The following is a 56,273-nucleotide window of genomic DNA, read 5'->3' as shown; positions in this document are numbered from 1 at the left end:
GTGCCGAGCGGGTGGTGCTGGGGATTCTCCTGATGTTGGCCGGCGGGATTATTCTGCGCAGCTCGTTCGGCGAGATCGGCCTTTTCGCCGGCAGCGTGCTGGCCGGCGCCAGCATCGGGGTGATCGGCGTGCTGCTGCCCGGCATCGTCAAGCGCGACTTCCCGAAACAGGCCGGCACCATGACCGGCGTCTACACCATGGCCCTGTGCCTGGGCGCGGCCATGGCGGCCGGCGCGACCGTGCCGTTGAGCGAACATTTCGACAAGAGTTGGGCGCTGGGCCTTGGCTTCTGGGTGGTTCCGGCCTTGGTCGCGGCGATGTTCTGGCTGCCGCAAGTCGGTCAGAAACACGGCGCACATAACGTTGCCTATCGGGTCCGAGGCCTGTTGCGCGATCCGCTGGCCTGGCAAGTGACCTTGTACATGGGCCTGCAATCGTCTTTGGCCTACATCGTATTCGGTTGGCTGCCGTCGATTCTGATCGGTCGCGGTCTGACGCCAACCCAGGCCGGTCTGGTGCTGTCGGGGTCGGTGATTGTCCAGTTGATCAGCTCGTTGGCGGCACCGTGGCTGGCGACCCGTGGCAAGGATCAGCGGCTGGCGATCGTGATCGTCATGGCAATGACCCTCGGCGGCTTGTTCGGTTGCCTGTATGCGCCGATCGACGGCCTTTGGGGCTGGGCAATCCTGCTGGGACTGGGGCAGGGCGCTACGTTCAGCCTGGCATTGACCCTGATCGTGTTGCGCTCGAGGGATGCCCATGTCGCCGCCAACCTGTCGAGCATGGCCCAGGGTTTCGGCTACACCCTGGCATCCATGGGGCCGTTCGCAGTCGGTGTGGTGCATGACTGGACTGGCGGCTGGACCGCGCTGGGCTGGATCTTCGGTGTCATCGGTCTCGGCGCGATCATCGCCGGCCTCGGCGCAGGGCGTTCGCTGTATGTGCAGGTCGAAAGCGAAAAGATCTGATTCGCACACACTGTCGGTATTCGGGGGGCGAATGCTGATGGTGTTTCGTCCGTTTGCAGATTATCGTGCTGGCAATCTGCCTATTTTTCGGAGCCTGCCCATGAGTGACGCCCACGACGCCTTGATCACCCGGTTCTATCAAGCCTTCCAGCGGCTTGATGCCGAGGCCATGAGCGCCTGCTATACCGACGACGTGGTGTTCAGTGATCCGGCGTTCGGCGAGCTGCGCGGGCGCGATGCCGGCGATATGTGGCGCATGCTCACTACCCGCGCCAAGGACTTCTCCCTGACCTTCGATAACGTGCGCAGCGATGAGCGCACTGGCGGCGCCCATTGGGTGGCGACGTACCTGTTCAGCCAGACCGGCAATATCGTGGTCAACGACATTCAGGCGCGTTTCGTGTTTCGCGACGGCAAGATCTGCGAGCACCACGACAGTTTTGATCTGTGGCGCTGGTCGCGTCAGGCGCTGGGTTTCAAAGGGCTGTTGCTGGGCTGGACGCCGGTGGTGAGAAACGCCGTGCGTGCTCAGGCCTTGAAGGGCCTGAAGGCATTCCAGGCCAGTCGCTGATAAGATCGCGGCTTGTTTTCTTTCAAGCCTTGATCGTCACGTGAGCACCTCGAGCGAATCTTCCGTCATTGCCGCCGAACCGTCGGTGCCTGTCAGCAAACCCTGGTTCGTCTACCTCGTTCGCGCGGCCAATGGTTCGCTCTACTGCGGGATCAGCGACGATCCCGTACGTCGCTTCGCCACCCATCAGAGTGGCAAGGGCGCGCGCTTCTTCCTGTCGAGCCCGGCCGTGGCGCTGGTTTATACCGAGCGCTGCCGCGATAAAGGCGAAGCGCTGCGCCAGGAGCGTTTGATCAAGAAACTCAAGAAAAGCGCCAAGGAATGTCTGGTGGCGAGTGCGGCTGCGGGCTTATCAATCTGACTGATAAGTGCCCATCAGGCAGATGGGTAGGCTGCCTGCCGATTGCGCGCTAAGCTGCGGGCTCCTTATCCGAGCGGCGGAGCCGAGCATGTCCGAGTTGATTCTGCATCATTACCCGACGTCCCCTTTCGCCGAAAAGGCCCGCTTGCTGCTGGGCTTCAAGGGGTTGTCCTGGCGCTCTGTGATGATCTCGCCGGTGATGCCAAAACCCGACCTGACGGCCCTGACCGGCGGCTACCGCAAGACGCCGGTGTTGCAGATCGGTGCTGATGTCTATTGCGACACCGCGTTGATCGCTCGTCGTCTGGAGCAGGAAAAAGCTTCACCGGCGTTTTTCCCGGAAGGCCAGGAAATGGTCACGGCGACCTTTGCGGCGTGGGCCGATTCGGTGGTGTTCCAGCATGCGGTCAGCCTGGTGTTCCAGCCAGAATCGGTAGCGGTGCGCTTCGGCAAATTGTCGCCGGAAGCGATCAAGGCATTTCTGGCCGATCGCTCCGGCTTGTTCAGCGGTGGCAGTGCCACTCGGTTGTCGGCCGAGCAGGCAAAGCATCAGTGGCCAACGATCATGGCGCGTCTGGAGCAGCAGCTTGAGCGTGAGCAGGGGGACTTCCTGTTCGGCGAACCGTCGATTGCCGACTTTGCCCTGGCTCACTCGCTGTGGTTCCTCAAGGCGACGCACGTGACGTCACCGTTAGTGGATGCATATCCGGCCGTTTCGGCGTGGTTTGGCCGCGTGATGGGTTTTGGTCATGGCGCATTCAGCGAGATGACGGCCGAGCAAGCGCTAGAGATTGCCCGCAATGCCATACCGGCCCCGTTGCCGGATGAGCAGTTCGATGAGCCGAACGGGTTCGAGGTTGGCCAGCAGGTGGTGATTGCAGCGACCGATTACGGGGTTGATCCGGTGGCGGGTGAGTTGATGTTTGCCGGCAGCGAAGAGTTGATTCTGCGCCGTGAAGACGAGCGGGCCGGTGTGGTGCATGTGCACTTTCCGCGGTTCGGATTTCGTATCGAAGCGCAGTAACCTGGCATCACCGAAGATGGGATTGGTTACGATCTGTGGCGAGGGAGCAAGCCCCCTCGCCACAGGATTGTTTGAAGCTGATGGTTATTTCAATGCAGCAAGCACCTGGTCCGGGTCATACCCGCGAATCAACGTTCCATTTACATCGATGATCGGAATCCCGCGTCCGCCGAGTGCCTCATAGGCTTTGCGCGCCACGGCATCCTTCTCGATATCGAATTCCTTGTACGGAATACCTTTCTGATCGAGGAAGCGCCGGGTCAGCTTGCAGTAGCCGCACCAGTCAGTGGCGTAGAGCACGACGTTGGCCTTGGCCTGGGTCTGCTCGGACACCACCTGCGAGGGGTGAAGTACCCGTTCGATCTTGCCCCAGTTCTGGTAAACCACGACCACCAGCAGGATCAGCAGGAATTTTTTCAACACGCCGCCGAGCATCAGTTGCGTCGCTTGAGCTGGTCGGTCAGTTGGGTCGGCAGGCCTTTGATGATCAACGTGCCGGCTTCTTCGTCGTATTCGATCTTCGAGCCCAGCAGGTGCGCTTCGAAGCTGATCGACAGGCCTTCGGCGCGGCCGGTGAAGCGGCGGAACTGGTTCAGGGTGCGCTTGTCCGCCGGGATCTCCGGGGACAGGCCGTAGTCCTTGTTGCGGATGTGATCGTAGAAGGCTTTCGGGCGATCTTCGTCGATCAGTTCGGACAACTCTTCCAGGCCCATGGGCTCGCCCATTTTGGCCTGGCTGCTGGCGTAATCCACCAGGGTCTTGGTCTTCTCACGCGCGGACTCTTCCGGCAGGTCTTCGCTTTCGACGAAGTCACTGAACGCCTTGAGCAGAGTGCGGGTTTCACCGGGGCCGTCGACGCCTTCCTGGCAGCCGATGAAGTCGCGGAAGTACTCCGAAACCTTTTTGCCGTTCTTGCCTTTGATGAACGAGATGTACTGCTTGGACTGCTTGTTGTTCTGCCACTCGGAGACGTTTATCCGCGCCGCCAGGTGCAACTGGCCAAGGTCCAGATGTCGCGAAGGGGTCACGTCCAGCTGATCGGTCACCGCCACGCCTTCGCTGTGGTGCAGCAGGGCGATGGCCAGGTAATCGGTCATGCCTTGCTGGTAATGCGCGAACAGCACATGGCCACCGACCGAGAGGTTGGATTCTTCCATCAGCTTTTGCAGATGCTCGACCGCCACCCGGCTGAAGGCCGTGAAGTCACGACCACCGTCGAGGTATTCCTTCAGCCAGCCGCTGAATGGAAATGCACCGGACTCCGGATGGAACAGCCCCCAGGCTTTGCCCTGTTTGGCGTTATAGCTTTCGTTCAAGTCGGCGAGCATGTTCTCGATGGCCGCGGACTCAGCCAGTTCAGAGTCGCGGGCGTGAAGAACTGCGGGTGTGCCGTCGGGTTTTTTGTCGATCAGGTGGACGATGCAATGACGGATCGGCATGGGCTTCTCGGCTGATTGGAGAGAGGAGGGCGTGCTCCCCCGAAAAAGCGCCCAGTGTACCGCAACCACTGGTTTTGGCGTGGTCCGAAGGGCAATTCGAAGCTCTGCGGCGACCCTGATGTGATTTTTTCCCGATTTAGAGCAATAAAGCTGACCAAATGGGTAGCTAGAGGCGGATATTTCCCCGTCTCTGTGCTAGTTTTGCCCGGTCTTACGCGAAGTCACTGCGTTAAGCGTGCATTCAGCATTTGTCAGGTCGAACCAAACCCTGATTTCGGTATCTATAACCCCGACTCGTCGTGGTTATGGCCGAGGGTGCCAGATCCAGAAGATCGGGCTCGATGGCTGACACTGCACTCTGCAATCCATATGAATTTGATAGGGAAGGAACACTACAATGGCTCTTACTAAAGACCAACTGATCGCCGACATCGCTGAAGCTATCGACGCGCCAAAAACCACCGCGCGTAACGCTCTGGACCAACTGGGCCAAATCGTTGCCGATCAGCTGGAAAACGGCGGCGAAATCACTCTGCCAGGTATCGGCAAGCTGAAAGTGACTGAGCGTCCTGCCCGTACCGGCCGCAACCCTTCGACTGGCGCTGCCATCGAAATCGCTGCCAAGAAAGTGATCAAGCTGGTTGTGGCCAAAGGCCTGACCGACGCTGTCAACAAGTAAGACTTGTTAAAAAAACCGTGCTCCGGAGCAATCCGGGCACGGTTTTTTTGTGTCTGCGATTCAGCGATTGATCAGGCTCAATCGCTGTCTCGGTTGTTACTCAGCTTTTGCGGGCCCAGCGCTCGCGCCAGACCTGTTGCTCGGATTTGGTCTGGAAGGTCCAGGCGACGAAGCGACTTTGCTTCTGCCCTTGGGACATTTCCACGACCTGGCTTTCCAATACGCCGGCCTTTTTCAGCGCCGTCTGGATCGCCGGCAGGTTCGAGGCTTTCGAGACCAGGGTGCTGAACCAAAGCACTTTGTGTTGAAAGTGCGCGCTCTCGGCGATCAGTTGCGTCACAAACCGTGCCTCGCCACCTTCACACCACAGTTCGGCCGATTGCCCACCAAAGTTCAGCACCGGCAGTTTGCGTTTTGGGTCGGCGCGGCCCAGCGCGCGCCATTTACGCACGCTACCCTTGGTCGCCTCGTCCATCGAGGCGTGGAACGGCGGGTTGCACATCGTCAGGTCAAAGCGTTCGCCAGGTTCGAGCAAGCCCAACAGAATGTGCTTGGGATTAGTTTGCTGGCGAAGCTGGATGGCTTTGTTCAGCCCGTTGGACTGCACGATGGCTTTGGCTGAGGCTACGGCTATCGGGTCGATTTCCGAGCCGAGGAAGTGCCAACGGTAGTCGCTGTAGCCGATCAGCGGATAGACGCAGTTGGCGCCCATGCCGATATCGAGCACCTTGACCGGCGCGCCGCGAGGGATCTCGCCGTCGTTGACGCTGGCCAGCAGGTCGGCCAGGAAGTGCACGTAGTCGGCACGGCCCGGAACCGGCGGGCACAGGTAGTCGGCCGGGATGTCCCAATGGGCGATGCCATAGAACGCCTTGAGCAGCGCCCGGTTGAACACTCGCACCGCGTCCGGGCTGGCGAAGTCGATGCTCTCCTTGCCGTACGGATTGATGATCACGAACTTCGCCAGTTCCGGCGTGCTCTTGATCAGCGCCGGGAAGTCGTAACGACCCTGATGGCGATTGCGCGGGTGCAGGCTGGCCTTCTCGCGTGGCTCCACGGCTTTGGCCGGGGTCGCGGGTTTAGGCTTTTTGCGCGCAGGTTTGGGTGTGCTGGGGGCGGTCATGGGCGAGGTCGATTCGGGTATGGCTAAAAGTGGCGGGTATTGTCCCACATCCAGCTGCTGGTCACCCAATTGTGAAGATCGCCGCATGTCCCTGTGGCAGCGGGTGTTTGGGAGAATGTAGCGGGCATAAAAAAGGGAGGCCGCTGGGGGCCTCCCTGTTTCATTGCGATGTGCCGTTACAAACTGGCAATCCGCGCATGTTGCTCGGCCAGCTTGCCCAAAGCCTGTTCAGCTTCAGCCAGTTTGGCGCGTTCCTTCTCGATGACTTCGGCCGGGGCCTTGTCGACGAAACCGGCGTTGGACAGCTTGCCGCCGACGCGCTGAACTTCGCCCTGCAGACGCAGGATTTCCTTGTCCAGGCGCGCCAGTTCGGCGTCCTTGTCGATCAGGCCGGCCATCGGTACCAGCACTTCCATCTCGCCAACCAGTGCGGTGGCGGACAGTGGTGCTTCTTCGCCAGCCTTCAGCACAGTGATCGATTCCAGACGCGCCAGCTTCTTCAGCAAGGCTTCGTTCTCGGTGAGTCGACGCTGATCTTCAGCGCTGACGTTTTTCAGGAACAGGTTCAGCGGCTTGCCTGGGCCGATGTTCATTTCACCGCGGATGTTACGGGTGCCGAGCATCAGGCCCTTGAGCCATTCGATGTCGTCTTCGGCGGCCGGATCGATGCGTTCCTCGTTAGCCACTGGCCACGGTTGCAGCATGATCGTCTTGCCTTTGATACCGGCCAGCGGTGCGACGCGTTGCCAGATTTCTTCGGTGATGAACGGCATGAACGGATGAGCCAGGCGCAGAGCGACTTCCAGCACCCGAACCAGGGTACGACGGGTGCCGCGCTGACGCTCGACCGGCGCGTTTTCGTCCCACAGCACAGGCTTGGACAGTTCCAGGTACCAGTCGCAATACTGGTTCCAGATGAACTCATACAAGGCTTGTGCCGCCAGGTCGAAACGGAACTGATCGAGTTGACGGGTCACTTCGACTTCGGTGCGTTGCAACTGCGAGATGATCCAGCGATCCGCCAGCGAGAGCTCGTAGGCTTCGCCGTTCTGGCCGCAGTCTTCGCCCTTGTCCAGTACGTAGCGCGCGGCGTTCCAGATCTTGTTGCAGAAGTTGCGATAGCCTTCGACGCGGCCCATGTCGAACTTGATGTCGCGACCGGTGGACGCCAGCGAGCAGAAGGTGAAGCGCAGGGCGTCGGTGCCATAGCTGGCGATGCCTTCGGCGAACTCGTCGCGGGTCTGCTTTTCGATCTTCTTCGCCAGTTTCGGCTGCATCATGCCGGAGGTGCGTTTCTGCACCAGATCTTCCAGCTCGATACCGTCGATGATATCCAGCGGGTCCAGGACGTTGCCCTTGGACTTGGACATCTTCTGGCCCTGGCCATCACGCACCAGGCCGTGCACATAAACAGTCTTGAATGGAACCTGCGGCGTGCCGTCTTCGTTTTTCACCAGGTGCATGGTGAGCATGATCATCCGGGCAACCCAGAAGAAAATGATGTCGAAACCGGTCACCAGCACGTCGGTGGAGTGGAACTTCTTCAGGAATTCGGTCTGCTCCGGCCAGCCGAGGGTGGAGAAGGTCCACAGGCCCGAACTGAACCAGGTATCCAGAACGTCGTTGTCTTGTTGCAGCGCAACATCCGGCCCGAGATTGTGCTTGGCACGTACTTCGGCTTCGTCGCGACCGACGTAGACCTTGCCCGACTCGTCGTACCAGGCTGGAATCCGGTGGCCCCACCACAGCTGACGGCTGATGCACCAGTCCTGGATATCGCGCATCCACGAGAAGTACATGTTTTCGTACTGCTTTGGCACGAACTGAATGCGGCCGTCTTCAACCGCGGCGATGGCCGGCTCGGCCAATGGCTTGGTGGACACGTACCACTGGTCGGTCAGCCACGGCTCGATGATGGTGCCGGAGCGGTCGCCTTTAGGCACTTTCAGGGCGTGGTCGTCGACGCTGACCAGCAGGCCGGCGGCTTCGAACGCTGCCACGATCTGCTTGCGCGCTTCGAAGCGGTCGAGGCCGGCGTATTCGGCCGGGATCTTGCCGTCGATGCTCTCGTTCAGTGTGCCGTCGAGATTGAACACCTGGGCCGCAGGCAGCACATGGGCGTTTTTGTCGAAGATGTTCAGCAGCGGCAGGTTGTGGCGCTTGCCGACTTCGTAGTCGTTGAAATCGTGGGCCGGGGTGATTTTCACGCAGCCGGTGCCGAATTCAGGGTCGCAGTAATCGTCGGCGATGATCGGGATGCGGCGGCCAACCAGCGGCAGCTCGACAAATTTGCCGATCAGGGCTTTGTAGCGTTCATCGTTCGGGTTAACGGCCACGGCGGCGTCGCCGAGCATGGTTTCCGGACGCGTGGTCGCGACGATCAGGTAGTCGTTGCCTTCAGCGGTTTTGGCGCCATCGGCCAGCGGGTACTTCAGGTTCCACAGGAAACCTTTCTCGTCGTGGTTTTCCACTTCAAGGTCGGAAATCGCCGTGTGCAGCTTGGTGTCCCAGTTGACCAGACGCTTGCCGCGATAGATCAGACCGTCTTCGTGCAGGCGCACGAAGGCTTCTTTCACCGCCTCCGAGAGGCCGTCGTCCATGGTGAAGCGCTCACGGCTCCAATCCACGGACGAGCCGAGGCGGCGGATCTGACGGCTGATGTTGCCGCCGGACTGATCCTTCCATTCCCAGACTTTCTCGAGGAATTTCTCACGGCCCAGATCGTGGCGATTCTGGCCCTGAGCTTCGAGTTGACGCTCCACCAACATTTGCGTGGCGATACCGGCGTGGTCGGTGCCTGGCTGCCACAGGGTGTTGCGACCCTGCATACGGCGGAAACGGATCAGGGCGTCCATGATCGCGTTGTTGAAGCCGTGACCCATGTGCAGGCTGCCGGTGACGTTCGGCGGCGGGATCATGATGGTGTAGGACTCGCCCTCGCCTTGCGGGGCGAAGTAGTTCTCGGACTCCCAGGTGTTGTACCAGGAAGTTTCAATGGCGTGCGGCTGGTAGGTCTTATCCATGCGCGGCGGGACCCTATTGGCATTTATTCAGGAAAAGCCGGGAAGTATAGCGGGGCACGGGGCGTAGGGCGAGCAGGGGCGGACAGGGCGCAGATCAAATTGTGAAAGGGACCCGTGGCGAGGGAGCTTGCTCCCGTTGGGGCGCGAAGCGGGCCCCGGCACCATAAAGTCAGGTGTATCAGGTACACCCGAGTGTTCGGGTTTTGCGGCTGCTTCGCAGCCGAGCGGGAGCAAGCTCCCTCGCCACAGAAGCCCGCTCGGCTCAAGGTTACTCGTACTGGCTAAGCAACCGTTCCATCCGTGCATCAAGGCGGCGTTTGATTTCGGTTTCGATGTGCGGGGCGAAGTCGTCGATCACGTCTTGCATGATCAATTGCGCGGCGGCGCGCAGCTCGCTATCCAGGTGCAACAGGGCATCGGGGCCCTTGTTGGCGGCAGGAGCCGGCTGGGCGGCCGGGGCGGGTGGTGGCGGTTCGACCTGGGGCGCATGGCCGACGGTGTCGAACAGCATGGGAATCTGTTCCTGGTCGCCTTCAATGACGGCGTCGGTCAGCAACGGCGGTTGCAGGTTGTCATCGCCGAGCAGTTGGCGGATCGACTCAAGGTCTTCCAGCAGGTGCACGGACTTTTGCGGTGGTTTTGGAGTGTCCATCGGAATGCTCAGAGTCGCTGTAAACGGTGATCTTGCAGAGGATAGCCCTGTTCGCGGTAGAAACGAAAACTCTCCCGCGCAGCCGCACGAATCGCCGGGTCTTCCACCACCACTTCCGCCACGCGGGCGAATTGTCTGGCAAAGGCCGGGACTTTCAGGTCGAGATTGACCAGCAGATCCTGATGCTGACCGCAGTCATCGCCAAGACCCAACACAATCAAACCGTCCGGCTCGCTTTCGGCAGGACCGTGGGGCACGAAGCTTTCGCCCTTGAACGCCCACAACCGCGCATCGAGCGCATCACGCTGGGCGGCATCGCTGCAATGCAGGTAAATGCGGTGGCCCATGCGCCAGGCTTTTTCGGTGAGCTTGCAGGCGAAATCCAGCCGCGCCGAAGGATCGGCGCTGGGCAGGATATAGAAGTCGACTTTGGTCATTGCGGTTCCTGAGTTGCAAGCGGCGTCACCCGAGAGTGACGCCGCTGCAAGTCATCGGTTTCAGGCTTTGGCGCGGTCCAGCAGGTATTGGGTCAGCAGGGGAACCGGACGGCCAGTGGCGCCCTTGTCCTTGCCGCCGCTGGTCCAGGCTGTGCCGGCGATGTCCAGGTGTGCCCAGTTCAGGTTCTTGGTGAAGCGCGACAGGAAGCAGGCGGCGGTGATGGTGCCGGCTTTCGGGCCGCCGATGTTGGCGATGTCGGCGAACGGGCTGTCCAGCTGCTCTTGATACTCATCGAACAGCGGCAGTTGCCAGGCGCGGTCGTCGGCGGCTTGGCCGGCGCTCAGCAGCTGGCCGATCAGTTCGTCGTTGTTGCCCAGCAGTCCCGAGGTGTGGGCGCCCAGTGCCACGACACAAGCACCGGTCAGGGTGGCGATGTCGATCACCGCTTGCGGCTTGAAGCGTTCGGAGTAGGTCAGGGCATCGCACAGCACCAGACGGCCTTCGGCGTCGGTGTTGAGGATTTCAACTGTCTGGCCGCTCATGGTGGTGACGATGTCGCCCGGACGCGAAGCGTTGCCGCTCGGCATGTTCTCGGCGCAGGCCAGGATGCACACCAGGTTGATCGGCAGTTTCAGCTCAAGCACTGCACGCAGGGTGCCGAATACACTGGCGCTGCCACCCATGTCGTACTTCATTTCATCCATGCCGGCACCCGGCTTGAGGCTGATACCGCCGGTGTCAAAGGTGATGCCTTTGCCGACCAGCGCGTACGGCTTCTCGGATTTCTTGCCGCCGTTGTATTGCATGACGATCAGGCGCGGTGGCTGGGCGCTGCCCTGGCCGACGGCGTAGAACGAACCCATGCCCAGGTCCTTGATCTTCTTCTCATCGAGGACTTCGACCTTCAGGCTTTTGAACTCTTTGCCCAGGTTCTTGGCTTGTTCACCAAGGAACGTCGGGTGGCAGATGTTCGGCGGCAGGTTGCCCAGGTCACGGGTGAAGGCCATGCCATTGGCGATCGCGGTAGCGTGGACCACGGCGCGTTCGACTTCAGCCTGTGCCGCCTTGATGGTCACCAGGGTGACTTTCTTCAGGGCGCGCGGGTCGGCTTTCTGGCTCTTGAACTGTTCGAAGGTGTACTCGCCGTCCACCAGGGTTTCGGCCAGCAGGCGGGTCTTGCCATAGCTGTCACGGCCCTTGACCACCACTTCGTCCAGGGCCAGCACTGCATCGCTGCCGCCCAGGCCTTTCAGGGTATTGAGGATGCCGGCGATGATTTTGCGGAACGGGCGATCGCCCAGTTCTTCATCCTTGCCCACGCCCACCAGCAGCACGCGTTCGGCCTTGAGGTTGGGCAGGCTGTGCAGCAACAGGCTTTGGCCGACTTTGCCAGCCAGGTCGCCGCGCTTGAGCACTGCGCTGATAGCGCCGCCGCTCAGTTCGTCGAGTTGTTTGGCAACGGTGCCGAGCTTGCGGCCTTCGCGGACGGAGACCACCAACGTGGCGGTCTTCAACGTTTCCGGGCTAACGCTTTTTACAACCAGTTCCATGTCCGGGTCCCTGAATTAATGGTCAAACTGCGCGACGCGCAGAGGCTTGCCTATAAGTAGAAAGGCGCCGGTGTGTTGCCAGCGACAAAGGCCGCAGTTTGAACCTCGCTGCCTGCGCCTGACAACCCTCGGTTATGCGAACTTCAGCGGTTCAGGTGCTTGCTTGAGCATGCGCAGTGACAGGCGCACTCAATCACAGGATAATGCGCATCTTTTTCGGCGGCTCTGCCCTGCGGGCCGACTGATATGTTTGCTTGTTTGGCCGCTTAGCCTGACAACCCTGGAGTGTCTGGTTTGATTGTCTTCCGTTATCTATCCCGCGAAGTCCTGTTGACCTTGAGCGCCGTCAGCGCCGTGCTGCTGGTCATCATCATGAGCGGACGCTTCATCAAATACCTCGCCCAGGCGGCCTCTGGGCTCCTGGATCCAGGTTCGCTGTTCCTGATCATGGGCTATCGCCTGCCGGGCTTCCTGCAGCTGATTCTGCCTTTGGGGCTGTTTCTCGGGATCTTGCTGGCCTACGGTCGTCTGTACCTCGAAAGCGAAATGACCGTGTTGTCTGCTACTGGCATGAGCCAGCAGCGTCTGTTCGCCATGACTCTTTTTCCGGCCACCCTGGTTGCCCTGATCGTGGCGTGGCTGAGCCTGAGCCTGGCACCGCAAGGTGCCAACCAGTTCCAGCTGCTGTTGAACAAGCAGGATGCACTGACCGAGTTCGACACCCTCGAGCCGGGTCGCTTCCAGGCCTTGCGCGACGGCACTCGGGTGACCTACACCGAGCAACTGTCGGATGACCGCATCAATCTGGGCGGCGTGTTCATTTCGCAAAAGAATGTCAGTTCCGACAACAAGGATCGGGGGATTTCCGTACTGGTAGCCGAGAAGGGCCATCAGGAAATCAGGCCCGATGGCAACCGTTACCTGATCCTCGACAACGGCTACCGCTACGACGGTAATCCGGGTCAGGCCGACTACCGCGCCATCAAGTACGACGAGTACGGCGTATTGCTGGCCAAGCCGGACGTCAGCGACGAAGTGACCGACCGCGATGCGATGACCACCAGTTCCTTGCTGAGCAGCGACGACATCCGCTCGCGTACCGAACTGCAATGGCGCCTGTCCCTGCCGTTGCTGGTCTTCATCGTGACCCTGATGGCGGTGCCGCTGTCGCGGGTCAATCCGCGCCAGGGCCGTTTCCTCAAGCTGCTGCCGGCGATTCTTCTTTATATGGCTTACCTGACCATCCTGATTGCCGCTCGCGGCGCCCTTGAAAAGGGCAAGATCCCGCCGGCATTGGGTTTGTGGTGGGTGCATGCAATCTTCCTGGCCATCGGTCTGGGCTTGCTGTACTGGGAGTCGCTGAACTTGAAGATGGCGAGTCGCCGCAGCGCGCTGGAGGTGGCCCGTGGATAAGCTCGATCGCTATATTGGTAGCAGCGTGTTCATCGCGATCCTGGCGGTGCTGGGGATCATTCTGGGCTTGGCAACGCTGTTCGCCTTCATCGATGAGATGAGCGAAGTCAGCGATACCTACACGCTGATGGATGTCCTGAGTTACGTGTTGCTGACCGCGCCGCGCCGCCTGTACGACATGTTACCGATGGCAGCGCTGATCGGTTGCCTGATTGGTCTCGGCAGTCTGGCCAGTCACAGCGAGCTGACCATCATGCGTGCCGCCGGTGTGTCCATTGGTCGGATCGTCTGGGCCGTGATGAAGCCGATGCTGATCCTGATGGTGGTAGGGCTGGTGATTGGCGAGTACGTCGCGCCGGCCACGGAAATCACCGCTCAAGCCAACCGCTCGCTGGCCCAGGGCAGTGGCGATGCGCAAAGCGCCAAGCACGGTTTGTGGCACCGTCAGGGTGATGAGTTCATTCACGTCAACTCCGTGCAACCCAACGGTCTGTTGTACGGCGTGACCCGTTATCGTTTTGACGATCAACGCCACATGCTGTCTTCGAGCTTCGCCAAACGTGCGGAATTCGATACCGATCACTGGCAACTGACCGATGTCACGACCACGCTGTTCCATGACAAAAGTACCGAAGTGGTTACTGCCCCTGTGGAACGCTGGGAAATCGCCCTGAGCCCGCAACTGCTGAGTACCGTGGTGATGGCTCCCGAGTCGTTATCGATCAGCGGTCTGTGGAATTACATCCACTATCTGGCTGACCAGGGCCTGAGCAACGGTCGTTACTGGCTGGCGTTTTGGGTCAAGGTGTTGCAGCCGCTGGTGACCGCTGCATTGGTGTTGATGGCGATTTCCTTCATCTTCGGTCCGCTGCGGTCGGTGACCCTTGGTCAGCGGGTTTTCACTGGCGTACTGGTGGGCTTCACTTTCCGTATCGTCCAGGATTTGCTCGGGCCTTCGAGCCTGGTGTTCGGTTTCTCGCCGCTGTTTGCGGTGCTGGTGCCGGCCGGTGTCTGCGCCCTGGCCGGGGTCTGGTTGCTTCGCCGGGCCGGTTGATTGTAGGAGCCGGCTTACTGGCGATTGCATCGCTGCGGTCATCCAGACCCACCGCGGCGTCCCCATCGCCAGCAAGCCGGCTCCTACAAAAGTCGCCAAAAACGCCCCTGTCGCAAGACCGGGGCGTTTTTGTAGGCGCCGTCTGACCTGCAAACGTGACGCTTGCGCCGTGGATCAGGTACAATTCCCGGCTATTTTTCGGCGGGCTATGCCTGCAGCCTTTTTGAGTGTTGATCCGTGAGTGATTTGAGTCATATCCGCAATTTCTCCATCATCGCCCACATTGACCATGGCAAGTCGACGCTGGCCGATCGCTTCATCCAGATGTGCGGCGGCCTTGCCGAGCGCGAAATGGAAGCCCAGGTGCTGGATTCCATGGACCTGGAACGTGAACGCGGGATCACCATCAAGGCCCACAGCGTCACCCTGTATTACAAAGCCCGCGATGGCATTAACTACCAGCTGAACTTCATTGATACCCCGGGCCACGTCGACTTCACCTATGAAGTCAGCCGGTCGCTGGCGGCTTGTGAAGGTGCGTTGCTGGTGGTCGATGCCGGTCAGGGCGTCGAGGCGCAGTCGGTTGCCAACTGCTACACGGCGATCGAGCAGGGCCTGGAAGTCATGCCGGTGCTGAACAAGATCGACCTGCCACAGGCCGATCCGGAGCGCGTCAAGGAAGAAATCGAAAAAATCATCGGCATCGATGCCACCGACGCGGTCGAGTGCAGTGCCAAGACCGGCCTGGGCGTCGATGAGGTGCTCGAGCGTCTGGTTCACACCATTCCCGCGCCGACCGGCAACATCGAAGATCCGTTGCAAGCGTTGATCATCGACTCCTGGTTCGACAACTACCTTGGCGTTGTTTCCCTGGTTCGTGTGCGCCACGGTCGGGTGAAGAAGGGCGACAAGATTCTGGTCAAGTCCACCGGCAAGATCCACCTGGTGGACAGCGTCGGTGTATTCAACCCGAAGCACACCCCTACCGTCGACCTGAAGGCCGGTGAAGTAGGCTTCATCATCGCCAGCATCAAGGACATTCACGGTGCGCCAGTGGGCGATACCCTGACCTTGAGCTCGACGCCGGACGTCGATGTGCTGCCAGGTTTCAAACGCATTCAGCCGCAGGTGTACGCCGGCCTGTTCCCGGTCAGCTCCGACGACTTCGAAGACTTCCGCGAGGCGCTGCAAAAGCTCACCCTCAACGATTCGTCGCTGCAATACACACCGGAAAGCTCAGACGCACTGGGCTTCGGCTTCCGTTGCGGCTTCCTCGGCATGCTGCACATGGAAATCATCCAGGAGCGCCTGGAGCGCGAATACAACCTGGACCTGATCACCACGGCGCCGACGGTAATCTTCGAGCTGTTGCTCAAGACCGGCGAGACGATCTACGTCGATAACCCGTCCAAGCTGCCAGACCTGTCTGCCATCGAAGACATGCGCGAGCCAATCGTGCGCGCCAATATTCTTGTGCCGCAAGAGCACTTGGGTAACGTCATTACCCTGTGTATCGAAAAACGTGGCGTACAGGTCGATATGCTGTTCCTCGGCTCCCAGGTACAAGTGACCTACGACCTGCCGATGAACGAAGTGGTGCTGGACTTCTTTGATCGTTTGAAATCCACCAGTCGCGGCTATGCTTCTCTGGACTACCATTTCGATCGTTACCAATCGGCCAGCCTGGTGAAACTGGACGTGCTGATCAACGGCGACAAGGTCGACGCTCTGGCGCTGATCGTGCACCGTGACAACTCGCACTACAAAGGTCGCCAGTTGACCGAGAAGATGAAAGACCTGATTCCGCGGCAGATGTTCGACGTGGCAATCCAGGCCGCCATTGGCGGTCAGATTGTGGCGCGTACAACCGTCAAGGCACTCAGAAAGAACGTATTGGCCAAATGCTACGGTGGTGACGTCAGCCGTAAGAAAAAGCTGCTGGAAAAGCAAAAGGCCGGTAAAAAACGCATGAAGCAGGTCGGTAACGTGGAAATTCCACAAGAAGCCTTCCTTGCCGTGCTCAGGTTGGATAGTTAGGTCCTATGTCACTAAATTTCCCGCTGTTGCTGGTCATCGCCGTGTTCGTCTGCGGCCTGTTGGCGTTGCTCGATCTGCTGTTCCTGGCGCCACGGCGCCGGGCTGCCATCAACTCCTATCAGGGGAGCGTCAGCCAGGCTGACATGGTAGTGATCGAGAAACTGAACAAAGAGCCGCTGCTGGTCGAATACGGCAAGTCGTTCTTCCCGGTGTTGTTCATCGTGCTGGTGCTGCGTTCGTTCCTGGTGGAACCGTTCCAGATTCCTTCCGGCTCGATGAAACCAACCCTGGATGTCGGTGACTTCATTCTGGTGAACAAGTTTTCTTACGGGATCCGCTTGCCGGTGATCGACAAGAAAGTCATCGAAGTCGGTGATCCGCAGCGCGGCGATGTGATGGTGTTCCGCTACCCGAGCGACCCGAACGTCAACTACATCAAGCGTGTAGTGGGCCTGCCGGGCGACCAGATTCGCTACACCGCCGACAAGCGCCTGTTCGTCAACGGTGAGTCGATTGCCGAACAACTGGTCGGCTCCGAGCCGGGCACGTTGGGTAGCGCCGAGCTCTACAAGGAAAAACTTGGCGCCGCCGAGCACCTGATCCGCAAGGAAATGAGCCGCTACCGCGCAACGCCGGACCATTCGTGGACCGTGCCGGCCGGGCACTACTTCATGATGGGCGACAACCGCGACAACTCGAACGACAGTCGCTACTGGGATGATCCGAGCATTCCCAAGGATCTGCTGGGCATGGTTCCCGACAAGAATATCGTCGGCAAGGCCTTCGCAGTCTGGATGAGCTGGCCGGAACCCAAACTCGGTCACCTGCCGAATTTCTCGCGGGTTGGTCTGATCAAGTAATCACACACGGCGCTGTTGAACACAGCGCCGAATGCATTTCTGGAGTCGGCACAATCGGCGACAGGAGCATGAAAACAACGATATTCAGGACGTTATTTTTGAACACAGCGTTAATTGTCCCAAGCCTGCGCCGCATCAAGGCCCTGGCGGTGGAATCCAACCACGAACTCAGCGTGGGTAAACCGTGAGCGTCTCCTTAAGCCGTCTCGAGCGTCAGCTCGGTTACACCTTCAAGGATCAGGAACTGATGGTCCTGGCCCTGACTCACCGCAGTTTTGCCGGGCGCAACAACGAACGCCTGGAATTCCTCGGCGATGCCATCCTCAATTTCGTCGCCGGCGAGGCGCTGTTCGATCGCTTCCCGCTGGCCCGTGAAGGCCAGTTGTCGCGTTTGCGCGCACGCCTGGTGAAAGGTGAGACCCTGGCCGTACTGGCTCGTGGCTTCGACCTGGGTGAATACCTGCGCCTGGGCTCCGGCGAATTGAAAAGCGGCGGTTTCCGTCGCGAGTCGATTCTGGCCGATGCCCTCGAAGCGCTGATCGGTGCGATCTACCTGGACGCTGGCATGGAGGTGGCGCGCGAACGCGTGCTGGCCTGGCTGGCCGGAGAGTTCGAAGGCCTGACGCTGGTCGACACCAACAAAGATCCGAAAACCCGCCTGCAGGAATTCCTGCAGTCCCGTGGTTGTGAGCTGCCGCGTTACGAAGTGGTGGATATCCAGGGTGAGCCGCATTGCCGGACGTTCTTCGTCGAATGTGAAATCATCTTACTGAATGAAAAAAGCCGAGGTCAGGGTGTGAGTCGTCGTATTGCCGAACAGGTAGCGGCCGCCGCAGCACTGATTGCCCTGGGTGTGGAGAATGGCAATGACTGATTCAATCGCAACTCGCTGTGGCTATGTTGCCATCGTCGGCCGTCCCAACGTGGGCAAGTCCACGCTGCTGAACCACATTCTGGGTCAGAAACTGGCGATCACCTCACGCAAGCCGCAGACCACCCGCCACAACATGCTGGGCATCAAGACCGAAGGCGACGTTCAGGCGATCTACGTCGACACCCCGGGTATGCACAAGGGCGGCGAAAAGGCCCTGAACCGTTACATGAACAAGACCGCTTCGGCGGCGTTGAAAGACGTCGACGTGGTGATCTTCGTGGTTGACCGTACCAAGTGGACCGACGAAGACCAGATGGTCCTCGAGCGCGTTCAGTACGTGACCGGTCCGCTGATCGTGGCGCTGAACAAGACCGACCGCATCGAAGACAAATCCGAGCTGATGCCGCACCTGACCTGGTTGCAGGAACAGCTGCCGAACGCGCAGATCATGCCGATCTCGGCCCAGCACGGGCACAACCTTGACACGCTGGAGCGAGTGATCGCCGAGCACCTGCCGGAAAACGATCACTTCTTCCCGGAAGATCAGATCACCGACCGCAGCAGCCGCTTCCTTGCGGCGGAACTGGTACGCGAAAAAATCATGCGTCAGATGGGCGCCGAGCTGCCGTACCAGATCACCGTGGAAATCGAAGAGTTCAAGCAGCAGGGCAAAACCCTGCACATTCACGCTTTGATCCTCGTTGAACGTGACGGTCAGAAGAAAATCATCATTGGCGACAAGGGCGAGCGCATCAAGCGCATCGGCACCGAAGCGCGCAAGGACATGGAGCTGCTGTTCGACTCCAAGATCATGCTCAATCTGTGGGTCAAGGTGAAAGGTGGCTGGTCTGACGACGAGCGCGCCTTGCGTTCGCTGGGTTACGGCGACCTGTAAATCGTCCAGCAGCACATCGATTCAATTGTAGGAGCGAGCTTTTGTGGCGAGGGAGCTTGCTCCCGTTCGGCCGATCCGCGCCCGGGCGAAGCAGTCGTAAATCCTGGCATCGCGGTTTTACCTGAAACACTGAGGTGCATGGTTTTGGGGCCGCTTCGCAGTCCAGCGGGACGGTGCGGCGTTCCGACAAGCTCCCTCGCCACAGTGGATCTCCAGAGATTCGGAAACTGATGTCATCCAGCCCGCCCATCGGCCAACCCGCCTACGTGCTCCATTCCCGCGCCTACCGCGAAAGCAGTGCGCTGGTGGATTTCCTCACGCCGCAAGGTCGGCTGCGGGCGGTGTTGCGCAGTGCGCGGGGCAAGGCCGGGACGTTGGCGCGGCCGTTCGTGCCGCTGGAAGTCGAGTTCCGTGGCCGGGGCGAACTGAAGAATGTCGGCCGCATGGAAAGCGCCGGCGTTTCCACCTGGCTCAATGGCGAAGCGCTGTTCAGTGGTCTCTACCTCAACGAATTGCTGATCCGCTTGCTGCCCGCCGAAGATCCTCATCCCGCGGTTTTCGATCACTACGCCGCGACCTTGCTTGCCCTGGCCGAAGGTCGACCACTGGAACCATTGCTGCGCTCCTTCGAATGGCGACTGCTCGATGATCTCGGTTATGGCTTCGCGCTGAATACCGACATCCATGGCGACCCCATTGCGCCGGACGGTCTCTACCGCTTGCAGGTGGATGCGGGTCTGGAGCGGGTTTACTTGTTGCAACCAGGCCTGTTCAACGGTACCGAACTGCTGGCCATGGCCGATGCCGACTGGTCCGCGCCCGGTGCGCTGTCCGCCGCCAAGCGCTTGATGCGTCAGGCGTTGGCCGTTCACTTGGGTGGGCGTCCATTGGTTAGTCGTGAGTTGTTTCGAAAGCCGTAGTCTCCCCGTATGCTGTGCACCGAACTTCCCCCTTCTTCAGGAGCGCTTCCGTGACCACCAGCAATCGCATTCTTCTTGGCGTGAACATCGACCACGTTGCCACCCTGCGTCAGGCCCGGGGTACTCGTTACCCGGATCCGGTCAAGGCAGCGCTGGACGCGGAAGAGGCGGGCGCTGACGGCATCACCGTGCACCTGCGTGAAGACCGCCGGCACATTCAGGAGCGCGATGTCCTGCTGCTCAAGGACGTGCTGCAAACCCGCATGAATTTCGAAATGGGCGTCACCGAAGAAATGATGGCGTTCGCCGAGCGTATCCGCCCGGCGCACGTTTGCCTGGTGCCGGAAACCCGTCAGGAACTGACCACTGAAGGCGGTCTGGACGTAGCGGGGCAGGAAGCGCGGATCAAGGCGGCGGTGGATCGCCTGGCGAAGATTGGCTGCGAAGTGTCGCTGTTCATCGACGCTGACGAGCGGCAGATTGAGGCGTCCCGCCGTGTCGGCGCGCCGGCCATTGAATTGCACACCGGGCGTTACGCGGACGCCGAGACGCCAACCGAAGTTGCTGAAGAGCTCAAGCGTGTGGCCGATGGCGTGGCATTCGGTCTGGCCCAAGGCCTGATCGTCAACGCCGGCCACGGTTTGCACTATCACAACGTCGAGGCTGTTGCGGCAATCAAGGGCATCAACGAACTGAACATCGGCCATGCGCTGGTGGCCCATGCATTGTTCGTCGGGTTCAAGTCGGCAGTGTCGGAGATGAAGGCGCTGATTCTGGCTGCTGCACTAAAGGGTTGAGATCGGCGGTGCTGCCTTCGCGGGCAAGCCTCGCTCCTACAGTTTCGTGTCGATACGCAATTGTGTGTTCGACGCAAACCTGTAGGAGCGAGGCTTGCCCGCGAAGGCGTCATCGGAGACAACAATAATTTAAAGCGGTGGGGTTTCCTGGCTCGGCTTGGTCTTGTCGACCCCCGGCACATGCAGGTTGCCCTCGGCGACCTGGGTGCCTTCGAGCTGCGGCTGCGTGACCCACGTCAGGATGTCGTAGTAGCGACGGATGTTCGCCACGAAATGCACCGGTTCGCCGCCACGGGCGTAGCCATAACGAGTCTTGCTGTACCACTGCTTCTGCGAAAGGCGGGGCAGTATTTTCTTCACGTCCAGCCATTTGTCCGGATTCAACCCTTCCTTGGCCGCCAGTTTGCGCGCGTCATCCAGGTGACCGCTGCCCACGTTGTAGGCGGCCAGCGCGAACCACGTACGATCCGGCTCCTGGATCGACTCGTCCAGTTGATCCTTCATGTAGACCAGGTATTTCGCGCCGCCCATGATGCTCTGCTTGGGGTCTAGGCGGTTGGAAACGCCCATGGCTTGCGCCGTGTTCTGGGTCAGCATCATCAATCCGCGCACGCCGGTCTTGGACGTGACCGCCGCTTGCCACAGCGATTCCTGATAACCGATCGCCGCCAGCAGGCGCCAGTCGACTTTTTCTTTCTTGGCGGACGCCTTGAAGTGCTGTTCGTATTTGGGCAGTCGTTGCTGCAAGTGCTGGGCGAAGGTGGTGGCGCCCATGTAGCCGAGTACGTCGACGTGTCCGTAGTAGCGGTCTTTGAGGCGTTGCAGGGTGCCGTTTTGCTTTACTTTGTCGAGGTAGGTGTTGATTTCGTTGAGCAGGCTGTTGTCATCGCCGGCGGCCACGGCCCAGCTCTGGTTGCTGGCATCACCGAGGTCGAAGGCGACCCGCACGTTGGGGAAGTAGACCTGGTTCATCGCCACTTCGTTGGAGTCGACCAGGGTCAGGTCGATCTGACCTTCGTCGACCATACGCAGCAGGTCGACGACTTCAACTGCGTCGGACTCTTCGTATTCAATGCCGGGATATTTCTTTTTCAGCTCTGCCAATTGCTCGGCGTGGGTGCTGCCCTTGAGCACGATGATCTTCTTGCCGACCAGATCGCCTGCGTCGGTCGGCCGCGACTGGCCGTTGCGATAGATGATCTGCGGGGTGACTTCGAGGTAGGAATGGGAAAACCGCACCTGCTTTTTGCGGTCCTCGCTGCTGACCAGGCCGGCAGCGGCCAGCACCGGGCCATTTGGCTTGCCCACCTGATTGAACAGGTCGTCGAGATTGTCGGCGGTTTCGATCTTGAGTTCGACCCCCAGATCGTCGGCGAAGCGCTTCACCAGCTCGTATTCGAAGCCGGTTTCACCATTGCGATCCTGAAAGTAGGTGGCGGGGCTGTTCCGGGTAACCACCCGCAGCACGCCATCCTCCTTTACGCGCTCCAGCGTGTTGGGTTTATCAACACAGCCACTGAGCATCAGGAAGAGTCCGGTTGCGATCAGCCATTTGGCGTACCGCGGACGCAAAGCCGTTGGGAAAAACATCTGCGCAGTATACGCAAAGGACCACGAGCGCCATATCTCGACAGAGAAGGGCTTGTCTGCTAGGGCTTCAAAAACCCGCTTGGAGCCCGCAGGAATGGGCCCGAACAGCATTTTATGACAGAAAAAATAACCCCCGGCGCGCACCTGTTCAGGGCCCGAATACCCGGCCCGACGTTCGGGTGCAACCGCGTGTACCGTTTCGGGTGATGTCGCGGGCGGTTTAGGCTAGAATGCACGGCCTCAAAGCACACCCCTTCCCGAGGCTGTCCCGAAGATGTTGATCCTGCGCGGCGCTCCTGCCCTTTCTGCCTTTCGCCACAGCAAACTCCTTGAGCAACTGAGCCAGAAGGTTCCAGCTGTCAGCGGCTTGTATGCTGAATTCGCTCACTTCGCCGAAGTTACCGGCGTCCTGACCGGCGACGAACAGCAGGTGCTCGCGCGCCTTCTGAAGTACGGCCCTAGCGTTCCGGTACAAGAGCCCACTGGTCGTCTGTTCCTGGTATTGCCGCGTTTCGGCACCATTTCGCCGTGGTCCAGTAAAGCCAGCGATATCGCTCGCAACTGCGGCCTGACCAAGATCCAGCGCCTGGAGCGCGGCATCGCGTTCTATGTCGCCGGCCAGTTCAGCGACGCCGAAGCGCAGCTGATCGCAGACGCGCTGCACGACCGCATGACCCAGATCGTGCTGGGCAACCTCGAACAAGCCTCCGGCCTGTTCAGCCACGCCGAACCCAAGCCCCTGACCGCGATCGACGTGCTGGGTGGCGGCCGCGCCGCGCTGGAAAAAGCCAACACCGAGCTGGGCCTGGCCCTGGCCGAAGACGAAATCGACTACCTGGTCAACGCCTTCCTTGGTTTGAAGCGCAACCCGCACGACATCGAACTGATGATGTTCGCCCAGGCGAACTCCGAGCACTGCCGTCACAAGATCTTCAACGCCAGTTGGGACATCGACGGTCAGAGCCAGGAAAAAAGCCTGTTCGGCATGATCAAGAACACCTACCAGATGCATAGCGAAGGTGTTCTGTCGGCTTATAAGGACAACGCCTCGGTCATCGTCGGTTCCGTGGCCGGTCGTTTCTTCCCGGACCCTGAAACCCGCCAGTACGGCGCGGTGCAGGAACCGGTGCACATCCTGATGAAAGTCGAAACGCACAACCACCCGACTGCGATTGCCCCGTTCCCGGGCGCATCCACCGGTAGTGGCGGCGAGATTCGCGACGAAGGCGCCACCGGTCGCGGCGCCAAGCCAAAGGCTGGCTTGACCGGTTTCACCGTGTCGAACCTGCAGATCCCGGGCTTCGAACAGCCGTGGGAAGTGCCGTATGGCAAACCCGAGCGCATCGTTACCGCGCTGGACATCATGATCGAAGGCCCGTTGGGCGGCGCTGCATTCAACAATGAATTTGGCCGTCCGGCGCTGACCGGTTACTTCCGTACCTTCGAACAGTCGATCACCACCCCTCATGGTGACGAAGTTCGCGGTTACCACAAGCCGATCATGCTGGCTGGCGGCATGGGCAACATCCGTGAAGAACACGTCAAGAAAGGCGAAATCGTCGTTGGCTCCAAGCTGATCGTGCTTGGCGGCCCGGCGATGCTGATCGGTCTGGGTGGCGGCGCGGCTTCCTCCATGGCCACCGGCACCAGCTCGGCAGACCTGGACTTCGCTTCCGTACAACGTGAAAACCCAGAGATGGAGCGTCGTTGCCAGGAAGTCATCGACCGTTGCTGGCAACTGGGCGACAAAAACCCGATCAGCTTCATCCACGACGTCGGTGCGGGTGGTCTGTCCAACGCCTTCCCGGAACTGGTCAACGATGGCGACCGCGGTGGCCGTTTCGAACTGCGCAACATTCCAAACGACGAGCCGGGCATGGCCCCGCACGAAATCTGGAGTAACGAATCCCAGGAACGCTACGTTCTGGCAGTCGGCCCGGCGGACTTCGAACGCTTCAAGGCGATCTGCGAGCGTGAGCGTTGCCCATTCGCGGTAGTCGGCGAAGCCACTGCCGAGCCGCAACTGACCGTGACCGACAGCCACTTCGGCAACAGCCCGGTGGACATGCCGCTCGAAGTGCTGCTGGGCAAAGCCCCGCGCATGCACCGTTCGGTGGTTCGTGAAAACGAGCTGGGCGACGATTTCGATCCGTCGACCCTCGACATCGCCAACTGCGTCGAGCGCGTCCTGCATCACCCGGCCGTGGCCAGCAAAAGCTTCCTGATCACCATCGGCGACCGCACCATCACCGGCCTCGTGGCCCGTGACCAGATGGTCGGCCCGTGGCAGGTTCCGGTGGCCGACGTTGCCGTTACCGCCACCAGCTTCGACGTTTATACCGGTGAAGCCATGGCCATGGGCGAGCGCACTCCGCTGGCCCTGCTGGACGCTCCGGCGTCGGGCCGCATGGCCATCGGCGAAACCCTGACCAACATCGCCGCCTCGCGCATCGCCAAGATCTCCGACATCAAACTGTCGGCGAACTGGATGTCCGCTGCCGGTCACCCAGGTGAAGACGCACGTCTGTATGACACCGTGAAAGCGGTCGGCATGGAACTGTGCCCTGAGCTGGGCATCACCATTCCGGTGGGCAAGGACTCCATGTCCATGGCCACTCGCTGGAACGACGAAGGTGTCGATAAGGCGGTCACTTCGCCGATGTCGCTGATCGTGACCGGTTTCGCGCCAGTGGCTGACATCCGTCAGACCCTGACCCCGCAACTGCGCATGGACAAGGGCACCACCGACCTGATCCTGATCGACCTCGGTCGCGGCCAGAACCGCATGGGTGCCTCGATCCTCGCTCAGGTTCACGGCAAACTCGGCAAACAGGCACCGGACGTCGATGACGCCGAAGACCTGAAAGCCTTCTTCGCAGTGATCCAGGGCCTCAACGCCGACGGTCACCTGCTGGCTTACCACGACCGTTCCGACGGTGGTCTGTTGACCAGCGTGGTGGAAATGGCGTTTGCCGGCCACTGCGGCCTGAGCCTGAACCTCGACGGTCTGGCAGAGACTTCCGCCGATATCGCCGCGATCCTGTTCAACGAAGAACTGGGCGCTGTGATCCAGGTTCGCCAGGACGCCACCGCGGATATCCTCGCGCAGTTCAGCGCTGCTGGCCTGGGCGACTGCGTATCGGTGATCGGTCAGCCGATGAACAACGGCGAGATCAGCATCACGTTTAACGGCGATACCGTATTCGAAGGTCAGCGTCGTCTGCTGCAACGTCAGTGGGCTGAAACCAGCTACCAGATCCAGCGTCTGCGTGATAACGCCGACTGCGCCGAACAAGAATTCGACGTGCTGCTGGAAGAAGACAACCCGGGCCTGAGCGTCAAACTCAGCTACGACGTCAACCAGGACGTCGCCGCGCCTTACATCAAGAAAGGCATTCGCCCACAGGTTGCCGTGCTGCGTGAGCAGGGCGTCAACGGTCAGGTGGAAATGGCGGCAGCGTTTGACCGTGCCGGTTTCAACGCGATCGACGTGCACATGAGCGACATCCTGGCTGGCCGTGTCGACCTGAACGACTTCAAGGGCATGGTCGCTTGCGGCGGTTTCTCCTACGGCGACGTACTGGGTGCCGGTGAAGGCTGGGCCAAGTCCGCGCTGTTCAACAGTCGCGCTCGCGATGCCTTCCAGGGCTTCTTCGAACGTACCGACAGCTTCACCCTCGGCGTGTGCAACGGTTGCCAGATGATGTCCAACCTGCACGAGCTGATCCCGGGCAGCGAGTTCTGGCCGCACTTCGTGCGTAACCGTTCCGAGCAGTTCGAAGCCCGCGTGGCCATGGTTCAGATCCAGGAGTCGAACTCGATCTTCCTGCAGGGCATGGCCGGTTCGCGCATGCCGATCGCCATCGCCCACGGTGAAGGCCATGCCGAATTCGCCAGCGAAGAAGCGTTGCTGCAAGCCGATCTGTCGGGTTGCGTGGCGATGCGTTTCGTCGACAACCACGGCAAGGTCACCGAGAAATACCCGGCCAACCCGAACGGCTCGCCGCGCGGTATCACCGGTTTGACCAGCCGCGACGGTCGCGTGACCATCATGATGCCGCACCCGGAGCGTGTGTTCCGCGCGGTGCAGAACTCGTGGCGTTCGGAAGACTGGAACGAAGACGCACCTTGGATGCGTATGTTCCGTAACGCTCGCGTCTGGGTGAACTAAGAGCGGGGAGCTGATTGCCGTGTACAAGCTCTGCTTTTTTGTTCCGGCCAGTCATGTTGAAGTGGTCAAAAGCGCTGTATTCGCCGCCGGTGGCGGGCGGATCGGGGCTTATGACCACTGTGCGTGGCAGGTGTTTGGCTTGGGTCAGTTTCGTCCGCTGGAGGGCAGTCAGCCGTTCATTGGTGAAGCTGGGCAGGTCGAGCAGGTTGAGGAATGGAAGGTTGAGCTTGTGGTCAGCGATGAGTTGATCCGGGCGGTGGTGGTGGCTCTGAAAGAGAGTCATCCCTATGAGACGCCGGCTTACGAGGTATGGCGGTTAGAGGATTTTTGATTCTCTGGCCGCTGCAATGAGAAACCCGCTGATTCTTCAGCGGGTTTTTTATTGCTCGGGATTTAACCTCTGACCTGATCCGTGATCTTCTGATCTATTTTTTCGAAGCCGACCGAAGGTAGCAGCCAGAACACACTTGATCATTCCCACGCTCTGCGTGGGAATGATCATTATGGGGGGGGAAGTTACGGGCGGATTTCGATCATCGTGCCGTCCGGTACCAGACCCCAGACTTCACGCATGTCCATGTTGCGCATGGCGATGCAGCCATCGGTCCAGTCCAGCGTGTGGAACAGGTTTTCCGGGTTCTCTTCGGTGTCTGGAGTACCGTGGATCATGATCATGCCGCCAGGCTCGACGCCTTCGCGCCGGGCGCGGGCGGAGTCGCTGATGTTGGGGTAGGAGATGTGCATCGCCAGGTTGAAACGTTCGCTGGTCTTGCGCCAGTCCAGCCAGTAAAGGCCTTCGGGGGTGCGTTTATCACCTTCCATCAGTTTTGGGCCGATGGGGCGTTTGCCCAGGGAAATGCGATAGGTCTTGAACGGCTTGCCGTCGTTGATCAACTGCAACTGATGGGCAGATTTTAGGACCAGAACTTTTTCGATGACTTTGCCGTCCGGGGCGGCCGCGACGGAAGCCTGGGAGACTGCGACGAACGATAAGCAAAACAGGGCAAGCAACCAGCGCATTGAAACGATATCCCTAAGAGGTGTCGCGACTATTTTATTTATAGATGGTTTTTTACTAACAAGTGCTTAGATGATGGCAGGCTGAGCGAGTGGCGGGATCGATTCGGACCGCACGGGGTAGACCTCGGTCCGCCGGTCAGCGAAGAAGCATTCTAATGTACGGCCGACCGTGCGGAAAGCCAGTTCGCCCCAAGGAATGTCGGCCTCTTCGAACAGCTGCACTTCCAGGCTCTCGGGGCCTGCGCGAAAATCCAGATCCACAAGCTCGGCGCGAAAGAACACATGCACCTGACTGATGTGCGGCACATCGATCAGCGTATAGATGCTCAGGTTGCGTACCCGGGCGCAAGCTTCTTCGGCGGTCTCGCGAATGGCGGCCTGTTCGATGGTCTCACCGTTTTCCATGAAACCGGCGGGCAGGGTCCAATAACCGAGCCGTGGCTCGATGGCGCGACGGCACAGCAATACCTTCGAACCCCAGGTCGGCACGCAACCGGCGACGATATTGGGGTTCTGGTAATGAATGGTATGACAGCTGTCGCAGACAAAACGCAGGCGCGAATCGCCTTCGGGAATGCGCTGGGTTACCGGGTTGCCGCATTGACTGCAATATTTCATGCTTGGGTTCCTGAATGCTGCGCCTATCTTGGCGTGCAGCGGTGTCGGTCGGCAAGTTGTCGTTTCGCGACATGAGGCTTTTCGGGGGTTGGGCGGCCGGTGCGATTGGTGCATGATGCAGGGTAAGGCACAGATCGAGAAGACTCATGCTGGACGAGCTACTGCACCGGGTAAGCAATCACACACCGCGTACGCTGGAAACCGACCGACGTTTCCCCGAAGCCGCGGTATTGGTGCCCATCACGCGCAGTGACGAACCTGAACTGGTCCTGACCCTTCGCGCCAGCGGGCTCTCGACCCATGGCGGTGAAGTCGCTTTTCCCGGCGGTCGACGCGACCCTGAAGACCCTGATCTGATCTTTACCGCTCTGCGCGAGGCCGAAGAAGAAATCGGCCTGCCGCCGGGGCTGGTCGAAGTGATCGGCCCACTGAGCCCGCTGATCTCCCTGCACGGCATCAAGGTCACGCCCTATGTCGGCGTGATTCCGGATTTCGTCGAATACCTAGCCAACGATGCCGAGATCGCCGCAGTGTTCAGCGTGCCTCTGGAATTCTTCCGCAAGGACCCGCGCGAGCACACCCACCGCATCGACTATCAGGGCCACAGTTGGTATGTGCCGAGCTATCGTTATGGCGAGTACAAGATCTGGGGGTTGACGGCGATCATGATCGTCGAGTTGATCAACCTGCTCTATGACGCGAAAATCAGCCTGCATCAACCGCCCAAGAGTTTTATCAACACCTGAAGCCATCGCTCGTATGGCGTGAATCCTGCTTTTCGCTAGTGAGCCAGCCTGGTCGTGAGGACAACAAGATGAAATACCGCCTGGGCGACGCCCGCGTCGAGACCCACCCGCAGAGCTGGGTCGCACCCAATGCCGTGCTGGTGGGCAAGGTCAAACTGGAAGAGGGCGCCAACGTCTGGTTCAACGCCGTGTTGCGTGGCGACAACGAATTGATCCTGATCGGCAAGAACAGCAACGTGCAGGACGGCACCGTGATGCACACCGACATGGGCTATCCGCTGACCATCGGTACCGGCGTGACCATCGGTCACAATGCCATGCTCCACGGCTGCACGGTGGGCGATTACAGTCTGATCGGCATCAACGCAGTGATCCTCAACGGCGCGAAAATCGGCAAGAACTGCATCATCGGCGCCAACTCGCTGATCGGTGAAGGCAAGGAAATTCCGGACGGCTCGCTGGTCATGGGCTCGCCGGGCAAGGTGGTACGCGAACTGACCGAGCCGCAGAAGAAGATGCTCGAAGCCAGCGCCGCGCACTATGTGCACAACTCGCAGCGTTATGCCCGCGATCTGGTCGAGCAGGAACAATGAGCACACCTGAACGTGAGCGACCGGTCCCGTCGCCGTGCGTGAACATTTGTGCGCTGGATGAAGATGACATTTGCACCGGGTGTCAACGCACGGTGGAAGAGATCACCCGCTGGAGCCGGATGGACAACGAGGAGCGGCGCAAGGTGCTGGGGTTGTGTCATGAGCGGGCGAAATCGAGTGGGCTGATCTGGATGTTGCCTTCCAAATCCGATTCCTGATTTTTTGTGGTAGCGCGGCTTTTGTGGCGAAGGGGCTTGCCCCCGTTGCGTTGCGAAGCGGCGCTAAACCTGCGACTTCATTCTTTCAGGCGTACGGCGTTTGCTGATTTCACGACTGCTGCGCAGCCGAACGGGGGCAAGCCCCCTCGCCACAGGTTATCTGTGCGCTGAAGATGAAGTACCCTGTGCACAAAATTGACAGGTATCTCCCGTCCATGCTCTTCCTGATCGCCTACATCAGCAGTGTCGTGCTGATCAATTACGCCTTTTCCACCGCCCCGCACCTGGACATCATCTGGTCGGCCTGGGGTGGCCTGGTGTTCGTGCTGCGCGACATGGTGCAAACCCGCTTCGGCCATGGCGCGATCGCGGCGATGCTGGTGGCGCTGGGGCTGTCTTACGTTACCTCCGATCCCTCAATTGCTCTCGCCAGTGCCACGGCGTTCGCCGTGTCCGAGTGCATCGACTGGCTGGTGTTCAGCCTCACCAAGCGCCCGTTGCACGATCGCCTGTGGATAAGTTCGGCCCTGAGCATCCCGCTGGACACCTTCATCTTCTTCGGCATGATCGATGCGCTCACACCGGGCGTGATCTTCACTGCGCTGGGTTCGAAGTTCGCGGGCATCACCGTGGTCTGGTTGGCCATGGCATGGCGCCTGCGCAAACAGGCTGTCGTCAGCTGAAGCCAAACCCTCAGGTTCATGTAAAATGCCGCGCTTTCTCCCCATGGGAAGCGCGCTTCCCTCGATGATCCGCTCCTTTGAGGACCTGAGATGACCCGTATCGGAACTCCATTGTCGCCAACCGCGACCCGCGTATTGATGTGTGGCTGTGGTGAGTTGGGCAAGGAAGTGGTGATCGAGCTGCAACGCCTGGGCGTTGAAGTGATTGCCGTGGATCGCTACGCCAATGCGCCGGCCATGCAAGTCGCCCATCGCAGCCATGTGATCAATATGCTCGACGGTGCCGCCCTGCGTGCGGTGATCGAAGCCGAGAAACCGCACTTCATCGTGCCGGAAATCGAAGCCATCGCCACCGCGACCCTGGTGGAGCTGGAGTCCGAAGGCTTCACCGTGATCCCGACTGCCCGCGCCGCACAGTTGACCATGAACCGCGAAGGCATCCGTCGCCTGGCCGCTGAAGAGCTGGACCTGCCGACATCGCCGTACCACTTCGCCGACACCTTCGAGGACTACCGTAAGGCAGTCGAAGACCTGGGCTTCCCGTGCGTGGTCAAACCGGTCATGAGTTCCTCGGGCAAGGGCCAGAGCCTGCTGCGCAGCGTCGATGACGTGCAGAAAGCCTGGGATTACGCTCAAGAAGGCGGCCGCGCCGGTAAAGGTCGCGTGATCATCGAAGGCTTCATCGACTTCGACTACGAAATCACTCTGCTGACTGTGCGTCACGTCGGCGGCACTACGTTCTGTGCGCCTGTCGGTCACCGTCAGGAGAAGGGCGACTACCAGGAATCCTGGCAGCCACAAGCCATGAGCCCGGTTGCTTTGGCCGAATCCGAGCGCGTCGCCAAAGCGGTCACCGAAGCCTTGGGCGGTCGTGGCCTGTTTGGCGTCGAGTTGTTCATCAAGGGTGATCAGGTGTGGTTCAGCGAAGTCTCGCCGCGCCCGCATGACACCGGTCTGGTGACCCTGATTTCCCAGGACCTGTCGCAGTTCGCACTGCACGCACGGGCGATCCTGGGCCTGCCGATTCCACTGATCCGTCAGTTCGGCCCATCGGCGTCGGCGGTGATTCTGGTGGAAGGGCAGTCGACTCAGACCGCTTTCGCCAACCTGGGTGCAGCGTTGAGCGAGCCGGATACTGCGTTGCGTCTGTTCGGCAAGCCTGAAGTCAATGGCCAGCGGCGGATGGGGGTTGCGTTGGCTCGCGACGAGTCTATCGAAGCTGCTCGTGCAAAAGCGACCCGTGCTGCTCAGGCTGTTGTAGTCGAGCTGTAAACCGAGGCGCGGCATTCGCGGGCAAGCCTCGCTCCTACAGGGATCACGTCAAGACGCAAGTGCGTTCGACAAATGACCCGTAGGAGCGAGGCTTGCCCGCGAAGCTTTTGGCTTCAGGCAACCCGATTCAAATCGTTATTGCGTGTCTCCTTCAGGCACAGCACTGCGATTAAGCTTAGTACTGCCGCCCCCGACACATACCCGCCGACATAACTCAAGCCACCCATCGCCACCAGTTTCTGCGCAAAGAACGGTGCCGCCGAGGCACCGACAATACCGCCCAGGTTGTAAGCCGCCGATGCGCCGGTATAGCGCACGTGGGTCGGAAACAGCTCCGGCAGCAGCGCGCCCATCGGCGCAAACGTCACGCCCATCAGAAACAGTTCTATGCACAGGAACAACGCCACGCCCCAGGTCGAGCCATGGGTCAGCAGCGGTTCCATCAAGAATCCGGACAGAATCGCCAGCACGCCGCCGATGATCAGCACCGGCTTACGCCCGAAACGATCGCTGGCCCAGGCCGACAGCGGTGTTGCGGCCGCCATGAACAGTACCGCGAAACACAGCAGGGCGAGAAAGGTTTCCCGGGTGTAGCCAAGCGTCGACACACCGTAACTCAGCGAAAACACTGTCGAGATGTAAAACAGTGCATAGCACACCACCATCGACCCGGCGCCCAGCAGCATCGGTGCCCAGTATTGGCTGAACAGCTCGACCAGCGGAATCTTCACCCGCTCCTGGCGAGCCACGGCGTTGGCGAACACCGGGGTTTCGTGGAGCTTGAGGCGTACGTACAAGCCGACCATCACCAGCGCGGCACTGAGCAGGAACGGAATCCGCCAGCCCCAAGAACGGAACTGCTCGTCGTTCAGGCTCATGGCCAGGGTCAGGAACAGGCCGTTGGCCGCCAGAAACCCGATCGATGGGCCGAGTTGTGGAAACATGCCGAACCAGGCGCGCTTGCCTTTGGGCGCGTTCTCCGTGGCCAGCAATGCGGCGCCGCCCCATTCACCGCCAAGCCCCAGGCCCTGGCCGAAGCGCAGCACGCAAAGCAGGATCGGCGCCCAGGCGCCAATACTGTCGTAACCCGGCAGTACGCCGATCAGCGTGGTGCACACGCCCATCAGCAGCAAGGACGCAACCAGTGTCGATTTTCGCCCGATACGGTCACCGAAATGGCCGAATAGCGCCGAACCCAACGGCCGCGCAAGGAAAGCGATGCCGAAGGTGAGGAATGCCGACAGCATCTGTGCGGTGCCGGAGGTTTGTGGAAAGAACACCGGGCCGATCACCAATGCTGCGGCGGTGGCATAGACGTAGAAGTCGTAGAACTCGATGGCCGTGCCGATGAAACTCGCGGTAGCCACGCGGGTGGCGGAGTTCGTCGGTTGGGCAGGCGCGGTGTCGCTGAACGTTGTGCTGGTCGTCATGTCGTTATCCCTGACAGTCATGTGCCCCAGTGGAGCGAATTATTATGGTCGAATACCCAGGGATGTGGGTTGAGGATCGGTCGCTGTTCAAGGTAGGAACAGTCGCCGCAGTGGTACGGATGGTGTCGAAGATCTGGCCGGAACCTGCTGCATGCGGGGTAAGCATGTGGTTCGGTGGGAGGCTTGGGTAAGCCGGCTCGATTATAGGAAGGTGGCTAACTATCGAACAAGAGGGGCGGTTGTTTTAACCCGTTAACGGATAAACGCAGGCGCTGAGCTGGTATGCCAGATCAGCACGCGCGTGACGCGATTTTCTTCAGTCTCCAGAATCTCCAGCCGGTATCGTCCGATCTTCAGGCACACCGCACTGTCCGGAATCGTCTCCAACGCCTCGGTCACCAAGCCGTTTAGGGTTTTCGGACCATCGCTGGGCAAATGCCAGCCGAGGCTCTTGTTCAGCTCGCGGATGGACGCTGCGCCATCAATCACCAGTCGGCCATCGGCCTGCGGGTGAATGTGCGGGTTATCCAGGCTGTGCTGGCTTTCGAACTCTCCGACGATTTCTTCGAGAATATCTTCCAGGGTCACGATACCCAGTACTTCCCCGTACTCGTCGACCACCATGCCCAAGCGCCGCTGCTGCTTGTGGAAATTCAGCAATTGCAGTTGCAACGGTGTGCTTTCCGGCACGAAGTACGGTTCGTGACTGGCCGCCAGCAGCGCTTCCACAGTCAGGCTTGAATCCGGCAACAAATGACGGATCTGCCGGGTGTTGAGCACCGCTTCGACCTGGTTGATGTCGCTGTGGAATACCGGCAGGCGGGTGCGCCTGTTGTGGCGCAGTTGCTCGATGATTTCTTCGAGGGGGTCGTCCAGGTTGATCCCGTCGACGTCGCTGCGTGGCACCAGAATATCGTTGACCGTGATGTTATCCAGTGCGTGGATACCTGACAGTGGGCGATAAGCTGCATGTTCGTGATCGTCGTGCCGATCTGCCGGTGCCTCGTCTTCGCTTTGCTGCACCACGTTGATTTTGCGGGCGAATGGACGCATCAGCAGTTGGCTGATGCCATTAAGTAGCCATGCGGCGGGATAGACGATTTTCAGCGGTATGCCGAGCAGTGTGTTGCCCAAGGCCAGGACGGCATCCGGGTGGCGGGCGGCGAGGGCGCGTGGCAGATAGTCGGCGAACACCAGCAACATTGCGCCGGCACCGAGGCAGGCAATCCAGGGGCCGTTTTGCGCCCAGGTGAAAATCGCCAGCAAGGTGCTGATGACCACCACCAGCGCGCGGCACAAGGTGTTGCAGAGGATCAGGCTGTTGAGCGGGAAGCTCAGCTTGGCCACGGGTTTGTCGCTGGAACGCGAGGCCGTGCGCTGGGCCAGTAATTGCTGTTGCGCAACTTCGATGGCGGTAAACAGCCCCGACCATAAAATCAGCAGGGCCAGCACCGCGAGCATCGGTCCTATGGGCAAGTCGTCCATTAATGCCGCCCGTCAGATGTGCAGAATGTATTCGCGGACCAGCTTGCTGCCGAAATACGCCAGCATCAGCAGGCAGAAACCGGCAAGGGTCCAGCGGATGGCTTTGTGTCCGCGCCAGCCGAGACGGTTGCGCCCCCAGAGCAGCACGCTGAACACGATCCAGGCCAGGCACGCCAGCAGGGTTTTATGCACCAGGTGCTGGGCGAACAGGTTCTCGACGAACAGCCAGCCGGAAATCAGCGACAACGACAGCAGGCTCCAGCCGGCCCAGAGGAAACCGAACAGCAGGCTTTCCATGGTTTGCAGCGGCGGGAAGTTCTTGATCAGCCCGGACGGATGCTTGTGCTTGAGCTGATGGTCCTGAACCAGCAGCAGCAAGGCCTGGAACACCGCGATGGTGAACATGCCGTAAGCGAGGATCGACAAGAGAATGTGGGCGAGAATGCCTGGCTCTTCGTCGATGACCTGCACCGTGCCGGCGGGGGCGAACTGTGCCAGCAACACTGTTGCGGCGCCCAGCGGGAACAGCAATACAAGCAGGTTTTCCACTGGAATCCGTGAGCAGGCCAGCAGGGTCAGGGCGATGACCGCTGCGGCAATCAGGCTGGCGGCGCTGAAAAAGTCCAGGGCCAGGCCGACCGGAGTCAGCAGATAGCTGATCAGGCTGGCGCTGTGGGCCAGCACGGCCAGTACGCCGAGCGTGACCAGCAGGCGTTTGTTCGCCTTGGCACCGGTGGCCAGGCGAGTGCCTTGATAGAAGGTCGCAGCGGCATATAAGCAGGCGGCGGCGAGGGTGGTAAGCAAGCTGGGTGACAAGGGGAGCATAAATCCTGTTAGGCAGGCCCGAAAGGCGTTGAGTTTGGCATAGAACCCATACGGCACGAAAGACCATACAAGCTGACAGCGAGGTGTCCGCCAGACGCAGTCTTCGCTATAATCCGCGACCTGCCCACGCCGCAGGCTCGCCGAGCACATGTTGATTCCGGTCTGGGCCGCCATTATCCCGGTCTACACAGGGCCTGAAAGGATCGCGCAATGTTTGAAAACTTAACCGACCGTCTCTCGCAGACGCTGCGCCATGTCACCGGCAAGGCCAAGCTGACCGAAGACAACATCAAAGACACCCTGCGCGAAGTGCGCATGGCGTTGCTCGAAGCCGACGTCGCCTTGCCGGTGGTCAAAGACTTCGTCAATTCGGTGAAGGAGCGCGCTGTCGGCACCGAGGTGTCGCGCAGCCTGACGCCGGGCCAGGCCTTCGTGAAGATCGTCCAGGCCGAACTCGAAAGCTTGATGGGCGCAGCCAACGAAGATTTGAACCTGAGCGCCGTTCCACCGGCCGTGGTTCTGATGGCCGGTTTGCAGGGTGCGGGTAAAACCACCACCGCCGGCAAACTGGCGCGCTTCCTTAAAGAGCGCAAGAAGAAGTCGGTCATGGTCGTGTCCGCGGACGTTTACCGTCCTGCGGCGATCAAGCAGCTGGAAACCCTGGCCAACGATATCGGCGTGACGTTCTTCCCGTCCGACCTGAGCCAGAAGCCGGTTGACATTGCGCAAGCGGCTATTAAAGAAGCCAAGCTGAAATTCATCGACGTGGTCATCGTCGACACCGCCGGTCGTTTGCACATCGACGAAGAGATGATGGGCGAGATCAAGGCGCTGCACGCCGCGATCAATCCGGTCGAAACCCTGTTCGTGGTCGATGCCATGACCGGCCAGGACGCCGCCAACACGGCCAAGGCCTTCGGTGATGCATTGCCGCTGACCGGTGTGATCCTGACCAAGGTCGACGGTGATGCCCGTGGCGGTGCCGCACTGTCGGTACGTGCCATTACCGGCAAGCCGATCAAGTTCATCGGTATGGGCGAGAAGAGCGAAGCGCTCGAGCCGTTCCACCCTGAGCGTATCGCATCGCGCATCCTCGGCATGGGCGACGTGCTCAGCCTGATCGAACAGGCCGAAGCGACCCTCGACAAGGACAAGGCCGACAAGCTGGCCAAGAAGCTGAAGAAGGGCAAGGGCTTCGACCTCGAAGACTTCCGCGATCAGCTGCAACAGATGAAGAACATGGGCGGTCTCGGCGGCCTCATGGACAAACTGCCGAATATCGGTGGTGTGAACCTGGCGCAGATGGGCAATGCCCAGGGTGCGGCAGAGAAGCAATTCAAGCAGATGGAAGCCATCATCAATTCCATGACCCCGGCCGAGCGCCGCGACCCTGAGCTGATCAGTGGTTCGCGCAAGCGCCGGATCGCCATGGGTTCCGGCACCCAGGTGCAGGACATCGGTCGCTTGATCAAGCAGCACAAGCAGATGCAGAAGATGATGAAGAAATTCTCCGCGAAAGGCGGAATGGCCAAAATGATGCGCGGCATGGGCGGTATGTTGCCCGGCGGCGGCATGCCCAAGATGTAAAGAATTCGCGCAGGAGCTTGCTCCTGCGCCGACCCACACGGACGTGGGATCTCCAGCAAACCCGCACTTGGCGGGAGCTGACTGGCCATCTTCAGCGATGGCTCTATAGCAAATCTGGATGGCACGCCGATAGGCGCCGGAAAAAGACATTTGCAAAAGTCCGGATATTCCTTAGAATATGCGGCCTTTCGGGCACCTATGCCCGCTGTGCATTTAGATTTGCAGCACCGACTACAGGAACGATGTTCACATGCTAACAATCCGTCTTGCCCTTGGCGGCTCCAAAAAGCGCCCGTTTTACCACTTGACCGTAACCGACAGCCGCAACCCGCGTGACGGTTCGCACAAGGAACAGGTTGGTTTCTTCAACCCTGTTGCTCGTGGTCAAGAAGTTCGTCTGTCCGTGAACCAAGAGCGCGTAGCCTACTGGCTGAGCGTTGGTGCACAGCCTTCTGAGCGCGTTGCTCAGTTGTTGAAGGAATCTGCTAAGGCTGCGGCCTGAGCAATATGAACGCGACGCCAGCTGTTGCTGATGATTTGATCGTTATCGGCAAGATTTACTCTGTTCACGGCGTTCGCGGCGAAGTGAAGGTGTATTCCTTTACTGATCCGATTAAAAACCTGTTGGACTACAAAACCTGGACGCTCAGGCGCGAAGGCAACGTAAAACAGGTCGAGCTGGTCAGCGGACGCGGGAACGACAAGTTCCTGGTCGCAAAGCTCAAGGGTCTTGATGATCGTGAAGAAGCTCGTCTTCTGGCTGGTTATGAGATCTGCGTGCCGCGCAACCTGTTCCCTGAATTGACCGATGGCGAGTACTACTGGTACCAGCTGGAAGGTCTGAAGGTCATCGATACTCACGGGCAATTGTTCGGGAAAATCGATCATCTTCTGGAAACCGGCGCCAATGATGTAATGGTGGTCAAGCCTTGCGCTGGCAGCCTGGATGATCGCGAACGCCTGTTGCCGTATACCGAGCAATGCGTGTTGGCCGTCGATCTGGCAGCGGGCGAGATGAAGGTGGAATGGGATGCGGACTTCTAAACGTGGCTAACCTGCGCGTAGAAGTGATCAGTTTGTTTCCCGAGATGTTCTCCGCCATCAGCGAGTACGGCATCACCAGTCGGGCGGTGAAACAGGGGCTGTTGCAGCTTACCTGTTGGAATCCGCGAGACTACACGACGGATCGACATCACACTGTGGATGATCGCCCATTTGGCGGTGGTCCGGGCATGGTGATGAAGATCAAGCCCCTGGAAGATGCTCTGGTTCAGGCCAAGGCAGCAGCCGGGGAGGCGGCGAAGGTAATTTACCTGTCCCCCCAAGGCCGTCAACTGACACAGTCGGCGGTGCGCGAGTTGGCGAATCTGGATGCATTGATCCTGATTGCCGGCCGCTATGAAGGCATTGACGAGCGTTTTATTGATGCTCATGTCGATGAAGAGTGGTCGATTGGCGACTATGTACTGTCTGGCGGCGAGCTGCCGGCGATGGTCCTGATCGATGCGGTTACACGACTGCTGCCTGGAGCTTTAGGGCATGCGGACTCCGCTGAGGAAGATTCCTTTACGGATGGTTTGCTGGATTGCCCGCACTACACCCGACCGGAGGTGTATGCGGATCAGCGTGTTCCCGACGTATTGCTAAGTGGCAATCACGCGCACATCCGGCGTTGGCGTTTACAGCAGTCCCTTGGTCGGACCTATGAACGACGCGCCGATCTTCTGGAAAGCCGCTCGCTTTCTGGAGAAGAGAAGAAGCTGCTCGAGGAATACATCCGCGAGCGGGACGATAGTTAACAACGTATCGATGGTAGATCCGACGATTTACCTTAGGAGCACAGCATGACTAACAAAATCATCCTTGCACTCGAAGCAGAGCAGATGACTAAAGAGATCCCTACCTTTGCCCCGGGCGACACCATTGTCGTTCAGGTGAAAGTGAAGGAAGGCGATCGTTCGCGTCTGCAAGCGTTCGAAGGCGTAGTTATCGCCAAGCGTAACCGCGGCGTAAACAGTGCTTTCACCGTTCGTAAAATCTCCAACGGTGTTGGCGTAGAGCGTACTTTCCAGACCTACAGCCCGCAAATCGACAGCATGGCTGTCAAGCGTCGCGGTGATGTGCGTAAGGCCAAGCTGTACTACCTGCGTGACCTGTCCGGTAAAGCAGCTCGCATCAAGGAAAAACTGGCTTAAGTCCAGCTTCCGATGCCGAAAGGCCGGCCTGCTCAGGTTGGCTTTTCAAGAAAATGCCTCGTATCGAAAGATGCGGGGCATTTTTCGTTATGGCTGCATATATAAAAAACTGCGGCGCTCTTTCTGTAGCTGCTGCCGAAGGCTGCGTCTGGCTGTAGCAGCTGTCGAGCTCCAGCGAGGCTGCGTCCGGCTGCGAAGCAGTCGTGAATCCGGCTAATGCGGTCTGTCTGGCGTGCCGTAATCTCTGATTATGCGACTGCTGCGTCCGAGCGCAGGCTTCGCCAGCTGCTACGGATTGCGTTACGGCTTAACTTGGTCGTATTAGTCGCACAAAAGAAAACGCCCCGAACCAGTCGGGGCGTTTGCTTTAAGTGTTGCGGCTTTTTGGGCTTGGGTGCTTAGCGCTTCAGCGAAGCTGGCAGGTGTGGCTGGATCGCTGTCAGTACTGCCTTGAAGCACTTGGTGTTGCCGGCGACGACGTGACCTTTCTCCAGGAAGTCGTGACCGCCGGTGAAGTCGCTCACCAAGCCACCGGCTTCCTGGATCAACAGGGTGCCTGCAGCCATATCCCACTCGGACAGGCCTGACTCCCAGAAGGCGTCGAAACGGCCGGCAGCCACGTAGGCCAGGTCGAGGCTTGCCGAGCCGGCGCGGCGGATGCCGGCGGTCTGGCCAACCAGGGCGCGGAACATGCCCAGGTAGTTGTCGAGGTTGTCCATCTGGTCGTCACGGAACGGGAAGCCGGTACCCAGCAGGGCGCCGTCCAGGCTGGTACGGCCGCTAACGCGCAGGCGACGACCGTTCAGTTGAGCGCCGCGACCACGGCTGGCGGTGAATTCTTCCTGGCGAACCGGGTCCAGAACAACAGCGTGTTCCAGGCGGCCGCGGTATTTGCAGGCGATGCTGACAGCGAAGTGAGGAATGCCGCGCAGGAAGTTGGTGGTGCCGTCCAGTGGGTCGATGATCCACAGGTATTCTTCGCCTTCGATGCCGGTGCCGGCGTGCAGGCCGGTTTCTTCACCCATGATCGAGTGATTCGGGTAGGCCTTGCGCAGTGCGTCGATGATTTTCTGTTCGGCGGCGCGATCCACCTCGGATACATAATCCTTGGCGTCTTTTTCGTCGACCTTGATGGTATCCAGGCGCTCGATGGAGCGGAAGATCAATTCACTGGCGCTGCGGGCGGCGCGCAGCGCGATATTCAGCATGGGCTGCATGGATGTGTCACCTAAGGTTGTTAAAGAAAGCCGGGCATTCTATCAGAAAGTTTCTACAGGAGAAGGTCGACGTTCGCTTTCATGGCTTAACGGTAGGAGGAGCTGTAAGATTCGGCTCCCCCATTCAATGTTCGAGAGCGCCTCCCTTGCTGCAAAACATTCGTGTCGTCCTGGTCAATACCAGTCATCCCGGAAATATCGGTGGTGCTGCGCGTGCCATGAAGAACATGGGCCTGTCGCGACTGGTGCTGGTCGAGCCGCGGTTGTTCCCGCACCACGAGGCCGATGCGCGTGCGTCCGGCGCCGGGGACATCCTTGAAAACGCGCAAGTCGTCGCCACCTTGGAAGATGCCTTGGTCGGCTGCAATCTGGTGCTGGGTACCAGTGCTCGTGATCGTCGCATTCCCTGGCCGTTGCTCGATCCCCGTGAGTGCGGTGCAAGGGTGGTCGAGGAGGCGGGGCAGGGTGCCGAGATCGCATTGGTGTTCGGTCGTGAAGATTCCGGCCTGACCAACGAAGAGCTGCAGCGATGTCATTATCACGTGCACATTCCATCAGACCCCGAGTTCAGTTCGCTGAACCTCGGGGCGGCGGTGCAGGTGTTGAGCTATGAAGTGCGCATGTCCTGGCTAGCGGCCCAGGGTCAGCCGAGCAAGGTCGAGAAGGAGGAAGTGGCGTCCACCAAGAGTGGTGAGCTGGCGACCATGGATGAGCTGGAGCGATTCTATGAGCACCTGGAGCAAACCCTGGTGGCCATCGAATTCCTCGATCCGGAAAAGCCACGGCACTTGATGGCGCGCCTGCGCCGGTTGTACGGACGCAGCTCGGTCAGCCGAGCGGAAATGAATATATTGCGTGGCATCCTCACGGAAACCCAGAAGGCGGCCCGTGGCGAGCTTCTAAAGCGGAAGGATTAATGATGTTCGAGCGTTTGCGTGAAGATATCCAAAGTGTTTTTCATCGTGACCCGGCGGCGCGTAATGCTTTTGAGGTCCTGACCTGCTATCCGGGCATGCATGCCATCTGGATCCATCGCCTGTCATCGCTCCTGTGGCGCACAGAGCTGAAATGGCTGGCGCGGCTGGTGTCGAACTTCGGTCGCTGGTTGACCGGGATCGAGATTCATCCGGGGGCCAAGGTCGGTCGTCGCTTCTTTATCGACCATGGCATGGGCATCGTTATTGGTGAGACTGCTGAGATCGGCAACGATGTCACCCTTTATCAGGGCGTGACCCTCGGTGGCACCAGCTGGAACAAGGGTAAGCGTCACCCGACCCTGGAAGACGGCGTGGTGGTTGGCGCGGGCGCCAAGGTGCTCGGCCCATTCACTGTCGGTGCCGGGGCCAAGGTGGGTTCCAATGCCGTGGTCACCAAGGCAGTTCCGCCGGGTGCGACGGTGGTGGGGATTCCGGGGCGGATTATCGTCAAGTCCGACGATGAGCAGGATGCCAAGCGCAAGGCCATGGCCGAGAAGATCGGGTTCGATGCCTACGGTGTCGGCGAAGACATGCCGGATCCGGTGGCCCGGGCGATCGGTCAGTTGCTCGATCACTTGCAGGCGGTCGATGGGCGTCTGGAGGGTATGTGTGGAGCGCTGAAGGATCTGGGCAGTAATTACTGTGCCAAGGATCTGCCTGAACTGCGTGAAGAAGACTTTGCCTGTGTGAAGGGCAAGGACGAAAGCAAGGCCAGCTGATTCACGGCAGGGTCGCATTCAGGCATTTGCACCGCGCTGGTTGGTGTGCCATTGCGCCGCAGACCCTGCTATGATGCGCGCGCTCTTTTGCGGGTAAACCTGAGTAATACACTAGGTCTTATAGTTGACTTAAATACTCGGGAATTGCATACTCGCCCCATTCCGAACTCCGTGGTAATTGTCCATGCGACTGACTACAAAAGGCCGATACGCCGTGACCGCCATGCTTGACCTGGCGTTACACGCGCAGCACGGGCCGGTGTCCCTGGCCGATATCTCCGAGCGCCAAGGCATCTCCCTGTCCTACCTCGAGCAGCTTTTCGCCAAATTGCGCCGTAGCAATCTGGTGTCCAGTGTTCGCGGTCCGGGCGGTGGCTACCAATTGTCCCGCGACATGCAGGGCATCCAGGTCGCCCAGGTAATCGATGCGGTCAACGAATCGGTCGATGCAACCAAGTGCCAGGGCCAGGGCGATTGCCATTCCGGCGACACCTGTCTGACTCACCATTTGTGGTGCGATCTTAGCCTGCAGATTCACGAATTTCTGAGCGGTATCAGCTTGGCTGACCTTGTAACTCGCCGTGAGGTGCAAGAAGTAGCCCAGCGTCAGGACCAGCGTCGTTGCAACAGCAAGGCGCCACGCCTGGACAAGATTGAAGCGTCCGCCGTCGAATGACAGCCAAAGAGCTAGCGGCACGCCAGCCAGCCTGATTTAGGAGATAGTCCATGAAATTGCCGATTTACCTTGATTACTCTGCGACCACCCCGGTTGATCCGCGTGTCGCGCAAAAGATGAGTGAATGCCTGCTGGTCGACGGAAACTTCGGTAACCCGGCGTCCCGTTCCCACGTGTTCGGCTGGAAAGCCGAAGAGTCCGTCGAGAACGCTCGTCGTCAGGTCGCTGACCTGGTTAACGCCGACCCGCGTGAAATCGTCTGGACCTCCGGTGCCACCGAGTCCGACAACCTGGCAATCAAGGGTGCGGCGCATTTCTACTCCACCAAAGGCAAGCACCTGATCACCACCAAGATTGAGCACAAGGCTGTCCTCGACACCATGCGCCAACTGGAGCGTGAAGGTTTCGAAGTGACCTACCTCGATCCTCGTGAAGATGGCCTGGTCACTCCGGAAATGGTCGAAGCTGCCCTGCGTGACGACACCATTCTGGTATCGGTCATGCACGTGAACAACGAAATCGGCACCATCAACGACATCGCCGCCATCGGTGAGCTGACCCGCTCCCGGGGTATTCTGTTCCACGTCGATGCTGCTCAGTCCACCGGCAAGGTCGAGATCGACCTGTCGAAACTGAAAGTTGACCTGATGTCGTTCTCTGCCCACAAAACCTATGGCCCTAAAGGCATCGGCGCGCTGTACGTCAGCCGCAAGCCGCGTGTGCGCATCGAAGCGACCATGCACGGCGGCGGTCATGAGCGTGGCATGCGTTCCGGCACCCTGGCGACTCACCAGATCGTCGGCATGGGCGAAGCGTTCCGTGTGGCCAAGGAAGACATGGCTGCCGAGAATGCACGCATCAAAGCGCTGAGCGACCGTTTCTTCAAACAGGTTGAAGGCCTGGAAGAGTTGTACGTCAACGGCAGCATGACCGCCCGCGTACCGCACAACCTGAACCTGAGCTTCAACTACGTCGAAGGCGAGTCGCTGATCATGGCGCTCAAGGATCTGGCGGTTTCGTCGGGTTCGGCCTGCACCTCGGCATCGCTTGAGCCTTCGTACGTGCTGCGCGCCCTGGGCCGCAACGACGAACTGGCACACAGCTCGATTCGCTTCACCTTCGGCCGTTTCACCACCGAAGAAGAAATCGACTACGCCGCGCAGAAAGTCTGCGAGGCCGTCACCAAGCTGCGCACTCTGTCGCCGCTGTGGGACATGTACAAAGACGGCGTCGACATTTCGAAAATCGAGTGGGCGGCACACTGATATTCAAGTCGCCGCAACCGGGCCCTGCGAATCCACGATTGGCAGGGCTTCAAGAGCGACTCCTGATGAGTGAGGATTAAGAATCATGGCTTACAGCGAAAAGGTCATCGACCACTACGAGAACCCGCGCAACGTCGGCAAGATGGATGCAGAAGATCCTGATGTCGGCACCGGCATGGTCGGCGCTCCGGCGTGCGGTGACGTGATGCGTCTGCAGATCAAGGTCAACGAACAAGGCATCATCGAAGACGCCAAGTTCAAGACTTACGGTTGCGGTTCGGCAATCGCCTCCAGCTCCCTGGCGACCGAGTGGATGAAAGGCAAGACTCTGGATGAAGCAGAGACCATCAAGAACACTCAACTGGCCGAAGAACTGGCCCTGCCGCCAGTGAAAATTCACTGCTCTGTACTCGCTGAAGACGCTATCAAGGCGGCCGTTCGCGACTACAAGCAGAAGAAAGGCTTGATCTGACTTTCAAGATTTGGCGACGAGTAAGGAGTCACCGATGGCTATCAGCATGACAGAAGCGGCTGCTCAACACGTGCGACGCTCCCTCAACGGGCGCGGCAAGGGTGATGGGATTCGTCTGGGTGTTCGCACCACGGGCTGTTCCGGCCTTGCCTATGTGCTGGAGTTTGTCGACGAGGTGGGCGCGGACGATCAGGTGTTCGAAAGTCACGGCGAGAAAGTGATCATCGACCCGAAAAGCCTGGCTTACCTGGACGGCACCGAGCTTGATTTCGTCAAGGAAGGGTTGAACGAAGGCTTCAAGTTCAACAACCCCAACGTGCGCGGTGAGTGTGGCTGCGGCGAAAGCTTCAACATCTGAGGCTGCTCGTGGGTACTCCTTGTCATTTCGCTTTATTTGAGCTGCAGCCGAGCTTCAATCTGGACCTCGATCAGCTGGCTACGCGCTACCGTGAGTTGGCGCGCGGCGTTCATCCGGACCGCTTTGCCGACGCTTCCGAGCGTGAGCAGCGGCTGGCGCTCGAGCAATCCGCGAGCCTCAACGAGGCCTACCAGACGCTCAAAAGCCCCCCCAAGCGCGCGCGATACTTGCTCGCATTGAGTGGTGGCGAGTTGCCGCTGGAGGTCACGGTGCATGATCCGGAGTTTCTTCTGCAGCAGATGGAGTTGCGTGAAGAGCTCGAGGATCTGCAGGACAGCGCCGACATGGCGGGTATCGCCACGTTCAAGCGCCGCCTCAAGGCAGCTCAGGATGAACTGAACCAAAGCTTCGCAGCTTGCTGGAATGATGCGGCGCAACGCGAACGGGCCGAACGCCTGATGCGGCGCATGCAGTTCCTCGACAAGCTCACCTACGAAGTGCGCCAGTTAGAAGAGCGCCTCGACGATTAACCCAGTGCCGCTCCGGTCGCACGCCTGATATACAGATAAGTCCTGATCACGATGGCCCTACTGCAGATCGCCGAACCCGGCCAAAGTCCTCAACCGCACCAGCGTCGTCTGGCTGTGGGGATCGACTTGGGCACTACCAATTCGCTGGTCGCTGCATTGCGCAGTGGTCTTTCCGAGCCTCTGGCCGATGCGCAAGGGCGGGTTATCCTGCCGTCTGCCGTGCGCTATCACGCCGATCGCGTCGAAGTCGGCGAATCGGCCAAACTGGCTGCCGCTACCGATCCTCTGAACACTGTGCTGTCGGTCAAGCGCTTGATGGGACGAGGTTTGTCCGACGTCAAGCAATTGGGCGATCAGCTGCCGTACCGTTTTGTCGACGGCGAGTCGCACATGCCGTTCATCGACACGGTGCAAGGCCCGAAAAGCCCGGTCGAAGTCTCCGCCGATATCCTCAAGGTGCTGCGTCAGCGTGCCGAAGCGACCTTGGGTGGCGAACTGGTCGGCGCAGTGATCACCGTTCCGGCCTATTTCGATGATGCTCAGCGTCAAGCCACCAAGGATGCGGCCAAGCTGGCCGGCCTGAACGTGCTGCGCTTGCTCAATGAACCGACCGCTGCTGCGGTGGCTTACGGTCTGGATCAACAGGCTGAAGGCCTGGTTGCCATTTATGACCTGGGCGGTGGCACCTTCGATATTTCGATTCTGCGTCTGACCGGCGGTGTGTTTGAAGTGCTGGCTACCGGTGGCGACAGCGCGTTGGGTGGCGATGACTTCGATCACGCCATTGCTGGCTGGATCATCGAGAGTGCTGGTCTGTCGGCCGACCTCGATCCGGGCGAGCAACGCAATCTGTTGCAAACCGCGTGTGCGGCCAAAGAATCCCTGACCAGTGCCTCGTCCGTCGAAGTCGCGTATGGCGACTGGAAGGCCGGGCTGACCCGTGAAGCGTTCAATGCGCTGATCGAGCCGATGGTTGCCCGCAGCCTGAAAGCCTGTCGTCGCGCGGTGCGTGATTCCGGCATTGAGCTGGAAGACGTTCATGCGGTGGTCATGGTCGGCGGCTCGACTCGCGTACCGCGCGTTCGCGAAGCCGTTGCGCAAGCCTTCGGTCGCGAACCGCTGACCGAAATCGACCCGGACCAAGTCGTGGCCATCGGTGCCGCGATCCAGGCCGATACCCTGGCTGGCAATAAGCGTGACGGCGGCGAACTGCTGTTGCTCGACGTGATTCCGTTGTCCCTGGGGCTGGAAACCATGGGCGGCCTGATGGAGAAGGTGATTCCGCGCAACACCACCATCCCTGTCGCCCGGGCCCAGGACTTCACCACTTATAAAGACGGCCAGTCGGCCATGGCGATCCACGTATTGCAGGGCGAGCGTGAGTTGATCAGCGACTGCCGCTCCCTGGCACGCTTCGAATTGCGCGGTATTCCAGCGATGGTTGCTGGTGCGGCGAAAATTCGCGTGACCTTCCAGGTCGATGCCGACGGTCTGCTCAGTGTCTCGGCCCGCGAATTGGGTTCGGGTGTCGAAGCCAGCATTCAGGTCAAACCGTCCTACGGCCTGACCGACGGCGAAATCGCCAAAATGCTCAAGGATTCGTTCCAGCACGCCAATGACGACAAGGTTGCCCGCGTATTGCGTGAGCAGCAGGTCGATGCCCAGCGCCTGATCGAAGCAGTGCAGGGCGCTCTGGATGTCGACGGCGAACGCTTGCTCGACGCCGAAGAGCGCATGGTCATCGAATTGCAGATGCAGGAACTGACCGAATTGATGAAAGGCACCGATGGTTACGCCATTGAGCAGCAGACCAAGCGTCTGTCGCAAGTGACCGATGCCTTTGCTGCCCGCCGCCTGGACTCGACGGTGAAAGCCGCTCTGGCGGGGCGCAATCTGAATGAAATCGAGGAATAATTGATGCCGCAGGTCATTTTTCTGCCACACGAGAAGTTCTGTCCGGAAGGCATGGTTGTGGAGGCTGAGCCCGGCATATCCATTCTCGAGCTGGCCCATGAACACCATATCGAGATGGAAAGCGCTTGCGGCGGCGTCTGCGCGTGCACCACTTGTCACTGCATCATTCGTGAGGGTTTCGACTCGCTGGAAGAGGCTGATGAGCTGGAGGAAGACTATCTTGATAAGGCTTGGGGGCTGGAAGCCCAGTCGCGTCTGGCCTGTCAGGCAAAAGTCGGGACTGAAGACCTGACCGTCGAAATTCCGAAATACTCGCTCAACCATGCCGCCGAAGCGCCGCACTGATTCAAGGAACTTTCATGAGCCTGAAATGGGTTGATGTGCTGGAAATCGCGATCCAGCTGGCTGAGTCAAAGCCGGATGTGGACCCGCGTTACGTGAACTTCGTCGATCTGCACCAGTGGGTGCTGGCATTGCCGGAGTTCAGTGATGATCCGACACGCGGTGGCGAGAAGGTGCTTGAAGCCATTCAGGCCGCCTGGATCGAAGAAGCAGACTGAGTCTGCACCGTACGCAGTTAGGCAATACCAAAGAACCCGCGTATAATTCGCGGGTTTAATTTTTCGCAAATTACCGTTTCTGGAGTTACACCATGGCTGTTCAACGTACTTTCTCCATCATCAAGCCTGACGCTGTTGCTAAAAATGTCATCGGCGAGATCACCACTCGTTTCGAAAAAGCAGGCCTGCGCGTTGTAGCTTCGAAACTGAAGCAACTGTCCAAAGCCGAAGCTGAAGGCTTCTACGCTGAGCACAGCGCTCGTGGTTTCTTCAACGACCTGGTTGCTTTCATGATTTCCGGTCCGGTTGTCGTTCAGGTTCTGGAAGGCGAAAACGCTATCGCTCTGAACCGTGAGCTGATGGGCGCTACCAACCCTAAAGAAGCTGCTCCTGGCACCATCCGCGCTGACTTCGCTGATTCCATCGACGCCAACGCCGTACACGGTTCGGACTCCGAAGCCGCTGCTGCTCGCGAAATCTCGTACTTCTTCGCAGCTACTGAAGTAACCACTCGCTAAGCATTGGCTTAAGAGTGAAGGTGAATCCATGACTACATCGACTGTAAAAACCAACCTGCTGGGTCTGACTCAACAGGAAATGGAAAAATTCTTCGACTCGATCGGGGAGAAGCGTTTCCGTGCCGGTCAGGTAATGAAATGGATTCACCACTTTGGCGTCGATGATTTCGACGCCATGACGAACGTCAGCAAGGCCTTGCGCGAAAAGCTCAAGGCTGTTGCTGAAATTCGTGGTCCGGAAGTGGTCAGCGAGGACATCTCCAGCGACGGTACCCGTAAGTGGGTGGTGCGCGTGGCGTCCGGCAGCTGCGTCGAGACCGTTTACATTCCCCAGGGCAAACGCGGCACCTTGTGCGTTTCGTCCCAGGCAGGCTGTGCCCTGGACTGCAGTTTCTGCTCCACCGGCAAGCAAGGTTTCAATAGCAACCTCACCGCCGCGGAAGTCATCGGCCAGGTGTGGATTGCCAACAAATCCTTTGGCAGCGTCCCGGCAACCGTCGACCGTGCCATCACCAACGTGGTGATGATGGGCATGGGTGAGCCGCTGCTGAACTTCGACAACGTCGTGGCCGCCATGCATCTGATGATGGATGACCTGGGTTATGGCATCTCCAAGCGCCGCGTAACCCTGTCGACTTCGGGTGTGGTGCCGATGATCGATGAGCTGTCCAAGCACATCGATGTTTCCCTGGCGTTGTCCCTGCACGCACCAAATGACGCATTGCGTAACCAATTGGTGCCGATCAACAAGAAGTATCCGCTTAAGATGCTGCTGGAATCGTGTCAGCGCTACATGTCGTCCCTGGGCGAAAAGCGCGTACTGACCATCGAGTACACCTTGCTCAAGGACATCAATGACAAGGTCGAACACGCGGTCGAAATGATCGAGTTGCTCAAGAATGTTCCGTGCAAGATCAACCTGATTCCGTTCAACCCGTTCCCGCATTCCGGTTACGAGCGTCCGAGCAACAATGCGATTCGCCGTTTCCAGGATCAGCTTCACCATGCAGGCTTCAACGTCACCGTGCGTACCACTCGCGGTGAAGACATCGATGCCGCGTGTGGCCAATTGGTAGGGCAGGTGCTGGATCGCACCCGTCGCAGCGAACGTTATATCGCCGTGCGTGAGTTGAGCGCCGACAACGATATGCCGCAAAACGCTGCGAACAATAATTAAGAGAGGATCTCTATGTCCCTGCGCTTCGCGCTGCTTGTGCTGTTGGCCAGCCTGTGTGCTGGTTGTGTCCTGTCGGGCGATTTCAACCCGATGAAGACCAGCAAGGGCCGTGATGAAGCGCGTGCCGCCTACGTGCAGCTGGGCCTGGGGTACTTGCAGCAGGGCATGACCGAGCGCGCCAAGGTCCCGCTGAAGAAGGCGTTGGAACTGGATGACTCGGATGCTGACGCCAACGCGGCCTTGGGGCTGGTGTTCCAGGCCGAGATGGAGCCGGAACTGGCCGATCAGCATTTTCGCAAGGCGCTGTCTTCCCGTCCCGCCGATGCGCGAATCCTGAACAACTACGGCAGTTTTCTGTTCGAAGAAAAACGTTACAAAGAGGCGTACGAGCGCTTTGAACAGGCGGCCGCCGATACTCTGTATCCTGAGCGTTCGCGGGTTTTCGAGAACCTCGGCATGACCGCTTCAAAGCTGGGCCAGCGTGACCTGGCTCGCCAGCAACTGGAAAAAGCCCTGCGTTTGAACCGCCAACAGCCACGTGCCTTGCTGGAAATGGCTGAGTTGTCATTCGAAGACAGGCATTATGTGCCCGCGCGTGACTATTACGATCGTTTTAGCCTGCTCACCGAGCAAAATGCACGTAGTCTATTGCTCGGCGTTCGGCTGGCAAAAGTGTTTGAAGATCGCGACAAGGCCGCCAGTTATGGCCTGCAATTAAAACGACTCTATCCCGGTACGCCGGAATATCAGCAATACCTGTCGGAGCAATGATGAAAGCGGCGCATCCCGAAGTTGTAGCAGCGAATCGCGTTAACCCCGGTGAGACTTTGCGCCAGGCCCGCGAAAGCAATGGCTGGTCGCTGGCCGAAGTGGCCCTCAAGCTCAACCTCACCGTCAATTCCCTGAGTAATCTGGAAGCCGGCGCTTTTGACAAGCTGCCTGGCCACACCTTTGCTCGTGGCTATATTCGCGCGTACGCCAAATTGCTGGGCATGGACCAGGCTGTTCTGGTTCAGCAGTTCGACCAATCCACCGGCACCGACTCCCAGGGCAGCAACGTCCACAGCCTGGGGCGTATCGAAGAGCCGGTTCGGGTTTCCCACACCATTTTGCGAATTGTCAGCCTGCTGTTGCTGATCGCGGTGATTGGTGGTGGTTTTGTCTGGTGGCAGGATCAAACCTCATCGCGCACCAAGGACCTGGTCAGCCTGGCTCCGGAACACGTTGAAGTCGAAGGCGCCGATGGCACCACCCAGATCCATCCGCTGGACGAGCCGGAAGACCAGGCGGTTGCGCAAGGTGAGTCTGAAGGTGAAACGCCTCTGGCGTTGCCGCAGGCGGAGGAGCCTGCCAACGCCGAAGCAAGCGCGCCGGCGCCAACACCCGCTCCAGCAGCCCCGGTAGCAACACCTGCGGCTCCGGCCCACAATACTGCTCCGGTTGTCGCGACACCGGCAGCGCCAGTTGTTGCCGCTGTACCGGCAGCGGTTGCGACGGCTCCGATTGCGCCGGCCGTTGCAGCTGCTGCTCCAGCAGCTCCGGTTGCGGGCCAGGGCCAGGTTCAACTGCAATTCAGCGCCGATTGCTGGACTCAAGTGACCGACGGCACGGGTAAAGTGTTGTTGAGTGGTCTCAAGCGTAAAGGCGAAAGTGTTTCCGTCAGCGGCAAGCCGCCCTTTGCCGTGCGTCTGGGCTTTGCCCGTGGCGCGCAGGTCAGCTACAACGGGCAGGTGGTTGATGTCGCTCCGTTCACCAGTGGCGAGACTGCTCGCCTGAAGTTAGGTCAATAAGTCATGCACGGCGAATCTCCAATCAAGCGTCGCGAATCCCGGAAAATCTGGGTCGGTAACGTGCCTGTTGGCGGCGATGCGCCCATCGCTGTGCAGAGCATGACCAACAGCGACACCAATGACGTAGCCGCCACCGTGGCCCAGATCAATCGTCTGGAAGCCGCCGGCGTCGATATCGTTCGGGTTTCGGTGCCGGACATGGACGCCGCCGAAGCCTTCGGCAAGATCAAGCAACTGGTCAAGGTGCCGTTGGTGGCTGACATCCACTTCGACTACAGGATCGCTCTGCGCGTAGCCGAACTGGGCGTCGATTGCCTGCGCATCAACCCAGGCAACATCGGTCGTGAAGACCGCGTACGTGCGGTGGTCGATGCCGCCCGTGATCGCGGGATTCCAATCCGTATCGGCGTGAACGCCGGTTCCCTGGAAAAAGACCTGCAAAAGAAATATGGCGAGCCGACTCCGGCTGCGCTGGTCGAGTCCGCCCTGCGTCACGTCGAACACCTCGAACGCCTGAATTTCCAGGACTTCAAGGTCAGCGTAAAAGCTTCCGACGTGTTCATGGCCGTTGAAGCCTACCGCTTGCTGGCCAAGGAAATCGTCCAGCCGTTGCACCTGGGCATCACCGAAGCCGGTGGTTTGCGTTCAGGCACAGTGAAATCCGCCGTGGGCCTCGGTATGCTGCTCGCCGAAGGGATTGGCGATACTATTCGCATCTCGTTGGCGGCCGACCCGGTCGAGGAAGTGAAAGTCGGCTACGACATTCTCAAATCCCTGCACCTGCGTTCCCGTGGCATCAACTTCATCGCCTGCCCGAGCTGCTCGCGGCAGAACTTCGATGTGGTCAAAACCATGAACGAGCTGGAAGGGCGCCTCGAAGACTTGCTGGTGCCGCTGGATGTCGCGGTAATCGGTTGCGTGGTCAACGGGCCGGGCGAAGCCAAGGAAGCCCATATCGGCTTGACCGGCGGCACGCCAAACCTGATTTACATCGACGGCAAGCCGTCGCAGAAACTGACGAATGACAATCTGGTGGATGAGCTTGAACGCTTGATCCGCCAGAAAGCGGCCGAAAAGGTCGAAGCCGACGCGGCTGTAATCGCTCGCGGCTGAGCCTGACTGAAGAGCCGAACGAATTTAAGGATTTAAAGTGAGCAAGTCTCTGCAAGCCATTCGTGGCATGAACGACATCCTGCCCGAACAGACTCCCCTGTGGCGTCATTTCGAGGGCACCGTTTCGCGTTTGCTGGATAACTACGGTTACAAGCAGATCCGCATGCCGATCGTCGAGTTCACCGAGCTGTTCAAGCGCTCCATCGGTGAAGTGACCGACATCGTCGAAAAAGAGATGTACACCTTCGAAGACCGCAACGGCGATTCCCTGACCCTGCGCCCTGAAGGCACAGCGGCCTGCGTGCGTGCGGTGCTCGAACACGGCATTACCGGCGGCGGCCAGGTGCAGAAACTCTGGTACATCGGCCCGATGTTCCGCCACGAACGTCCGCAGAAAGGCCGTTATCGCCAGTTCCACCAGATTGGTTGTGAAGTCTTCAACCTCGACGGTCCGGACATCGACGCCGAGCTGATCGTGCTGACCTGGCGCCTGTGGGGCGAGCTGGGTATCCGCGATGCGGTCAAGCTCGAACTCAACAGCCTGGGCACTGCCGAATCCCGTGGTCGTTATCGCGAAGCACTGGTCGAGTACCTGACCGCTCGCCTGGATCAACTGGACGAAGACAGCCAGCGCCGTCTGAAGACCAACCCGCTGCGGGTCCTGGATACCAAGAACGCCGACACTCAAGCGGTGCTGGCCGACGCGCCGAAAATGGCCGACTACCTCGACGAAGAATCCCGCGTGCACTTCGAGGGCCTCAAGGCTCGCCTGGACGCCGCCGGCATTCCTTATGTGATCAACCCGAAGCTGGTTCGCGGGCTGGATTACTACAGCAAGACCGTATTCGAATGGGTCACCGACCAATTGGGCGCCCAGGGCACGGTATGTGCCGGTGGTCGTTACGACGGTCTGGTGGAGCAGATGGGCGGCAAGCCGACCCCGGGCGTCGGTTTCGCCATGGGCATCGAGCGTCTGGTGCTGCTGCTTGAAACCCTGGAGCAGATCCCCGAAGAGATCTCCCGTCAGGTTGACGTCTACCTCTGCGCCTTCGGTGAAGCTGCCGAGCTGGCCGGTCTGACCCTGAGCGAGCGTGTTCGTGATCAACTGCCCAACCTGCGCCTGCAAATCAATGCCGGGGGCGGCAGCTTCAAAAGCCAGTTCAAGAAAGCCGACAAGAGCGGTGCGCTGTACGCATTGATCCTCGGTGACGACGAAATGGCCCAGCAAGTGGTAGGTTTCAAACCCCTGCGTGGCCAGGGCGAACAACAAAGCATTGCCTGGGATGCGCTTGCTGCACACCTGGCCACCTGCGTCGTGCAGGGTTGAAGCTGTCAAACAGCCGATTTAGCGATTAAGGAGTATTGGGGTGTCGAGTACCGAAGACGAACATGTGGCGGAGTTGAAGGAGTGGTGGACACGCAACGGCAAGCCCCTGGTTACTGGCGGCCTGTTGGCGCTGGTCATCGTGTTCGGCTGGCAGGCCTTTCAGAAGTATCAGAGCAATCAGTCGCAAGGCGCCTCGATTCTCTACCAGCAGTTGCTGGAAACCACGCTGACGCCTGACGGCAAGCCTGATGCTGCACGTGTTTCGGATCTGGCCGGCAAGCTCAACAGCGAGTTCGGCGGCACTGCCTACGCGCAATACGGCAGCCTGTTCGTGGCGAAAGTCGCGGTCGACAGCGGCAAGCTGGACGACGCTGCCAGCGAGCTGAAAGCCATTGTCGACAAGCCGGCCAACCCGGCTCTGGGTGAAATCGCCCGTCAGCGCCTGGCGCAGGTGCTGGCCGCGCAGAACAAGGTCGATGAAGCCCTGAAACTGCTCGAAGGCGATGCCGACAAGGCCTTCCTGGCCACTCGCGAAGAACTCAAGGGCGACTTGCTGGTGCAACTGGGTCGTACCGACGAAGCGAACGCAGCGTATCAAAAAGCCAAGGCGGCACTGTCGGATGAAGCGGCGGTCGGTGGCCTACAAATCAAGCTGGACGACCTGGCCAAAGGGGATGCGTGACGTGATCCGTTGGAAACATGCAGCATTGCTGGCTCTGGCCATTCTGGCCGCGGGTTGCAGCAGCAACAGCAAAAAAGAGTTGCCACCGGCCGAGCTGACCGACTTCAAGGAAGAAGTGGTTCTGCACAAGCAGTGGAGTCGTTCGATCGGTAACGGTCAGGGCGAAACCTACAACATGCTGGTTCCGGCGATCGATGGCGATACCATCTATGCCGCCGACGTCACCGGTGTGGTGATGGCGATGGATCGCAGCAATGGCGACGTCAAGTGGAAGAAAGATCTCAAACTGCCTGTCTCCGGCGCCGTTGGCGTGGGTTACGGTCTGGTCATGATCGGCACGCTCAAGGGTGAAATCGTTGCCCTGGATGCCAGCAGCGGTGAAGAGAAATGGCGCGCTCGCGTGACCAGCGAAGTTCTCGCACCACCGGCCACCAACGGTGACGTTGTTGTGGTTCAGACCCAGGATGACCGTCTGATCGGTCTGGATGCCTCTACCGGCAACCAGCGCTGGTTGTATGACAGCACGCCAGCGGTCCTGACCCTGCGCGGCACCAGCGCACCGATCGTCACCAACCGCCTCGCGGTGGCCGGCTTGTCGACCGGTAAAGTGGTTGCTCTTGATGTGTCCAACGGCGTGCCGGTTTGGGAACAGCGTGTAGCGATTCCACAAGGTCGTTCGGAGCTGGAGCGTGTGGTCGATATCGACGGTGGCTTGCTGCTGTCCGGCGGTACACTGTATGTCGCCAGCTACCAGGGTCGCGTCGCGGCACTGGACCTGGAAAGCGGTCGTCAGCTCTGGCAGCGTGATGCTTCCAGCTATGCCGGCGTCGCCCAGGGTTTTGGCAGCGTCTATGTGAGCCTGTCTTCGGGCACTGTTGAAGGCGTCGACGAGCGTTCCACCACTGCATTGTGGAGCAACGATTCGCTGGCCCGCCGTCAACTGTCGGCTCCGGAAGTGTTCTCCAGCTACGTTGCAGTCGGTGACCTGGAAGGTTACCTGCACCTGCTGAGTCAGGTGGACGGTCGTTTCGTCGGCCGCGAGCGCATCGACAGCGACGGCCTGCGTGCCCGTCCGCTGGTGGTGGGTGACACGATTTATGTGTATGGCAACAGCGGCAAACTGGAAGCCCTGACCATCAAGTAAAGACTATGCTTGGGGTTTAACCCCCAAGCGGCCTTGTTCTGCAAGGCTCGCAGCGCTTTCAAGCGCTGCCCCGAGCACCAGCCGCTGCCTCGCAGCGGCTTTTGTATTTTCTGAAATAACGAAGTGGAGAGCCGCATGGTTCCCGTAATCGCCCTGGTGGGCCGACCGAACGTCGGCAAGTCCACCTTGTTCAACCGCCTGACCAGGACTCGCGACGCCATCGTCGGCGACTTGTCCGGTCTGACCCGTGATCGCCAATACGGTGAGGCCAAGTGGCAAGGGCGTTCCTACATTCTGGTCGACACTGGCGGTATCTCCGGTGACGAGCACGGTATGGACGAAAAAATGGCCGAGCAGTCGCTGCTGGCCATTGAAGAAGCGGATGTCGTTCTGTTCCTGGTAGATGCCAAGGCCGGTTTTACCGCCGCCGACCAGATGATCGCCGAGCACTTGCGCAAGCGTAACAAGCGTTCCTACGTGGTCGCCAACAAGGTCGACAACATCGACCCTGAAATGGCCCGCGCCGAATTCGCCCCGTTGGGCATGGGCCACGCGATCCCGATCGCCGGTGCCCATGGTCGTGGCATCACCCAGATGCTGGAAATCGCCCTGAGCGACTTCCCGAAAGACGAAGAAGAACCGCAAGAAGGCGAAGAGGAAGAGATCGTTGCCGAAGGTGAGGAAGCCAAGCGCATTCCTGGCCCAAGCGAAAAAGACGGTATC

The 56,273-nt window shown here is 59.6% G+C and carries 58 protein-coding genes (2 of these 58 cut by a window edge); 44 read left to right on the top strand and 14 right to left on the bottom strand.

What is annotated here, in order from left to right:
* The 4 genes from F475_RS16585 to F475_RS16570 all read left to right on the top strand — a co-directional run.
* A protein-coding gene (locus tag F475_RS16585) for a CynX/NimT family MFS transporter (protein ID WP_111454310.1) crosses the window boundary here: on the top strand, nt 1-968 show its 3' portion. The gene continues 349 nt to the left of window position 1, outside the view; 968 of the gene's 1,317 nt are visible here — the last part of the coding sequence; its start codon lies off the left edge, out of view; its stop codon occupies nt 966-968.
* A 100-nt stretch (nt 969-1,068) separates the two neighbouring features.
* The gene (locus tag F475_RS16580; RefSeq protein ID WP_086944862.1) at nt 1,069-1,539 is read left to right on the top strand and encodes a nuclear transport factor 2 family protein; all 471 of its coding nucleotides are present in this window, start codon (nt 1,069-1,071) and stop codon (nt 1,537-1,539) included.
* Between the two features lie 40 nt (nt 1,540-1,579).
* Nucleotides 1,580-1,900: a GIY-YIG nuclease family protein gene (locus F475_RS16575; protein WP_018927103.1), complete on the top strand. Its 321-nt coding sequence runs from the start codon at nt 1,580-1,582 to the stop codon at nt 1,898-1,900.
* 88 nt (nt 1,901-1,988) lie between these two features.
* Entirely contained in the window at nt 1,989-2,924 is a 936-nt protein-coding gene (locus F475_RS16570) for a glutathione S-transferase family protein (protein ID WP_111454309.1), read from the top strand.
* Between the two features lie 84 nt (nt 2,925-3,008).
* Here the strand turns inward: F475_RS16570 and F475_RS16565 are convergent, their stop codons facing one another.
* Both F475_RS16565 and yejK read right to left on the bottom strand, forming a co-directional pair.
* A complete protein-coding gene (locus F475_RS16565; protein ID WP_018927101.1) occupies nt 3,009-3,359 on the bottom strand; it encodes a glutaredoxin family protein in 351 nt (116 codons plus the stop codon).
* Complete coding sequence (yejK, locus tag F475_RS16560) at nt 3,359-4,363, bottom strand: nucleoid-associated protein YejK (protein WP_018927100.1); 1,005 nt, start codon at nt 4,361-4,363, stop codon at nt 3,359-3,361. The genes F475_RS16565 and yejK overlap by 1 nt, the downstream gene beginning before the upstream one ends.
* Nucleotides 4,364-4,760: 397 nt before the next feature.
* On the opposite strand from yejK, the gene F475_RS16555 reads away from it, so the two are divergent.
* Nucleotides 4,761-5,042 carry an HU family DNA-binding protein gene (locus tag F475_RS16555; RefSeq protein ID WP_007905514.1) on the top strand — a complete coding sequence of 94 codons (282 nt, stop codon included), beginning with the start codon at nt 4,761-4,763 and terminating at the stop codon, nt 5,040-5,042.
* Between the two features lie 100 nt (nt 5,043-5,142).
* On the opposite strand, the gene rlmF is transcribed toward F475_RS16555, so the two are convergent.
* From rlmF to F475_RS16525, 5 genes are all read right to left on the bottom strand, one after another.
* Entirely contained in the window at nt 5,143-6,165 is a 1,023-nt protein-coding gene (gene rlmF / locus F475_RS16550) for a 23S rRNA (adenine(1618)-N(6))-methyltransferase RlmF (protein ID WP_018927099.1), read from the bottom strand.
* Between the two features lie 176 nt (nt 6,166-6,341).
* On the bottom strand, nt 6,342-9,188 hold the full coding sequence (locus F475_RS16545) for a valine--tRNA ligase (RefSeq protein ID WP_111454308.1): 2,847 nt from the start codon (nt 9,186-9,188) through the stop codon (nt 6,342-6,344).
* Between the two features lie 268 nt (nt 9,189-9,456).
* Complete coding sequence (locus F475_RS16535) at nt 9,457-9,840, bottom strand: hypothetical protein (RefSeq protein WP_018927097.1); 384 nt, start codon at nt 9,838-9,840, stop codon at nt 9,457-9,459.
* A gap of 8 nt (nt 9,841-9,848) precedes the next feature.
* Complete coding sequence (locus F475_RS16530; protein WP_018927096.1) at nt 9,849-10,277, bottom strand: DNA polymerase III subunit chi; 429 nt, start codon at nt 10,275-10,277, stop codon at nt 9,849-9,851.
* A 60-nt stretch (nt 10,278-10,337) separates the two neighbouring features.
* Entirely contained in the window at nt 10,338-11,828 is a 1,491-nt protein-coding gene (locus F475_RS16525) for a leucyl aminopeptidase (RefSeq protein ID WP_111454307.1), read from the bottom strand.
* Between the two features lie 294 nt (nt 11,829-12,122).
* Between F475_RS16525 and lptF the strand changes: the two genes are divergently transcribed.
* The 8 genes from lptF (at nt 12,123) to pdxJ (ending at nt 20,678) form a co-directional block, all read left to right on the top strand.
* Nucleotides 12,123-13,241 (top strand): LPS export ABC transporter permease LptF, encoded by a 1,119-nt coding sequence (gene lptF, locus F475_RS16520; protein WP_111454306.1) that lies wholly within the window; start codon nt 12,123-12,125, stop codon nt 13,239-13,241.
* Entirely contained in the window at nt 13,234-14,295 is a 1,062-nt protein-coding gene (lptG, locus tag F475_RS16515) for an LPS export ABC transporter permease LptG (protein WP_018927093.1), read from the top strand. The genes lptF and lptG overlap by 8 nt, the downstream gene beginning before the upstream one ends.
* 237 nt (nt 14,296-14,532) lie before the next feature.
* A complete protein-coding gene (gene lepA / locus F475_RS16510) occupies nt 14,533-16,332 on the top strand; it encodes a translation elongation factor 4 (RefSeq protein ID WP_018927092.1) in 1,800 nt (599 codons plus the stop codon).
* 5 nt (nt 16,333-16,337) lie between these two features.
* A complete protein-coding gene (gene lepB / locus F475_RS16505; RefSeq protein ID WP_018927091.1) occupies nt 16,338-17,192 on the top strand; it encodes a signal peptidase I in 855 nt (284 codons plus the stop codon).
* Between the two features lie 184 nt (nt 17,193-17,376).
* Nucleotides 17,377-18,066 carry a ribonuclease III gene (gene rnc / locus F475_RS16500; RefSeq protein WP_018927089.1) on the top strand — a complete coding sequence of 230 codons (690 nt, stop codon included), beginning with the start codon at nt 17,377-17,379 and terminating at the stop codon, nt 18,064-18,066.
* A complete protein-coding gene (gene era, locus F475_RS16495) occupies nt 18,059-18,961 on the top strand; it encodes a GTPase Era (protein WP_111454305.1) in 903 nt (300 codons plus the stop codon). The genes rnc and era overlap by 8 nt, the downstream gene beginning before the upstream one ends.
* 230 nt (nt 18,962-19,191) lie before the next feature.
* Entirely contained in the window at nt 19,192-19,881 is a 690-nt protein-coding gene (gene recO / locus F475_RS16490; protein WP_018927087.1) for a DNA repair protein RecO, read from the top strand.
* Nucleotides 19,882-19,931: 50 nt separating this feature from the next.
* Nucleotides 19,932-20,678, top strand: a complete 747-nt coding sequence (pdxJ, locus tag F475_RS16485; protein WP_007936221.1) for a pyridoxine 5'-phosphate synthase — start codon at nt 19,932-19,934, stop codon at nt 20,676-20,678.
* A gap of 129 nt (nt 20,679-20,807) precedes the next feature.
* Here the strand turns inward: pdxJ and mltF are convergent, their stop codons facing one another.
* A complete protein-coding gene (mltF, locus tag F475_RS16480) occupies nt 20,808-22,268 on the bottom strand; it encodes a membrane-bound lytic murein transglycosylase MltF (RefSeq protein WP_018927086.1) in 1,461 nt (486 codons plus the stop codon).
* 274 nt (nt 22,269-22,542) lie between these two features.
* On the opposite strand from mltF, the gene purL reads away from it, so the two are divergent.
* Together purL and F475_RS16470 are read left to right on the top strand one after the other, a co-directional pair.
* A complete protein-coding gene (purL, locus tag F475_RS16475) occupies nt 22,543-26,439 on the top strand; it encodes a phosphoribosylformylglycinamidine synthase (protein ID WP_018927085.1) in 3,897 nt (1,298 codons plus the stop codon).
* A gap of 19 nt (nt 26,440-26,458) precedes the next feature.
* Entirely contained in the window at nt 26,459-26,770 is a 312-nt protein-coding gene (locus F475_RS16470) for a YqfO family protein (RefSeq protein ID WP_018927084.1), read from the top strand.
* A 185-nt stretch (nt 26,771-26,955) separates the two neighbouring features.
* On the opposite strand, the gene F475_RS16465 is transcribed toward F475_RS16470, so the two are convergent.
* Together F475_RS16465 and F475_RS16460 are read right to left on the bottom strand one after the other, a co-directional pair.
* On the bottom strand, nt 26,956-27,459 hold the full coding sequence (locus F475_RS16465) for a murein L,D-transpeptidase family protein (RefSeq protein WP_086944740.1): 504 nt from the start codon (nt 27,457-27,459) through the stop codon (nt 26,956-26,958).
* Between the two features lie 66 nt (nt 27,460-27,525).
* Nucleotides 27,526-28,077, bottom strand: a complete 552-nt coding sequence (locus tag F475_RS16460; protein ID WP_086944741.1) for an NUDIX hydrolase — start codon at nt 28,075-28,077, stop codon at nt 27,526-27,528.
* Between the two features lie 146 nt (nt 28,078-28,223).
* Here F475_RS16460 and F475_RS16450 point away from each other — a divergent pair, with 146 nt between their 5' ends.
* The 5 genes from F475_RS16450 (at nt 28,224) to purT (ending at nt 31,589) form a co-directional block, all read left to right on the top strand.
* The gene (locus tag F475_RS16450; RefSeq protein ID WP_018927081.1) at nt 28,224-28,823 is read left to right on the top strand and encodes a CoA pyrophosphatase; all 600 of its coding nucleotides are present in this window, start codon (nt 28,224-28,226) and stop codon (nt 28,821-28,823) included.
* A 68-nt stretch (nt 28,824-28,891) separates the two neighbouring features.
* The gene (locus F475_RS16445; RefSeq protein WP_007936184.1) at nt 28,892-29,416 is read left to right on the top strand and encodes a gamma carbonic anhydrase family protein; all 525 of its coding nucleotides are present in this window, start codon (nt 28,892-28,894) and stop codon (nt 29,414-29,416) included.
* Nucleotides 29,413-29,634, top strand: a complete 222-nt coding sequence (locus F475_RS16440) for a DUF1289 domain-containing protein (RefSeq protein WP_018927080.1) — start codon at nt 29,413-29,415, stop codon at nt 29,632-29,634. The genes F475_RS16445 and F475_RS16440 overlap by 4 nt, the downstream gene beginning before the upstream one ends.
* A gap of 215 nt (nt 29,635-29,849) precedes the next feature.
* A complete protein-coding gene (locus F475_RS16435) occupies nt 29,850-30,317 on the top strand; it encodes a VUT family protein (RefSeq protein ID WP_111454304.1) in 468 nt (155 codons plus the stop codon).
* A 90-nt stretch (nt 30,318-30,407) separates the two neighbouring features.
* Nucleotides 30,408-31,589 (top strand): formate-dependent phosphoribosylglycinamide formyltransferase, encoded by a 1,182-nt coding sequence (gene purT, locus F475_RS16430; protein WP_018927078.1) that lies wholly within the window; start codon nt 30,408-30,410, stop codon nt 31,587-31,589.
* Nucleotides 31,590-31,702: 113 nt separating this feature from the next.
* Here the strand turns inward: purT and F475_RS16425 are convergent, their stop codons facing one another.
* The 3 genes from F475_RS16425 to F475_RS16415 form a co-directional block, all read right to left on the bottom strand.
* A complete protein-coding gene (locus F475_RS16425) occupies nt 31,703-33,019 on the bottom strand; it encodes an MFS transporter (protein WP_019581065.1) in 1,317 nt (438 codons plus the stop codon).
* A gap of 252 nt (nt 33,020-33,271) precedes the next feature.
* A complete protein-coding gene (locus tag F475_RS16420; RefSeq protein ID WP_111454303.1) occupies nt 33,272-34,504 on the bottom strand; it encodes a transporter associated domain-containing protein in 1,233 nt (410 codons plus the stop codon).
* A 12-nt stretch (nt 34,505-34,516) separates the two neighbouring features.
* Nucleotides 34,517-35,329, bottom strand: coding sequence for an inner membrane protein YpjD (locus tag F475_RS16415; protein WP_018927074.1), 813 nt, complete (start codon nt 35,327-35,329; stop codon nt 34,517-34,519).
* A gap of 210 nt (nt 35,330-35,539) precedes the next feature.
* Between F475_RS16415 and ffh the strand changes: the two genes are divergently transcribed.
* From ffh to rplS, 5 genes are all read left to right on the top strand, one after another.
* The gene (gene ffh, locus F475_RS16410; RefSeq protein WP_007941401.1) at nt 35,540-36,916 is read left to right on the top strand and encodes a signal recognition particle protein; all 1,377 of its coding nucleotides are present in this window, start codon (nt 35,540-35,542) and stop codon (nt 36,914-36,916) included.
* 250 nt (nt 36,917-37,166) lie between these two features.
* The gene (rpsP, locus tag F475_RS16405; protein ID WP_003198088.1) at nt 37,167-37,418 is read left to right on the top strand and encodes a 30S ribosomal protein S16; all 252 of its coding nucleotides are present in this window, start codon (nt 37,167-37,169) and stop codon (nt 37,416-37,418) included.
* Between the two features lie 5 nt (nt 37,419-37,423).
* Complete coding sequence (gene rimM / locus F475_RS16400) at nt 37,424-37,960, top strand: ribosome maturation factor RimM (RefSeq protein ID WP_019581061.1); 537 nt, start codon at nt 37,424-37,426, stop codon at nt 37,958-37,960.
* Nucleotides 37,942-38,715 (top strand): tRNA (guanosine(37)-N1)-methyltransferase TrmD, encoded by a 774-nt coding sequence (trmD, locus tag F475_RS16395; protein ID WP_172901170.1) that lies wholly within the window; start codon nt 37,942-37,944, stop codon nt 38,713-38,715. Before rimM ends, trmD begins: the two co-directional genes overlap by 19 nt.
* Before the next feature lie 45 nt (nt 38,716-38,760).
* Nucleotides 38,761-39,111 carry a 50S ribosomal protein L19 gene (gene rplS / locus F475_RS16390; protein WP_003175895.1) on the top strand — a complete coding sequence of 117 codons (351 nt, stop codon included), beginning with the start codon at nt 38,761-38,763 and terminating at the stop codon, nt 39,109-39,111.
* 398 nt (nt 39,112-39,509) lie between these two features.
* Here the strand turns inward: rplS and suhB are convergent, their stop codons facing one another.
* The gene (gene suhB, locus F475_RS16385; protein WP_111454302.1) at nt 39,510-40,328 is read right to left on the bottom strand and encodes an inositol-phosphate phosphatase; all 819 of its coding nucleotides are present in this window, start codon (nt 40,326-40,328) and stop codon (nt 39,510-39,512) included.
* Between the two features lie 146 nt (nt 40,329-40,474).
* Here suhB and trmJ point away from each other — a divergent pair, with 146 nt between their 5' ends.
* From trmJ to der, 19 genes are all read left to right on the top strand, one after another.
* Nucleotides 40,475-41,245, top strand: coding sequence for a tRNA (cytosine(32)/uridine(32)-2'-O)-methyltransferase TrmJ (trmJ, locus tag F475_RS16380; protein ID WP_018927071.1), 771 nt, complete (start codon nt 40,475-40,477; stop codon nt 41,243-41,245).
* Between the two features lie 2 nt (nt 41,246-41,247).
* Entirely contained in the window at nt 41,248-42,024 is a 777-nt protein-coding gene (gene cysE, locus F475_RS16375) for a serine O-acetyltransferase (RefSeq protein WP_026331845.1), read from the top strand.
* A gap of 184 nt (nt 42,025-42,208) precedes the next feature.
* Nucleotides 42,209-42,700, top strand: a complete 492-nt coding sequence (gene iscR / locus F475_RS16370; RefSeq protein WP_003227911.1) for a Fe-S cluster assembly transcriptional regulator IscR — start codon at nt 42,209-42,211, stop codon at nt 42,698-42,700.
* 50 nt (nt 42,701-42,750) lie between these two features.
* Nucleotides 42,751-43,965 (top strand): IscS subfamily cysteine desulfurase, encoded by a 1,215-nt coding sequence (locus F475_RS16365; RefSeq protein WP_007941393.1) that lies wholly within the window; start codon nt 42,751-42,753, stop codon nt 43,963-43,965.
* 85 nt (nt 43,966-44,050) lie between these two features.
* A complete protein-coding gene (iscU, locus tag F475_RS16360) occupies nt 44,051-44,437 on the top strand; it encodes a Fe-S cluster assembly scaffold IscU (RefSeq protein ID WP_003443374.1) in 387 nt (128 codons plus the stop codon).
* A gap of 34 nt (nt 44,438-44,471) precedes the next feature.
* Entirely contained in the window at nt 44,472-44,795 is a 324-nt protein-coding gene (iscA, locus tag F475_RS16355; protein WP_007941391.1) for an iron-sulfur cluster assembly protein IscA, read from the top strand.
* 8 nt (nt 44,796-44,803) lie between these two features.
* Nucleotides 44,804-45,325, top strand: coding sequence for a co-chaperone HscB (gene hscB, locus F475_RS16350; protein WP_018927068.1), 522 nt, complete (start codon nt 44,804-44,806; stop codon nt 45,323-45,325).
* A 51-nt stretch (nt 45,326-45,376) separates the two neighbouring features.
* A complete protein-coding gene (gene hscA / locus F475_RS16345) occupies nt 45,377-47,239 on the top strand; it encodes a Fe-S protein assembly chaperone HscA (protein ID WP_111454301.1) in 1,863 nt (620 codons plus the stop codon).
* Between the two features lie 3 nt (nt 47,240-47,242).
* The gene (gene fdx, locus F475_RS16340) at nt 47,243-47,584 is read left to right on the top strand and encodes an ISC system 2Fe-2S type ferredoxin (RefSeq protein WP_018927066.1); all 342 of its coding nucleotides are present in this window, start codon (nt 47,243-47,245) and stop codon (nt 47,582-47,584) included.
* A 14-nt stretch (nt 47,585-47,598) separates the two neighbouring features.
* Nucleotides 47,599-47,799, top strand: coding sequence for a Fe-S cluster assembly protein IscX (gene iscX / locus F475_RS16335; RefSeq protein ID WP_007941386.1), 201 nt, complete (start codon nt 47,599-47,601; stop codon nt 47,797-47,799).
* A 92-nt stretch (nt 47,800-47,891) separates the two neighbouring features.
* A complete protein-coding gene (gene ndk, locus F475_RS16330; RefSeq protein WP_018927065.1) occupies nt 47,892-48,317 on the top strand; it encodes a nucleoside-diphosphate kinase in 426 nt (141 codons plus the stop codon).
* A 28-nt stretch (nt 48,318-48,345) separates the two neighbouring features.
* Nucleotides 48,346-49,494 carry a 23S rRNA (adenine(2503)-C(2))-methyltransferase RlmN gene (rlmN, locus tag F475_RS16325; protein WP_007941385.1) on the top strand — a complete coding sequence of 383 codons (1,149 nt, stop codon included), beginning with the start codon at nt 48,346-48,348 and terminating at the stop codon, nt 49,492-49,494.
* A gap of 12 nt (nt 49,495-49,506) precedes the next feature.
* Nucleotides 49,507-50,265, top strand: a complete 759-nt coding sequence (gene pilW, locus F475_RS16320; RefSeq protein ID WP_018927064.1) for a type IV pilus biogenesis/stability protein PilW — start codon at nt 49,507-49,509, stop codon at nt 50,263-50,265.
* Entirely contained in the window at nt 50,265-51,284 is a 1,020-nt protein-coding gene (locus tag F475_RS16315) for a RodZ family helix-turn-helix domain-containing protein (protein WP_111454300.1), read from the top strand. The genes pilW and F475_RS16315 overlap by 1 nt, the downstream gene beginning before the upstream one ends.
* 3 nt (nt 51,285-51,287) lie before the next feature.
* Complete coding sequence (gene ispG / locus F475_RS16310; RefSeq protein WP_003185136.1) at nt 51,288-52,397, top strand: flavodoxin-dependent (E)-4-hydroxy-3-methylbut-2-enyl-diphosphate synthase; 1,110 nt, start codon at nt 51,288-51,290, stop codon at nt 52,395-52,397.
* A gap of 37 nt (nt 52,398-52,434) precedes the next feature.
* Nucleotides 52,435-53,724 (top strand): histidine--tRNA ligase, encoded by a 1,290-nt coding sequence (gene hisS, locus F475_RS16305; RefSeq protein ID WP_018927062.1) that lies wholly within the window; start codon nt 52,435-52,437, stop codon nt 53,722-53,724.
* Between the two features lie 40 nt (nt 53,725-53,764).
* The gene (locus F475_RS16300; protein WP_018927061.1) at nt 53,765-54,406 is read left to right on the top strand and encodes a tetratricopeptide repeat protein; all 642 of its coding nucleotides are present in this window, start codon (nt 53,765-53,767) and stop codon (nt 54,404-54,406) included.
* Nucleotides 54,399-55,550 (top strand): outer membrane protein assembly factor BamB, encoded by a 1,152-nt coding sequence (gene bamB / locus F475_RS16295; protein ID WP_064620135.1) that lies wholly within the window; start codon nt 54,399-54,401, stop codon nt 55,548-55,550. Before F475_RS16300 ends, bamB begins: the two co-directional genes overlap by 8 nt.
* 135 nt (nt 55,551-55,685) lie before the next feature.
* A protein-coding gene (der, locus tag F475_RS16290; protein ID WP_018927059.1) for a ribosome biogenesis GTPase Der crosses the window boundary here: on the top strand, nt 55,686-56,273 show its 5' end (the start). Its footprint extends 885 nt past the window's final position; only the first 588 of its 1,473 coding nucleotides appear in the window; its start codon is at nt 55,686-55,688; the stop codon falls past the right edge of the window.

Origin of the sequence: Pseudomonas sp. URMO17WK12:I6, from assembly GCF_003253625.1 — a bacterium.
In the GTDB taxonomy this organism is placed as follows: Bacteria; Pseudomonadota; Gammaproteobacteria; order Pseudomonadales; family Pseudomonadaceae; genus Aquipseudomonas.
The sequence above is the reverse complement of the archived record's forward strand: the minus strand, read 5'-3'. Positions and strand labels throughout refer to the sequence as shown.

Bases quoted from the DNA above. Each gene is read 5' to 3' on its own strand.
- F475_RS16580 (WP_086944862.1), top strand. From the start codon at position 1,069: ATGAGTGACGCCCACGACGCCTTGATCACCCGGTTCTATCAAGCCTTC.
- F475_RS16570 (WP_111454309.1), top strand. From the start codon at position 1,989: ATGTCCGAGTTGATTCTGCATCATTACCCGACGTCCCCTTTCGCCGAA.
- F475_RS16565 (WP_018927101.1), bottom strand. From the start codon at position 3,359: ATGCTCGGCGGCGTGTTGAAAAAATTCCTGCTGATCCTGCTGGTGGTC.
- yejK (WP_018927100.1), bottom strand. From the start codon at position 4,363: ATGCCGATCCGTCATTGCATCGTCCACCTGATCGACAAAAAACCCGAC.
- F475_RS16555 (WP_007905514.1), top strand. From the start codon at position 4,761: ATGGCTCTTACTAAAGACCAACTGATCGCCGACATCGCTGAAGCTATC.
- rlmF (WP_018927099.1), bottom strand. From the start codon at position 6,165: ATGACCGCCCCCAGCACACCCAAACCTGCGCGCAAAAAGCCTAAACCC.
- F475_RS16545 (WP_111454308.1), bottom strand. From the start codon at position 9,188: ATGGATAAGACCTACCAGCCGCACGCCATTGAAACTTCCTGGTACAAC.
- F475_RS16535 (WP_018927097.1), bottom strand. From the start codon at position 9,840: ATGGACACTCCAAAACCACCGCAAAAGTCCGTGCACCTGCTGGAAGAC.
- F475_RS16530 (WP_018927096.1), bottom strand. From the start codon at position 10,277: ATGACCAAAGTCGACTTCTATATCCTGCCCAGCGCCGATCCTTCGGCG.
- F475_RS16525 (WP_111454307.1), bottom strand. From the start codon at position 11,828: ATGGAACTGGTTGTAAAAAGCGTTAGCCCGGAAACGTTGAAGACCGCC.
- lepB (WP_018927091.1), top strand. From the start codon at position 16,338: ATGTCACTAAATTTCCCGCTGTTGCTGGTCATCGCCGTGTTCGTCTGC.
- era (WP_111454305.1), top strand. From the start codon at position 18,059: ATGACTGATTCAATCGCAACTCGCTGTGGCTATGTTGCCATCGTCGGC.
- recO (WP_018927087.1), top strand. From the start codon at position 19,192: ATGTCATCCAGCCCGCCCATCGGCCAACCCGCCTACGTGCTCCATTCC.
- mltF (WP_018927086.1), bottom strand. From the start codon at position 22,268: ATGTTTTTCCCAACGGCTTTGCGTCCGCGGTACGCCAAATGGCTGATC.
- purL (WP_018927085.1), top strand. From the start codon at position 22,543: ATGTTGATCCTGCGCGGCGCTCCTGCCCTTTCTGCCTTTCGCCACAGC.
- F475_RS16465 (WP_086944740.1), bottom strand. From the start codon at position 27,459: ATGCGCTGGTTGCTTGCCCTGTTTTGCTTATCGTTCGTCGCAGTCTCC.
- F475_RS16460 (WP_086944741.1), bottom strand. From the start codon at position 28,077: ATGAAATATTGCAGTCAATGCGGCAACCCGGTAACCCAGCGCATTCCC.
- F475_RS16450 (WP_018927081.1), top strand. From the start codon at position 28,224: ATGCTGGACGAGCTACTGCACCGGGTAAGCAATCACACACCGCGTACG.
- F475_RS16445 (WP_007936184.1), top strand. From the start codon at position 28,892: ATGAAATACCGCCTGGGCGACGCCCGCGTCGAGACCCACCCGCAGAGC.
- F475_RS16440 (WP_018927080.1), top strand. From the start codon at position 29,413: ATGAGCACACCTGAACGTGAGCGACCGGTCCCGTCGCCGTGCGTGAAC.
- F475_RS16435 (WP_111454304.1), top strand. From the start codon at position 29,850: ATGCTCTTCCTGATCGCCTACATCAGCAGTGTCGTGCTGATCAATTAC.
- purT (WP_018927078.1), top strand. From the start codon at position 30,408: ATGACCCGTATCGGAACTCCATTGTCGCCAACCGCGACCCGCGTATTG.
- F475_RS16425 (WP_019581065.1), bottom strand. From the start codon at position 33,019: ATGACGACCAGCACAACGTTCAGCGACACCGCGCCTGCCCAACCGACG.
- F475_RS16420 (WP_111454303.1), bottom strand. From the start codon at position 34,504: ATGGACGACTTGCCCATAGGACCGATGCTCGCGGTGCTGGCCCTGCTG.
- F475_RS16415 (WP_018927074.1), bottom strand. From the start codon at position 35,329: ATGCTCCCCTTGTCACCCAGCTTGCTTACCACCCTCGCCGCCGCCTGC.
- ffh (WP_007941401.1), top strand. From the start codon at position 35,540: ATGTTTGAAAACTTAACCGACCGTCTCTCGCAGACGCTGCGCCATGTC.
- rpsP (WP_003198088.1), top strand. From the start codon at position 37,167: ATGCTAACAATCCGTCTTGCCCTTGGCGGCTCCAAAAAGCGCCCGTTT.
- rimM (WP_019581061.1), top strand. From the start codon at position 37,424: ATGAACGCGACGCCAGCTGTTGCTGATGATTTGATCGTTATCGGCAAG.
- trmD (WP_172901170.1), top strand. From the start codon at position 37,942: ATGGGATGCGGACTTCTAAACGTGGCTAACCTGCGCGTAGAAGTGATC.
- rplS (WP_003175895.1), top strand. From the start codon at position 38,761: ATGACTAACAAAATCATCCTTGCACTCGAAGCAGAGCAGATGACTAAA.
- suhB (WP_111454302.1), bottom strand. From the start codon at position 40,328: ATGCAGCCCATGCTGAATATCGCGCTGCGCGCCGCCCGCAGCGCCAGT.
- cysE (WP_026331845.1), top strand. From the start codon at position 41,248: ATGTTCGAGCGTTTGCGTGAAGATATCCAAAGTGTTTTTCATCGTGAC.
- iscR (WP_003227911.1), top strand. From the start codon at position 42,209: ATGCGACTGACTACAAAAGGCCGATACGCCGTGACCGCCATGCTTGAC.
- F475_RS16365 (WP_007941393.1), top strand. From the start codon at position 42,751: ATGAAATTGCCGATTTACCTTGATTACTCTGCGACCACCCCGGTTGAT.
- iscU (WP_003443374.1), top strand. From the start codon at position 44,051: ATGGCTTACAGCGAAAAGGTCATCGACCACTACGAGAACCCGCGCAAC.
- iscA (WP_007941391.1), top strand. From the start codon at position 44,472: ATGGCTATCAGCATGACAGAAGCGGCTGCTCAACACGTGCGACGCTCC.
- hscA (WP_111454301.1), top strand. From the start codon at position 45,377: ATGGCCCTACTGCAGATCGCCGAACCCGGCCAAAGTCCTCAACCGCAC.
- fdx (WP_018927066.1), top strand. From the start codon at position 47,243: ATGCCGCAGGTCATTTTTCTGCCACACGAGAAGTTCTGTCCGGAAGGC.
- iscX (WP_007941386.1), top strand. From the start codon at position 47,599: ATGAGCCTGAAATGGGTTGATGTGCTGGAAATCGCGATCCAGCTGGCT.
- ndk (WP_018927065.1), top strand. From the start codon at position 47,892: ATGGCTGTTCAACGTACTTTCTCCATCATCAAGCCTGACGCTGTTGCT.
- rlmN (WP_007941385.1), top strand. From the start codon at position 48,346: ATGACTACATCGACTGTAAAAACCAACCTGCTGGGTCTGACTCAACAG.
- pilW (WP_018927064.1), top strand. From the start codon at position 49,507: ATGTCCCTGCGCTTCGCGCTGCTTGTGCTGTTGGCCAGCCTGTGTGCT.
- F475_RS16315 (WP_111454300.1), top strand. From the start codon at position 50,265: ATGAAAGCGGCGCATCCCGAAGTTGTAGCAGCGAATCGCGTTAACCCC.
- ispG (WP_003185136.1), top strand. From the start codon at position 51,288: ATGCACGGCGAATCTCCAATCAAGCGTCGCGAATCCCGGAAAATCTGG.
- bamB (WP_064620135.1), top strand. From the start codon at position 54,399: ATGCGTGACGTGATCCGTTGGAAACATGCAGCATTGCTGGCTCTGGCC.